The 57,671-nt window shown below is 66.1% G+C and carries 37 protein-coding genes and 3 rRNA genes (1 of these 40 running past the window's edge); 18 read left to right on the top strand and 22 right to left on the bottom strand.

The window, feature by feature from the left end; all coding sequences use genetic code 11:
* The 3 genes in view from OG203_RS00200 to OG203_RS00190 are tightly spaced (at most 27 nt apart) and all read left to right on the top strand, a layout consistent with a single transcriptional unit that may run on beyond the window.
* Positions 1-568 carry the 3' end of a GNAT family N-acetyltransferase gene (locus tag OG203_RS00200; protein WP_405163583.1) on the top strand. 803 nt of this gene lie to the left of the window's left edge, so 568 of the gene's 1,371 nt are visible here — the last part of the coding sequence; the start codon falls outside the window, past its left edge; the stop codon is at positions 566-568.
* Between the two features lie 27 nt (positions 569-595).
* Complete coding sequence (locus tag OG203_RS00195; RefSeq protein WP_405163582.1) at positions 596-1,960, top strand: glutamate-1-semialdehyde 2,1-aminomutase; 1,365 nt, start codon at positions 596-598, stop codon at positions 1,958-1,960.
* Entirely contained in the window at positions 1,957-3,063 is a 1,107-nt protein-coding gene (locus tag OG203_RS00190; RefSeq protein ID WP_405163581.1) for a glycosyltransferase, read from the top strand. Before OG203_RS00195 ends, OG203_RS00190 begins: the two co-directional genes overlap by 4 nt.
* Positions 3,064-3,076: 13 nt before the next feature.
* Here OG203_RS00190 and OG203_RS00185 read toward each other — a convergent pair whose 3' ends face one another.
* The gene (locus OG203_RS00185) at positions 3,077-3,523 is read right to left on the bottom strand and encodes a hypothetical protein (protein WP_405163580.1); all 447 of its coding nucleotides are present in this window, start codon (positions 3,521-3,523) and stop codon (positions 3,077-3,079) included.
* A gap of 276 nt (positions 3,524-3,799) precedes the next feature.
* On the opposite strand from OG203_RS00185, the gene OG203_RS00180 reads away from it, so the two are divergent.
* Together OG203_RS00180 and OG203_RS00175 are read left to right on the top strand one after the other, a co-directional pair.
* Positions 3,800-5,503, top strand: a complete 1,704-nt coding sequence (locus OG203_RS00180; RefSeq protein WP_405163579.1) for a bifunctional metallophosphatase/5'-nucleotidase — start codon at positions 3,800-3,802, stop codon at positions 5,501-5,503.
* Positions 5,504-5,807: 304 nt separating this feature from the next.
* Positions 5,808-7,820, top strand: a complete 2,013-nt coding sequence (locus OG203_RS00175; RefSeq protein ID WP_405163578.1) for an SDR family oxidoreductase — start codon at positions 5,808-5,810, stop codon at positions 7,818-7,820.
* A gap of 163 nt (positions 7,821-7,983) precedes the next feature.
* Here the strand turns inward: OG203_RS00175 and OG203_RS00170 are convergent, their stop codons facing one another.
* From OG203_RS00170 to OG203_RS00160, 3 genes are all read right to left on the bottom strand, one after another.
* Positions 7,984-8,202: a hypothetical protein gene (locus OG203_RS00170; protein ID WP_405163577.1), complete on the bottom strand. Its 219-nt coding sequence runs from the start codon at positions 8,200-8,202 to the stop codon at positions 7,984-7,986.
* A 204-nt stretch (positions 8,203-8,406) separates the two neighbouring features.
* Positions 8,407-9,024: a cutinase family protein gene (locus OG203_RS00165; RefSeq protein ID WP_405163576.1), complete on the bottom strand. Its 618-nt coding sequence runs from the start codon at positions 9,022-9,024 to the stop codon at positions 8,407-8,409.
* 202 nt (positions 9,025-9,226) lie between these two features.
* The gene (locus OG203_RS00160) at positions 9,227-10,282 is read right to left on the bottom strand and encodes a zinc-binding alcohol dehydrogenase family protein (protein WP_405163575.1); all 1,056 of its coding nucleotides are present in this window, start codon (positions 10,280-10,282) and stop codon (positions 9,227-9,229) included.
* A gap of 166 nt (positions 10,283-10,448) precedes the next feature.
* Between OG203_RS00160 and OG203_RS00155 the strand changes: the two genes are divergently transcribed.
* Both OG203_RS00155 and OG203_RS00150 read left to right on the top strand, forming a co-directional pair.
* The gene (locus OG203_RS00155; RefSeq protein ID WP_405163574.1) at positions 10,449-11,090 is read left to right on the top strand and encodes a TetR/AcrR family transcriptional regulator; all 642 of its coding nucleotides are present in this window, start codon (positions 10,449-10,451) and stop codon (positions 11,088-11,090) included.
* 2 nt (positions 11,091-11,092) lie between these two features.
* Positions 11,093-12,772: an FAD-binding dehydrogenase gene (locus OG203_RS00150; protein WP_405163573.1), complete on the top strand. Its 1,680-nt coding sequence runs from the start codon at positions 11,093-11,095 to the stop codon at positions 12,770-12,772.
* Here the strand turns inward: OG203_RS00150 and OG203_RS00145 are convergent.
* The 3 genes from OG203_RS00145 to OG203_RS00135 all read right to left on the bottom strand — a co-directional run bounded on the left by OG203_RS00145 (position 12,769) and on the right by OG203_RS00135 (position 16,984).
* A complete protein-coding gene (locus tag OG203_RS00145; RefSeq protein WP_405163572.1) occupies positions 12,769-13,716 on the bottom strand; it encodes an expansin EXLX1 family cellulose-binding protein in 948 nt (315 codons plus the stop codon). The genes OG203_RS00150 and OG203_RS00145 overlap by 4 nt on opposite strands.
* 241 nt (positions 13,717-13,957) lie before the next feature.
* Entirely contained in the window at positions 13,958-15,100 is a 1,143-nt protein-coding gene (locus OG203_RS00140; RefSeq protein ID WP_405163571.1) for an acyl-CoA dehydrogenase family protein, read from the bottom strand.
* A gap of 171 nt (positions 15,101-15,271) precedes the next feature.
* A complete protein-coding gene (locus tag OG203_RS00135) occupies positions 15,272-16,984 on the bottom strand; it encodes a transposase (RefSeq protein ID WP_405163570.1) in 1,713 nt (570 codons plus the stop codon).
* A 32-nt stretch (positions 16,985-17,016) separates the two neighbouring features.
* On the opposite strand from OG203_RS00135, the gene hemC reads away from it, so the two are divergent.
* On the top strand, positions 17,017-18,084 hold the full coding sequence (gene hemC / locus OG203_RS00130; RefSeq protein ID WP_405163569.1) for a hydroxymethylbilane synthase: 1,068 nt from the start codon (positions 17,017-17,019) through the stop codon (positions 18,082-18,084).
* Positions 18,085-18,089: 5 nt separating this feature from the next.
* On the opposite strand, the gene OG203_RS00125 is transcribed toward hemC, so the two are convergent.
* Both OG203_RS00125 and OG203_RS00120 read right to left on the bottom strand, forming a co-directional pair.
* Positions 18,090-18,932: an IclR family transcriptional regulator gene (locus OG203_RS00125; RefSeq protein WP_405163568.1), complete on the bottom strand. Its 843-nt coding sequence runs from the start codon at positions 18,930-18,932 to the stop codon at positions 18,090-18,092.
* A gap of 144 nt (positions 18,933-19,076) precedes the next feature.
* Entirely contained in the window at positions 19,077-19,337 is a 261-nt protein-coding gene (locus OG203_RS00120; RefSeq protein ID WP_405163567.1) for a three-helix bundle dimerization domain-containing protein, read from the bottom strand.
* Between the two features lie 175 nt (positions 19,338-19,512).
* Here OG203_RS00120 and OG203_RS00115 point away from each other — a divergent pair, with 175 nt between their 5' ends.
* A complete protein-coding gene (locus OG203_RS00115) occupies positions 19,513-19,995 on the top strand; it encodes a nuclear transport factor 2 family protein (protein WP_405163566.1) in 483 nt (160 codons plus the stop codon).
* A gap of 65 nt (positions 19,996-20,060) precedes the next feature.
* Positions 20,061-21,110 (top strand): aminotransferase class V-fold PLP-dependent enzyme, encoded by a 1,050-nt coding sequence (locus tag OG203_RS00110; RefSeq protein WP_405163565.1) that lies wholly within the window; start codon positions 20,061-20,063, stop codon positions 21,108-21,110.
* 10 nt (positions 21,111-21,120) lie between these two features.
* Here OG203_RS00110 and OG203_RS00105 read toward each other — a convergent pair whose 3' ends face one another.
* Positions 21,121-21,999 carry a fumarylacetoacetate hydrolase family protein gene (locus OG203_RS00105; protein WP_405163564.1) on the bottom strand — a complete coding sequence of 293 codons (879 nt, stop codon included), beginning with the start codon at positions 21,997-21,999 and terminating at the stop codon, positions 21,121-21,123.
* Positions 21,996-22,877 carry an amidohydrolase family protein gene (locus tag OG203_RS00100; protein ID WP_405163563.1) on the bottom strand — a complete coding sequence of 294 codons (882 nt, stop codon included), beginning with the start codon at positions 22,875-22,877 and terminating at the stop codon, positions 21,996-21,998. Before OG203_RS00100 ends, OG203_RS00105 begins: the two co-directional genes overlap by 4 nt.
* A 40-nt stretch (positions 22,878-22,917) precedes the next feature.
* Between OG203_RS00100 and OG203_RS00095 the strand changes: the two genes are divergently transcribed.
* Positions 22,918-23,586, top strand: a complete 669-nt coding sequence (locus OG203_RS00095) for a FadR/GntR family transcriptional regulator (protein ID WP_405163562.1) — start codon at positions 22,918-22,920, stop codon at positions 23,584-23,586.
* Positions 23,587-23,603: 17 nt separating this feature from the next.
* Here OG203_RS00095 and OG203_RS00090 read toward each other — a convergent pair whose 3' ends face one another.
* Genes OG203_RS00090 through OG203_RS00065 form a run of 6 tightly spaced genes read right to left on the bottom strand, consistent with a single transcriptional unit; the run spans position 23,604 to position 29,786 of the window.
* The gene (locus OG203_RS00090; RefSeq protein ID WP_405163561.1) at positions 23,604-24,524 is read right to left on the bottom strand and encodes an aldo/keto reductase; all 921 of its coding nucleotides are present in this window, start codon (positions 24,522-24,524) and stop codon (positions 23,604-23,606) included.
* On the bottom strand, positions 24,517-24,852 hold the full coding sequence (locus tag OG203_RS00085) for an L-rhamnose mutarotase (protein WP_405163560.1): 336 nt from the start codon (positions 24,850-24,852) through the stop codon (positions 24,517-24,519). Before OG203_RS00085 ends, OG203_RS00090 begins: the two co-directional genes overlap by 8 nt.
* Before the next feature lie 2 nt (positions 24,853-24,854).
* Entirely contained in the window at positions 24,855-25,865 is a 1,011-nt protein-coding gene (locus OG203_RS00080; protein WP_405163559.1) for an ABC transporter permease, read from the bottom strand.
* On the bottom strand, positions 25,862-27,358 hold the full coding sequence (locus OG203_RS00075) for a sugar ABC transporter ATP-binding protein (RefSeq protein WP_405163558.1): 1,497 nt from the start codon (positions 27,356-27,358) through the stop codon (positions 25,862-25,864). Before OG203_RS00075 ends, OG203_RS00080 begins: the two co-directional genes overlap by 4 nt.
* Positions 27,355-28,452 carry a sugar ABC transporter substrate-binding protein gene (locus tag OG203_RS00070; protein ID WP_405163557.1) on the bottom strand — a complete coding sequence of 366 codons (1,098 nt, stop codon included), beginning with the start codon at positions 28,450-28,452 and terminating at the stop codon, positions 27,355-27,357. The genes OG203_RS00075 and OG203_RS00070 overlap by 4 nt, the downstream gene beginning before the upstream one ends.
* On the bottom strand, positions 28,449-29,786 hold the full coding sequence (locus OG203_RS00065; protein WP_405163556.1) for an enolase C-terminal domain-like protein: 1,338 nt from the start codon (positions 29,784-29,786) through the stop codon (positions 28,449-28,451). Before OG203_RS00065 ends, OG203_RS00070 begins: the two co-directional genes overlap by 4 nt.
* 212 nt (positions 29,787-29,998) lie before the next feature.
* Between OG203_RS00065 and OG203_RS00060 the strand changes: the two genes are divergently transcribed.
* Positions 29,999-30,769 carry an SDR family NAD(P)-dependent oxidoreductase gene (locus OG203_RS00060; RefSeq protein ID WP_405163555.1) on the top strand — a complete coding sequence of 257 codons (771 nt, stop codon included), beginning with the start codon at positions 29,999-30,001 and terminating at the stop codon, positions 30,767-30,769.
* Positions 30,766-31,998, top strand: a complete 1,233-nt coding sequence (locus tag OG203_RS00055) for an alpha-hydroxy acid oxidase (protein ID WP_405163554.1) — start codon at positions 30,766-30,768, stop codon at positions 31,996-31,998. The genes OG203_RS00060 and OG203_RS00055 overlap by 4 nt, the downstream gene beginning before the upstream one ends.
* Positions 31,999-32,000: 2 nt before the next feature.
* Here OG203_RS00055 and OG203_RS00050 read toward each other — a convergent pair whose 3' ends face one another.
* Together OG203_RS00050 and OG203_RS00045 are read right to left on the bottom strand one after the other, a co-directional pair.
* Positions 32,001-33,068 (bottom strand): diacylglycerol kinase, encoded by a 1,068-nt coding sequence (locus tag OG203_RS00050; protein ID WP_405163553.1) that lies wholly within the window; start codon positions 33,066-33,068, stop codon positions 32,001-32,003.
* A gap of 1 nt (position 33,069) precedes the next feature.
* Positions 33,070-33,861 (bottom strand): SDR family oxidoreductase, encoded by a 792-nt coding sequence (locus OG203_RS00045; RefSeq protein WP_405163552.1) that lies wholly within the window; start codon positions 33,859-33,861, stop codon positions 33,070-33,072.
* A 124-nt stretch (positions 33,862-33,985) separates the two neighbouring features.
* Between OG203_RS00045 and OG203_RS00040 the strand changes: the two genes are divergently transcribed.
* The 5 genes from OG203_RS00040 to OG203_RS00020 all read left to right on the top strand — a co-directional run bounded on the left by OG203_RS00040 (position 33,986) and on the right by OG203_RS00020 (position 51,897).
* Entirely contained in the window at positions 33,986-34,864 is an 879-nt protein-coding gene (locus OG203_RS00040) for a helix-turn-helix domain-containing protein (RefSeq protein WP_405163551.1), read from the top strand.
* Between the two features lie 436 nt (positions 34,865-35,300).
* Entirely contained in the window at positions 35,301-37,337 is a 2,037-nt protein-coding gene (locus OG203_RS00035) for an AMP-binding protein (protein WP_405163550.1), read from the top strand.
* Positions 37,334-42,823, top strand: coding sequence for a type I polyketide synthase (locus OG203_RS00030; protein WP_405163549.1), 5,490 nt, complete (start codon positions 37,334-37,336; stop codon positions 42,821-42,823). The genes OG203_RS00035 and OG203_RS00030 overlap by 4 nt, the downstream gene beginning before the upstream one ends.
* Positions 42,820-50,496 (top strand): amino acid adenylation domain-containing protein, encoded by a 7,677-nt coding sequence (locus OG203_RS00025; protein ID WP_405163548.1) that lies wholly within the window; start codon positions 42,820-42,822, stop codon positions 50,494-50,496. The genes OG203_RS00030 and OG203_RS00025 overlap by 4 nt, the downstream gene beginning before the upstream one ends.
* 102 nt (positions 50,497-50,598) lie before the next feature.
* Positions 50,599-51,897 (top strand): DUF2786 domain-containing protein, encoded by a 1,299-nt coding sequence (locus tag OG203_RS00020; RefSeq protein WP_405163547.1) that lies wholly within the window; start codon positions 50,599-50,601, stop codon positions 51,895-51,897.
* A gap of 58 nt (positions 51,898-51,955) precedes the next feature.
* Here OG203_RS00020 and rrf read toward each other — a convergent pair.
* The 3 genes from rrf to OG203_RS00005 form a co-directional block, all read right to left on the bottom strand.
* A 5S ribosomal RNA gene (gene rrf / locus OG203_RS00015) occupies positions 51,956-52,072 on the bottom strand.
* A 187-nt stretch (positions 52,073-52,259) separates the two neighbouring features.
* Positions 52,260-55,399 (bottom strand): 23S ribosomal RNA (locus OG203_RS00010).
* 340 nt (positions 55,400-55,739) lie between these two features.
* Positions 55,740-57,256 (bottom strand): 16S ribosomal RNA (locus OG203_RS00005).
* Together the 16S, 23S and 5S rRNA genes form the textbook arrangement of a ribosomal RNA operon.
* Positions 57,257-57,671: the final 415 nt, after the last annotated feature.

The following is a 57,671-nucleotide window of genomic DNA, read 5'->3' as shown; positions in this document are numbered from 1 at the left end:
CATCCGAAGCCGCAAACTCACCGACTGGGGACGGTGGCGCGCGACCCGATTGCGCAGTCGTGCCGCACTCGATTCGGATGCGGCCGACACCGACGGAGCTTGGGTGCGGCAACATTCCCGTTTCCGGTGGCTGCGCGAATTCTTTTGGGCCCGACCAGGTTTGCCTTCGGCGAGCGGGCTGGTGCTGGCGATCGAGGTGGACGGGGCGTATGCCGGGGAAGCCCGGCTGTTCGACCTCGACATGTTCGACCGCAATGCCCGCATGTTCGTCTGGACCGATCCCGGCCACGGCGACGACGTCCGGACCGCGGCCACCCGGCTCCTGCTCGCGCACGCCTTCGGCGCACTCGGCCTGTGCCGGGTCTCGACGGCGGTCGACCCGGCGGACGGCCATGCCGCCGCCATCGCCAGTCGCGTCGGCATGACCATGGAGGGGCGCATGCGCTGCTATGTCGGCCCCACCGGTCGCCGCGGTGACCACGACCTATGGGCCGTCACCACCTGTCCGGTGGTCCCAACGGACGCGGAGTCCGCCCGACAGATCCTCGGCCCCACCGATAGCCAGTGACCTGACCCGACTCTCCAGGAGCCCACCATGGAGCCTACTTCCGATGATCCGGCGACACCGCGCCGCTTCACCCGCAGCAACGAGCTGCAGGCCCGGCTGCACGAGCTGGTTCCCGGCGGCGCGCACACCTACGCCAGGGGCGCGGACCAGTATCCCGAGTTCATGGCGCCGATCCTGGTGCGCGGCAGCGGCTGCCGGGTCTGGGATGTCGACGGCAACGGCTATATCGAATACGGCATGGGCCTGCGTTCGGTCACCCTCGGCCACGGCTACCAGCCGGTCCTGGACGCCGTGCACCGCGCCATCGCCGACGGCGTCAGCTTCAGCCGCCCCACCGAGCTGGAACTGCTTGCCGCGCAAGACTTCCTGACGCTGGTGCCCGGCGCCGATATGGTGAAGTTCGCCAAGAACGGCTCCGACGCCACCACCGCGGCGGTCCGGCTGGCCAGGGCCGCCACCGGCCGCACCACCATCGCCGTCTGCGATCAACCGTTCTTCTCGGTGGACGACTGGTTCATCGGCACCACCGCGATGGACAGCGGCATCCCCACCGAAACCGCCGCGGGCACCGTGCGATTCCGCTACAACGATCTCCCCTCGCTGGCGGCCGTGCTGGATTCGGACGCGGTGGCCGCGGTCGTCATGGAGCCCGCCACCGCACTGGCCGAACCGGAGCCCGGATTCCTCGCGGGTGTTCGCGAGCTGTGCGACCGCCACGGCACGCTGCTCATCTTCGACGAGATGATCACCGGTTTCCGCTGGTCCGCCGGCGGCGGGCAGGCGGTGTACGGCGTGCGGCCCGACCTGTCCTGCTGGGGTAAGGCCATGGGCAACGGTTTTCCGCTCTCCGCGCTCGCAGGCAAACGCGAGTTCATGGAACTTGGCGGGCTGCGCACCGACCACGACCGGGTCTTCCTGCTGTCCACCACGCACGGCCCGGAATCGGGTTCGCTGGCCGCGTTCCGCGCCGTCGTACACGAATATCGAACGGGCGACCCGATCGCCAAGATGGAGCATGCGGGCCGCCGCCTCGCCGACGGGGTCAATGCCGTCGCCGCCGACCTCGGCATCGCCGAGCACCTACAGGTCCGCGGGCGTCCGTCCTGCCTCATCTTCCTCACCCGCGACCTCGACGGTCAGCCCTCGCAAGCGTTCCGCACCCTGTTCCTGCAGGAGCTGCTGCACCGCGGCGTGCTCGGCCAATCCTTCGTCACCTCGGCCGCGCACACCGACGCCGATATCGATGAGACGATCGCGGCCTGCCGTGAGGCGGGCGTCGTCTACCGCAAGGCGATCGAGCAGGGCAGCGTCGACGGCCTGCTCGAGGGCCGCCCCGTCGCCCCCGCCATCCGCCGTCGCGCGGCGCCGCGCCGAATCGCGGAGCACGAATGAGCAGGCCCCGCATCGCCATCGTGCACGAGCGGTTCACCGAGTTCGGCGGCTCCGAGGCGGTGGTCGGCGAACTGGCCGAAACCTGGCCGGGGACCCAGGTTTTCGCGCCTATCGTCGATCCGGCGGGCATTCGGCCGCCGCTCACGACGGTCAACGACACCTGGCTGAGCCGCGCCTACGCCGCCTCCGGTCGCCGCTCGCACGCCCCGCTGCTGCCGTTCGTCCCGCGCGCGCTGCGCCGCCTCCCCCTGGCGGACCGCTTCGACGCCGTCGTCGTCAGTCATCACGCTTTCGCCACCCAGGCGGCCTTCGCCACCGACGCCCCGGTGATCGCGTACGTGCACAGCCCGGCCCGGTGGGCCTGGGACAAGGACTTCCGCGCGCAGGAGGCAGGTGGTCGCGCGGGTCAACTCGCCCTCACCGCACTGGGACGACTGGCCATGCACGGCGAATTACGCGCCGCCCCAAGGCTTTCCCACATCATCGCCAATTCACGCGCCGTCGCCGCCCGCGTCAACGACTGGTGGGGATTGCCAGCGACGGTCACCTATCCCCCGGTGCGGATCGATCGATTCACCCCCGAACCGACGATCCCGCGCGACGACTTCTTCCTCTTCGCAGGCAGACTCGTCCCCTACAAGCGCCCGGACCTTGCCATCCTCGCTGCCCAACGAGCGGGCTGCCGGCTGGTCATCCTCGGCGACGGCCGTTTCCGCGCCCATCTCGAAACGCTGGCGGGCCCGGAAACCACCTTCCTCGGCGCGACTCCCCATGACGTCCTGCTCGACACCTACCGGCGCTGCCGGGCTCTGCTCATGCCCGGCGTCGAGGATTTCGGCATCGTGCCGGTCGAGGCAATGGCTTGCGGCACACCGATTCTCGCGGTCGGTCAAGGTGGGGCGCTTGACACCGTCGAGCCCGGCGTCACCGGCGAGCACATCCCGCACGGCCCCGACAACGCTGTCATCGACCATCTCGCCAAGGCGATGCGCGACTTCGACCCCGCCGGCTACCGCGCCACCACCATCCGTGCCCACGCCGAGACGTTCTCGCCGACCGCCTTCCGCTCGCAGATGGCCGCCACCGTCGCTCGGTTTCTCTGACCGCCGCCGCGGCTCAGGCCGAGCAGGTTGGCGCGGGCGGCTTCGGCGCGTTCCAGTCGCTGGCGGCGATCCAGTGGAAAACAGCGAGCCTTCGGTCGATAAAGCGTTGCAGGCCTTCGGTGGTGCCGCAGTCCTTGTTCAGGTTTCCTTGCTTGTAGTACTTCGTGATCAACTCCTTCAGTTTCTCGTTATAGGCGTCCTCCTTTTCACATGTCGCCTTCCGTGTGTCTTGGACGAACGCCGGATTCTGAAAGAGTTCGCCGCGGGTTTCGGTGTGCACCGGTTTGTCGAAGATGGCCGGTGACAGCTCCAGCCATTCGCCGACCTCTTGATACCAGCGGTCGTCGTGGTCTTTGCCGTCGCAAATCTGCTTCTCGACCTCCGGCGCGACCCCGAAGAGCGAACCATCGGCGTGAGCTGGCGATCCTGGCAGCGCCAACGCGGTGGCGAGCGCACACATCACCACCCAGGTTTTGTTTGAGAATGTCAAAGACCGAGCCCTCCATGTGGTTGTGAACTTCACATGCCTGTCCCTTTGACTAGGCAGTATGTCACTCACCGTCGCCCGAATCGGGGCACCCCAGCGCCACTCGGTGTGCCGCATTCCGCTGTGCGGTCGAGTGAATCATTTCGGCGACAGACGAGAAAAGTGAACTGAACACGATCGGCGCACGAACACCGGCGGGGCTGGGCGTGTGCGGTGGCCGCGGCGGGCCGCGCGTGGGACAGTCTGAGCATGAACGCGCGCCGTCGCATTGCCGCTGTTGTTGCCGGGGTCATGAGCATCGCACTGGTCGCGGGCTGCGGCACCGCGAGCGAAAAGAGCAGTGGGCCGACGACGTCGACCGCAGCGGGAGCCATCCCGCTGATCTCGACGAACGATCTGCCGCAAGCCAAGCCCGACGAGGTGCACCTGTTCGGGATCAACGACCTGCACGGCAATTTGGAGCCGCCGGCCGGTTCGACCGGGCAGATCTCCGGCTACGACGCGGGCGGCGCCGCCTACCTGGCGACGCACCTGGCCCGGTTGAAGGCGGCCTACCCGGCCAGCGCGGTGGTCGCGGCGGGCGACGATATCGGGGCAAGCCCGCTGGTGTCCGGTCTCTTCCACGACGAGCCGACCATCTCGTTCCTGAACGGCGTCGGGCTGGCCACCTCGTCGGTCGGTAATCACGAATTCGACCACGGCGTAGTGGAATTGGCGCGCCTGCAGCAGGGCGGCTGCGCGCAGGACGGGTGTTCGCCGGGAGAACCGTTCACCGGGGCCAAGTTTCCGTATCTGGCCGCGAACGTCACCGACGCCGCGGGCAAGCTGCCGCCCGCGCTGAAGCCGTGGACCATGCTCGAGGTCGGCGGCCACAAGATCGGCCTCGTCGGCACGGTCACCCCCGATACCGTGAATCTTGTTTTCCCCGAGGGCATTCGGGGATACTCGTTCGGCGACGAGGCGGCGGCGATCAATCGGTACGTGCCGGAGATGAAGGCGGCGGGCGCCGAGACGGTGGTGGCGCTGATGCACGACGGCGGCAGCCAGCGCACCGATCAGGGCGCCCAGGTCGACTACAACGGCTGCGCGAACATCACGTCGAATGTCACCGACCTCGCCAAGGCGATCGACCCCGCGGTGACGGCGCTGTTCACCGCGCACACCCACCAGGCCTACGTGTGCACGATCAACGGCAAGTCGGTCACCCAGGCGTCCTCCTACGGCAGGCTCATCACCGACCTCACGCTGCGCTTCGCCCCCGACGGGGTACACGCGTCGGCGATCAACCGGGTGGTCACCCGCGACGTGACCCCCGACCCGGCCGCCGCCGCCCTGGTGAACTTCTATACCGAGCAGGCCCGCCCGCGCACGGCCAGGGTGGTCGGCACGGCCGCCGCCGCGCTGCCGCACGATCCGGACGCCACCGGCACCTCGCCGCTCGGCAATGTCATCGCGGACTCGATGCTCTCGGCCACCGCCGGACCCGAGGGCGCGGTGGCGGCGTTCATGAACCCGGGCGGCGTCCGCGCCGACATCAAGGCCGGACCGGTCACCTACGGCGATATCTATACCGTCCAGCCCTTCGGCAACCAGGTCGTCACCCTCACCCTCACCGGCCAGCAAGTCCTGCGCCTGCTCGAACAGCAGTGGACCAATGCCAGCAAGCCCGCGATGCTCTCCCTCGCCGGGATCACCTACGCCTACGCCGACGCAGCCCCCAAGGGCGCCAAGGTGATCGGTGACAGCGTCCGCATCGCGGGGCAGCCGCTCAACCCGGTCGCCACCTACCGCATCACCACCAACAGCTTCCTCGCCGCCGGCGGCGATGGCTTCGCCGTGTTCACCGAGGGCACCCAGAACGTCCCTGGCCCCACCGATCTGGACGCCTTCGAAGCGCTCTTCCGCGACAAGTCTCCCGTCCAGCTACCGGCCGCCCGCGTCGAGAAACGATAGCTGCTCGATAGCCCTGAGCAACTGGACGATTGACCAGTGAAGGTATACCTGGAAATCGTTGTAACACTTACCCTTTGACCTGCACCGATGGGTGACCAGTCCCACAGCCTGATACCGTAAGGAACGCTTGCCGGGGCCGATCGGGATCATTACTGTTTCGTATAAGTCAGGACGAAGGGGTTCCTACTTTCGGCCCGATCGCCTCTACCGCGCCTCGCGGCCGAACCAAAATCTCCGCATTCACCGCTGCATGCCGGATGACTTGTGCGACAACACGGTTCGAACGAAACAGCAGGAGAGGGCGATGGCTACCTACATCGTGACGGGCGGTACCGGATTCTTGGGACGGCGGGTCGTTCAGGAACTCCTTGACCATGAGCCCGACGCCGTTATCCACGTGCTGGTGCGCGAGGAGTCGCTACAGAAGTTCGCCGACCTCGCCACCGGATGGTGCGGCGGCGAGCGGGTGTTCTCGCTGGTCGGCGATCTCACCGCGGCCGGGCTCGGCCTGACCCGCGAGGCACCGGCGGCCGACCACGTGATCCACCTCGGCGCGGTCTACGACATGACCGCCGACGAGGACACCGCGCACGCGGCCAATGTCGCGGGCACCCGGTCGGTGCTCGCCCTGGCCCGCTCGATCGGCGCTGTGCTGCACCATGTTTCGTCGGTCGCGGTGGCGGGCGACCACAAGGGCAAGTTCTTCGAGGAAGACTTCGACCTCGGCCAGCGGCTCACCTCGCCGTACCACCGGACCAAGTTCGCGGCGGAAAAGCTCGTTCGCGAATCACGCGGGGTGCGCTGGCGGGTATACCGGCCAGCGATCGTGGTCGGCGACTCGCGCACCGGCGAGATGGACAAGATCGACGGCCCGTACTACTTCTTCTCGGCCATCGCCAAGCTCGCCGCGCTGCCCGCAGAACTGCCGATGCCGCTGCCCGATCTCGGCGCGACCAATATCGTGCCGGTCGACTATGTGGCCGCCGCGATGGCCGCCCTTGTCCGCAGGCCCGGCTTGGACGGACGCACCTTCCACCTGGTCAACCCCGAGCCGCAGCCGTTCAGCGACGTTTATGGCGCGCTCGCCACGGCCGCGGGCGCACCGGCCGGGATCGGCGTCGTTCCGCTCAGCGCCCGTGCGCTCAGCGGGCTGTCGCACCTGCCCGGCGTCCCCGCGGTGCGCGATTTCCTGTTGGAGCAGTTGGGGATTCCCGCCGCCGTCGCGCCGCACACCTCGTTCTCGGCGGAGTTCATCGCCGACTCGACGCGGGCGCAGCTGCGCGGCACCGGACTTACCGTGCCGTCCTTCGACAGCTACGCCGGACAGCTCTGGCAGTACTGGCGGGATAATCTCGATGCCCATCGCGGCCAGCCCGCGGTGTCCAAGGAGCCGCTCAACGGCCGGATCGTGCTCATCACCGGTGCGTCGTCTGGCATCGGCCTCGCCACCGCGCACGCGGTCGCCCGGCGCGGCGCCACCGTGCTGATGGTGGCCCGAGGCAAGGACGATCTGGCCGATGCCGCCGATTCGGTGCGCGCGGAAGGTGGTGTGGCCCATGACTATCCGTGCGACATCACCGACGCCGACGGGGTCGAGACCTTGGTGCAGACCATCCTCACCGAGCACGGCCACGTCGACTACCTGGTGAACAACGCGGGCCGCTCGATTCGCCGGTCGGTGCTCAACTCCACCGACCGCATGCACGATTTCGAGCGGACGATGGCGGTCAACTACTTCGGCGCGGTCCGGCTGATCCTGGCGCTGCTGCCCTCGATGCGGGCCAGGCGCTTCGGCCATGTCGTCAACATCTCCTCGATCGCCGTGCAGACCAAGGTGCCCCGGTTCGCCGCGTATGTGGCGAGCAAGTCAGCGCTCGACAACTTCAGCGAGATCGCGGCGGTCGAAAACCGGGACGCGGGAATCACGTTCACCTCGGTGCGGATGCCGCTGGTGCGCACCCCGATGATCGCGCCGACCGATCTCTACAAGTCGCTGCCCGTCCCGGACCCGGATCAGGCCGCCACCATCGTGGTGCGCGCGCTCGAGGATCGCCCGCACCGCATCGACACCCCGGTCGGCACCTTCGCCCAGGCCGTCGATCTGCTGATGCCATCGGTGAAGCGGACCATCCTGCATCAGGGCTTCCGCCTCTTCGGGGAATCCACTGCGGCACAGGGCAATAAGGCGCCGAAGAAGCCGAGCGGCGAGCCGGGTCGCAGCCCGTTGACGGTCCTCGCCCCGGTCCTCATGCCGCTCATGGCACTGCCCGGCCCGGCCGCGCGCGTGGCCAGGGTGGTGCCAGGCCTCCAGTGGTAACCACCCCCTGACCACCGGCGCGCGGGGTTGCCACTCCACCCCGCGCGCCGTTCGGTTTCCCGCGCATGAATCAGTCAGCGATTTCGTGCGCGGCGCAGCGAATCCCGCGCGGCTACCGGACGATCCGGTTTCGTGAATTGTGCGCGAGCGAGGGCTCGATCGGTCAGATTCGAGCGCGGTTGGTCGGCAGGATATTGGGATACCGGTAGTGGATTCGCGCGATGCAGTGGCGCACCGTGTGCAGCTCGGCATGTAGTTCGCGGAGCCGCTGCGTTTGGAAAGTCCTTTCGGCGGTATTGATGGCACGCGCGAGAGTGCGTGCGTGTGCGGCGAGCAAGTCCAGAAAGACCCGGGCTTGTGCGATGTCGGGATCATCGGACATTTGCTGTTCCTATCACGCATGCGCGGGCCGCACCACTCGAACTCTGCGCGTTCCACGGGATTTCGCCGCAGCGTATCCGAATCGAAAAGGACGACGGACGTTTCAGAGAATTTGCTGTGCACGACGACAATTCGGTTCGGCACCGGCGCGCCGACAACGGGACCGACAGCACGTCGGCCCCGTCGCGGATTCCCCCGGGGAGACTTACACTCGGCTCGCGACCAGCTGCGCGGCGGGCCACATGGCCCAGGCGTAGTTGGAGTGCTGGGTCGGATCGCCGCCGCCGGTACAGACCGGATCACCGGCCGCGCAGTAATTCCCGGTGCGCCCCGCGTACAGATCAGGCACGTTCGAGCCGGTCAGCCGCAGCGGATCACCGAAGAGCAGCACCGCGGCGACCCGCGATTCGAGGTCGACGGGCAGCGAGCTGATGCCACCGAGCGCCGTCACGATGCCGGTGCCGAGCACGCCGTGCGTGACAACCGCACCTTGCGAGTAGCCGACCAGGACGAACCGCTCGTCCGGGCAGACCGAGGCCTGCCACATCACGTGGGCGGTCATGTCCTGGGTGCCGCGGCTGATCGACGCCGGATCGAGCAGGTCCGCAGGGTAATTGACGCGGTAGGCGACCGAACTCACCGGAAGCCGTTGCAGCAAGGCCCCGTAGAGCGGGTCACCGGCCACCGCACCGAGGTACCCGGGTTCCTGGGTACCCCTGGCGACGACGACGTCGACGGCCGCGCAGGACGAGGCCAGCGCGGGCAATCCCGTCGTCGCTCCGAATCCCGCGGCGAGTAGTAGCACAACGAATACTTGCGCCACCCGCCACTTCTCGAAATGAATTACCTTCCGGTTTGCCATCGTGATCACCCACTCACGCCGTTGTGAGAAGCCGAGTGACACTTGTCAGAGACAAGTGCCACTCGGCTATATCTGCGAAGGTAAGAACGGCGAAGCGAGCCGTCAAGCGAAACGACCCGAACGATGCGTACTCAGCGCCGAATCGTGTCCTGGCGTATCTTTTCTATGGCACGAGAACCGCTGCGCCCGTGAAACGTCCGTGCGCGAGGTCGGCAAGGGCCTGATTTGCCATCCCCAAGGAGTACCCACGGGTGGTCACTTCTATGCGATGTTCGCCTGCGAGGGTGAGAAATTCGCGGGCATCGGCGCGGGTGTTCGCGGTAACCGAGCGAATTTCGCGTTCCTCGAACAGATGTCGCTGGTAATTCAGGGCCGGGATGTCGCTGAGGTGAATACCCGCGATAGCCAGGATGCCACCGCGATCAAGGGCCTCTAGCGCGGGCGGCACCAGGGTGCCGACGGGTGCGAACAAGATCGCCGAATCCAGTTGTACCGGAGGCGGATCCGCCGCGCCCTGCACGGAGGCGGCGCCGAGTTCCCTGGCCAGCTCCTGCGCGGCCGGATCGCGGGTCATCACATGCAGCTCCGCGCCCCTGGCCAGGGCGACCTGCGCGGCGATGTGTGCACTGCCGCCGAAACCGTAGAGGCCGAGGCGTCCGCCGGGCGGCAGGGCTGCCCGCTGCAACGCCCGGTAGCCGATGATGCCGGCGCACAGCAGCGGTGCCAGCTCGGCATCGCTGTAGCCATCCGGTAGCCGCAGCGCGTAAGCGGCTGGCACCGTGGCGAATTCGGCGTATCCACCGTCGGCGTCCCAGCCTGTGTATGCCGAACGGGGGCACAGGTTTTCGGCGCCGCGCAGGCAGTACTTGCAGGCGCCACAGGTATGGCGCAGCCACGCGATGCCGACCCGGTCGCCGACCGCGAAGGTCTCGGTGAACCGCGACCCTTCCGCCCCAGCCCCGACGGCCGAGCCGACTTCCACGACCTCACCGACCACCTCGTGGCCCGGCACGACCCCCACCCGATGCACCGACAGGTCGCCCTCCGCCACGTGCAGATCCGTTCGGCAGACACCGCATGCAAGCACACGCACGAGCAATTCGTCGGCGGCGGGCTCGGGCACCGGCTCGCGCACTTGATCGAGCGGCCCGTCATCGATCGGACCCGGGCGACGCACCCGCCAACCGGTCATCGATGTGGACCGGGCAACCTCGTTCATACCGATCTCCCCTCGTCGTAAGGATGCACGGCCGTTTCGAGCTGCGCCAACCATACTCGTCCGATTTCGCCACGTCACAGCTCCGCTTCTGATACATTTATGTATTGAATACATTTCTGTATCCGTTTGACCGGCGCTCGCCGGTCTCACCCGAGGAGGTGCGGCGTTGGCGTCGTCCACCGAAGCGAAAACCTCCGCGACCAGGGTCACCCGCCGCCGTGCCGAGACCAGGGATCGATTGCTCACCGCCGCGTACGAGGCGTTCTCCGAAGAGGGCTTCGGCAAGGCCACCGTGGAACGGGTCTGCGAGCGGGCCGGATTCACCCGCGGCGCCTTCTACTCCAATTTCGGCTCGCTCGACGAACTGTTCCTCGCCATGTGGGAGCAGCGGTCGGCCGCCATGCTCGCCGAGGTCACCCGCCTACTCGACGACATCCCGGTCGGCAGCACCGACGACGTGCGCACCTCGATCGAACGCCTGGAGCGCGCGGTTCCGGTCGACGAGGGCTGGTATCGGATCACCGCGGAGTTCACCACCCACGCGTTGCGCAATCCCGAACTGCGCAGGGTGATGGCCGCGCGCGAAGAGGCGATCGTGAACGCGCTGATGCCGACCATCGTCGCCGGGCTTGCCAAGATCGGCCGCACCGTGCCCGACCCGGAGGCACTCGGCCAGGCGCTCGTCGCGGTGCACGACGGCACCAGTGTGCAGGTGCTGATGGAACCGCGCAGCCGCGTCGTGCGGCGCCGACGCACCGACCTCATCTATCACGTCGTGCTGGCCTACAGCACCGAACCCGAAGGATGAACATGTCCGATCCCGCATTCGCCACCGAGGCAGATGTCATCGTCGTCGGCGCCGGGCTTGCCGGTCTTGTCGCGACCCACGAGCTGGTCAAGGCCGGCCGCAAGGTGCACGTACTCGATCAGGAGAACCGCAACAACCTTGGCGGACAGGCCTTTTGGTCGCTCGGCGGATTGTTCATGGTGGACACACCGGAGCAGCGCCGCCTCGGCATCAAGGACTCTTATGACCTGGCGCTGCAGGATTGGCTCGGCTCGGCCGGTTTCGACCGCGACGACGAGGATCGGTGGGGCAGGCAGTGGGCGCAGGCCTACGTCCGGTTCGCGACCACCGAGAAGCGTGACTATCTGCACGAACTCGGGCTCAAGGTGACCCCGCTGGTCAGCTGGGCCGAGCGCGGTGGGGGTTTCGCTGACGGACACGGCAATTCGGTGCCGCGCTTCCATCTCACCTGGGGCACCGGGCCCGAGGTGGTGCGGGTGTTCGCTGAGCCGGTGCTGGCGGGTGAGCGAAAAGGGCTGGTCGGCTTCAGCTTCCGGCATCGCGTCGACGAGTTGATCGTCGAAGACGGTGCCGTGGTCGGCGTGCGCGGCAGCGTCCTGGCGGAGACCGACCTCGAGCGCGGCAAGGCGTCGTCGCGAAACATCGTCGGCGAGTTCGAGTTCCGGGCGAAGGCGGTGATCGTCACCTCCGGCGGCATCGGGCACAACCATGAGCTGATCCGGCGCAACTGGCCGACCGAGCGGCTCGGCAAGTGCCCGGAGACTATGATTTCCGGTGTGCCCGCGCATGTGGACGGGCGGATGCTCGGCATCACCGAGTCCGCGGGCGGCGCCATCGTCAACCGGGACCGCATGTGGCACTACACCGAGGGCATCAACAACTGGAATTCGATCTGGCCCGACCACGGTATCCGGATCATCCCGGGGCCGTCCTCGCTGTGGTTCGACGCGAACGGAAAGCGTTTGCCCGCACCGTGTTTCCCCGGCTTCGACACCATGTCCACGATGAAGGAGATCCTGGCCACCGGCTACGACTACTCCTGGTTCGTGCTCACCCAGTCGATCATCAAGAAGGAGTTCGCGCTGTCGGGTTCGGAGCAGAACCCCGACATCACCGGCAAGGACCTCAAACTCACGCTGGAGAGCCGGTTCGCCAAGGGCGCGCCGGGTCCGGTGGAGGCGTTCAAGAAGCACGGCGCCGATTTCGTGGTCGCGGACAACCTGCGCGACCTGGTAGCCGGGATGAACAAGATCGCGCGCGGCCCGCAGCTCGACTACGACGCCCTGGAACGCCAGATCGTCGCCAGGGACCGGGATGTGGCGAACAAGTACTCCAAGGACAGTCAGCTGATGGCGATCACCAACACGCGCCAGTTCCTCGGCGACAAGTTCAGCCGGGTCGCCAAGCCGCACCGCATTCTCGACCCGGCGGCGGGACCGCTCATCGCGGTCCGGCTGAACATCCTCACCCGAAAGACGTTGGGCGGCTTGCAGACCAATCTCGACTCGCAGGTGATGCGCCAGGACGGCACCGCATTCCCCGGCCTCTACGCGGCGGGCGAGGTGGCCGGGTTCGGTGGTGGCGGCGTGCACGGATACAACGCGCTGGAGGGCACCTTCCTCGGCGGGTGCATCTTCTCCGGGCGCGCCGCGGGCAAGGCCCTTGCCGCGAAACTCCGCTAGCGCCTACAGCTCGCCGACGACAGATTCGATGACGAGGACGGCGCGGCGGCCAGGGTGGTCGGCACGGTCACCGGCGGCTGCGTGGTCGCCGGCGTGGCGAAGGGCGGTGTCGCACTGTAGAGCCGGGCTCCGGTGGGGCGCAGCCCCGGTGCCATGGTGATGCCGTTGACCTCCGCCTGGTTGCCATGCACGTCGGTGACCCGTGCGTCGAACGGTCCGGATCCGGCGCCGGAGACGGACCAGTAGTTGTCGATGCCGCGCGTGAGGTTCTGCCAGGCGCCGCCGCCGGATGGCCGAATGGCGACCTCCCGCAACGGGTTTCCGGCACCGCTGAACAGGATCGCGAACCAGGAGCGGGTGGAATCCGGCTTCACCTGATAGGACAGTTCGGGCGGCGGCTCCGGATCGCGCACGACGCTGTAGCGGACCTTGGCCACCCCGTCGGACAGATCGGCGAGCTGGGTGAAGGCGGCGACGCTCAAATCCAGTTGTCCCGGAGCACATGCCGGGCAACGGTCGACGATGAGCGCGCGCACGTCGCCGCGCGGCCCCTGGATGTCGAGGTAGGCGCCGCATGGGTCGGCCTTGCCGAACTCCGGCGTCGACATCCCCACATAGAAACCGTCCATCGGCAGTCCGGGGAACGAGCACGAGACCCCCTGGCTGAACGAATAGAAGCGAGCCTCCCCCGAGACGACGGGTTGCGGTGCCGGCGCGGCGGTCGTGGTCGGCCCAATACTGGTGGCGGCCACCGGCGTTCGCGAGGTCGCCGACTGTACCAGCACATTCGAGGTCGCCGAGGTGGCAAGCGCGTTCGGCGTATCGCAGTGCAGCGGCTCCGGGCGGGTCAGCCACACCGCGACACCCGCGATCGCGACCAAGCCGATCGCGGACCACAGCCACCCCGAACGGAAGTGTCGTTGGTTGATCGGTATCCGGTGCATCGCTCCCCGACTACGACTCACTCCTCACGGACTGTCGATCCTGACGTCCATAGGAAAGCAGTCGAACGGCAGGCGCACGTCGGGAACGTAAATTCTCCGCAGTGAAAGACTCACGCTTCAGCAAGCATGAGGCAAATGCCCAGCATCCTGCTGGACACCTCGGCAGCCCACCGGAAATTCACCGGCCGACATGCGCGGTGCGGATTTCGCGCTGCCACACGGCTACTCGCGGTAATGCGGGCTATGCGAAGCCGTCCATCAGCGAAAGCACGCGCAGCATCACCTCGTCCGCACCGCCGCCGATGCTCAGCAGGCGACTGTCCCGGTAGGCGCGGGAAGTCCAGGTCTCCTCCATATAACCCATGCCGCCGTGCACCTGCAGACACCAGTCCGCCACCTGCCGGGTGAGCCTGCCCGCCTCGAGCTTGGCGATGGTGGCCATCCGGGTGACGTCACCGCCGCCGGTATAGGACTGGGCGATGGCCTCGGTGTAGACGCGCAGCATGTCCACCTTGGCGGCGAGCTCGGCGTAGGTGTATTGGAGGTATTGGTTCGCCGACAGCGGCTGGCCGAACACCTTTCGCTGCTTGGCGTAGTCGCGGGTCAGCTCGAGTTCCATGGCGCAGCTGATCGGCGCGCTGTACGCGGCGAACATGCGCTCCATCACGAACTGCGACATCTGCTGCTGGAAGCCGCGGCCGATCTCGCCGATGGTGTTGCGCACCGGAACTCGCACGTCCTCGAAGGTCAGCAGGCCGGTGTCGGAGGCGCGCATGCCGAGCTTGTCCAGCTTGCGGTCCACCCGGAAGCCGGGGGTGTCGGTGGGCACGATGATCTGGCTGATCCCCCGATACCCGCCCTCCGGCGAGGTGCGCACCAGGGTGCACAGCCAGTCCGCCTGAACGGCATTGGTGATGAAGATCTTCGAGCCGTTGATCACCCAGTCCTCGCCGTCGCGGCGCGCGCTGGTCCGGATTCCGGCCACGTCCGAACCGGCCTCCGGCTCGGTAACCGCTACGCCGCAGACGGTTTCACCGCGCATGGCGGGCGCCAGGTACTCCTGCTTGAGTTCCTCGCTGCCGTGCGCGTGCAGCGACGGCGTCGCCATCGCGACGTGCACGCCGAGCGCCATCGGAAACGACCCGTGCGCGACACGACCCAGCTCCTGGCACAGCACCACCGTGAACAGGTGATCGGCGCCCTGCCCCGAGTAGGCCGGGTCGTATTCGAGCCCGAGGATGCCGAGCTTGGCCATATCGGCGAAAACCTCGTGCAGCGGCATCATTTCGGCCCGCTCCCACTCGTCGACATGCGGGTTGATCTTCTGCTCGACGTAGCGCCGGACCATCGCCCGGAATTCCTGATGTTCGTCGCTGTACATCACACACGCTCCTACTCCGAGCCCCCTCGACCCCCTTATTGTCACCACGCCAGTACCACCCGCCGCACCATTTCTGATTTCCCGCACCGGAAAACGCAGGCGGGCTGTTGCGGAATGAGAAATGGGCTTCGGTGGTGGCCGGCCGCTTCGCGGCCGGCCACCACCGGGTGCTTGTCAGCAGGGAGTGGGGGTGAGATGCCCGGTGCTGATGGCTTTGAACAGGTTGTGGACCAGGGCGTGGAAGCTGAATTCGGTGGTGGCGCGGTAGTGGCCGCGGCTGGTGAAGCGGCGGAACCCGAGGTTGTGTTTGGCGTGAGCGAAGGGGGTTTCGGCGATGTGGCCGCGGTGGCGGTAGAGAGCCGCGCCTTGGGAGGTGGCCAGCAGGTGAGTCATCTTCTGGATCGCGGTGGCATCGGCGGGCGGGGGCCCGGTGGTGGCTGCGATGGTGGCCAGGTCACGGCGTTTACCGACGGCGATGAGCCGCTCGGGTCCGGCGGTGGTGAGGTTGTCGGTGGACAGGTAGCCGGTATCGGCGAGCAGTATCCCGATTCCGGTCGCCGACGGTTCGCCCAGCGATGCCGCGGTAGCTTCGGTCTGGGTTGTTGCGGTGAGGTATTCATCGAGAAGCATTGCCATGGAAGGATTTTCGACGGTTCCTGCGGGTTGATGGCTAGTAATGAGGTCGGCGGCGGTGTGGGTTTTGGCCATGATGTCGGTGAAACCGGCGGTGTCGCTGGGGTTGCTGGTGAGGTGGGTGGTGATGATCAGTCCGTCGCTGCTGGTGACGGTGTGACAGTTGAACCCTTGCAACCAGCCCCCACCCCGCAGCGGCATCGGCCGGGATTCGGGATCGGTGATGTTGCGCTGAGTCTTTCGCTCGGGCCGGGCCTGCTCGCGGGTGGCGGCGGCGATGGCCCGGTCCAGGGCCTTGCGGACCCGTCGCACCGCGAACGCTTCGTCCACCGGTACGGGCCGGCGACCACGCCGGGACCCACCGGCGTGGTAGTCCTGGACTTTCTGCTGCTGTGCGGCGCGGGCTTGTTCCCAGTTCCGGGTCAATATCTGCACCCGGATCTCGGCTGGCGGGGTCCCGACCCGCTGACCTTGCTCGTCACGACGACGCTGATAGTCGCTGATCCGCGCCGCACGACCCGCGGCCCGCTCGGTGGTCTCGGCCTCGAGCTCGGCCAACGCCCGAGCGATCCGCGCCGCCCGCGCCGAGGGCTCGACCAATTCCGCGGGCATCCCGCCACCGCGTTCACCGGGCCCGAACTGTTCATCCTCGGCGGCGTCTGTCGCGGCGTGTTCAGCGGCCGCGGCCCGCGCCGCGGCCCGCGCGGCGGCCCGCGCGGCATCAGTGCCGGCCTGCTCAGCGGCCGCGGCCCGCAATCCCTTCCCGGTGCGGTTCGCGCTCAACGACGCGTTCGAGGCGATCTTCACCGAATCGATCGCCACCACCCCCAACCGGCCCAAACCCAGCCGTGCGCACAACACCAGCACCTGGGAGAACAACTCCTCCACCACATCAGCCAACTCGGCACGGAACCGGGCGATCGTCACATGATCAGGCACATCCCCGGCACAGATCACCCGAAACGCCACATCACGCGAGCACAACCACTCGATCTTGCGCGAGGACCGCTGCCCCTGAGCCCACGCCCAGATCAACAGTGTCAGCAACATCTCCGGGTCATACCCGGCACGACCCACACCACCAGTGCGGCGTTTGGCATGCAACCGGGAAGTATCCAACCCCGCCACCGCCTCGATCACCAGCCACACCGGATCCGAATCAGCCAACCACTCCCGCATATCCGGCGGCATCAAAAACTGTTGATCACGTTCCACCGGTCGATAACCCTTGGCCACCAACACATCATCGATCACCAACCCCCGACACACCCACCAACCCACCAAACATGTTGTCCGGCCACTACGCGGCCAGACAACACCCACCCCTCATTTCGCAACAGCCCGCAGGCGATTCTCGGTGCGGGAAATCACTGGGCGGGCAGCTCGGCGCGGCGTGCGGCCGGGGCAGGAGTAAGGTGCCGGGCATGTCGCGTGCGCGCATTATTCGGATCGCTACTCGGTCCAGTCCCATGGCGGTGGCTCAGGCGGAGCAGGTCGCCGGGTTGCTTGGTGGGCTCGGGGTGGGCAGCGAGTTGGTCAAGGTCACCACCGCGGGGGATCGCTGGATGGGTGATCTGGCCAAGCTCGGCGGCAAGGGCGCCTTTGTCAAGGAGATCGACCACGCGCTGCTGGTGGACGAGGCCGACCTGGCGGTGCACTGCCTCAAGGACATTCCCGGCGATATCCCGGTGCCCGAGGGCCTCGCGTTCGCCGGATATCTCTCGCGCGATGACGTGCACGACGCGGTGATCACCGGTAACGGCGCCCCGCTTGCCGAACAGCCCGAGGGGACCGTGGTCGGCACCAGCTCGGTGCGCCGGGCCGCACAGTTGCGCCTGCACTACCCGCACCTGACGGTGAAACCGTTGCGCGGCAACGTCAATACCCGGCTTGCTCGCCTCGAAGAGGGTCATATCGATGTGCTGATCGCGGCCGTCTCCGGCCTGCATCGCGTCGACCAGGCCCATCGGATCACCGAAACCCTCGACCTCGACACCATGTGCCCGCCCATCGGCGCCGGCATCATCACGCTGGAGTGCCGCGCCACCGACGCCGAAGTGCTCGACCTCGGCGCCCGCCTCGATCACCCGGACACGCACCGTCAGGCCGATGCCGAGCGCGCCATGCTGCATGCCCTGCAGGGACACTGCAACTCCCCCATCGCGGGTTACGCGAGCACCGACCGCACCGGCCGACTCACCTTGCACGGCAAGGTATTCAGCCAGGACGGCACCCAGTGGCTCGACTCGCACCACTGGGGCGTGCCGGAAGATCCGCAGGCACTTGGCTTCTTCGTCGGCGCGGACCTGCTCCGCCAGGGCGCGCGCGCCATCATCGACGCGATCCCGCACTGAGGGCTTCAGCGCCAGCGGGCGTGCCGAGGGAACAGCGAACGACCTGCCTCGTGCGCGACCTCGACCAGCACGCGGGCCAGCCGCGCGGTGTCCAAAGTTGTTCGCTCGCCGCCGATTTGACCGGATAGCGACAGCGCGGCCACCGCGGCACCACGACCGCGGAGGGGAACGGCGACGCAGGCGATGCCCGCGACCGATTCCTCGTTGTCCACCGCGACGCCCTGCCGCTGTCGGATGCGCGCGAGTTCGCGATGCAATTCGGCTCTGTCGCAAATGGTTCGGGCCGTCAGCTGCGGCAGGTGATCGCGGAACGAGGTTTCGACGATGCTCGGTTCCAAGGAGGCAAGCAGCGCCTTGCCGAGAGCCGTACTGTGCGCGGGCATTCGGCCGCCGAGCCGGGTCGGGACGGTGGCGGCGAACCGGCCGCCCGCCTTGTCGAGGTAGAGCACCTCGCGGCCGTCGAGTACGCCGAGGTGTCCGACCATGCCGGTGCGTTGACAGAGATCGTGCAGCAGCGGGCTCACCACATCGCGAATCTCGTTGTGGTCGGCGGCAAGTCCGCCCAGCTCCAGCGTGCGCATGCCTAGTCGATAGCCGCCGGGGGCATGCGCGAGCCACCGTAATCGGATCATCTGGTCGAGAATGCGATGCACCGTCGAGCGCGGCAGGCCGGTGCGTTCGGAAAGGCCGAGCAGGGTGAGCGTCGGTGTCGCACTGTCGAATGCGTCCAGTATCAACGTCATTCGCTCGATCATGGACACCGGCGGCTGTGGCGGCCGAGCCGATACCTGTCCCGTTCCCGTCCATAACTCGCCGGACTCGGGAGGTGTCACCGCCTCGACCGTCATAGCTCACCTCCACTGTGTGCTCGCCTAGAGCTTAGATCACGTTTGTGTCACCCATCACAGTGCCTCGGCGAGCGTGCCGTGGAATCCCGGAAACTACGGAGAGCACTACGGATCTTCTCGGTAGCCGGGAACGAATCTTGACAGCTATACCGAACTGCTCTGCTGACCGACCAAGGCGTACAACCACTCTCGCGTATAGCGCTCGGCGAGTAGCGGGAGGAAGTTGTCGATGGTCGCGTGATCGGCGACGTGGTCGTAGGCCGAGCGGAGGAACTGTTCGATGGCGTCGTCGGTGATCAGGCCTTCGAACTCTTCCTCGAGGCGAATCGCGGCCGCGTGCAAGGCAACCGCTTGGTCGAGGGACGGATCGTGGGGGTTGGGCGAGGTAACAGGGCTGTCGTTCACAGCAGACTCCCGATCGTGACGAGACATTCGGTGCGGTGAGCGCATGCGCTGGTTTCGGCATGCCTCGCTCTGTCGAATACCCATCGGGCGGCGCGGGACACGTTCGATTGTCCGCAGCGCAGACAAATTAGAACAGGTTATTGTCTGCCGCCCGGTCGCGTGCCACGCTGATGAGATGGATCTCGCCGCCATCGAAGCCGTTCGCCAGCTCAAGTACCGATACTTTCGGACGCTCGACCTCAAACGGTGGGACGAGTTCGGCGACACCCTCGCCGTCGACGCCGTCGGACGCTACGGTACCCACGCGCTCGGCGAACCGCTGAACCTGGACGGTCGCGACGCCATCACCGCGTTCATGCGCGAGAACCTCGGTCCATCGGTGGTCTCGGTGCATATCGCGAACCATCCCGAGATCGTTGTCGACGGCGAGACCGCCACTGGCTCATGGGCTTTCGAGGACACGGTCATTGCCACCGAATACGGTGTGCTGATCCGAGGCGCCGGTTACTATTCCGACACCTATCGGCTCGACGCCGACGGCAGCTGGCGCATCGCGTCGACCAGTTACCAGCGGATCTACGAATCGATGCAGTCGCTGGCCGACACACCGAGCCACCAACTACTGACGAACATGTGGGCGACACCGACGCCGAAGTAGGTTTCGGTCCACTTTCGGCATGCTGGCGCTGGACGGGTACGCGACGGCGGCGGATGCTCCTAACTATGTCCTCCCTCGCGCCCGCTGAGTTCTCGTCCGAAGTCACCTACCTCAACACCGCCTCGTACGCGCTGCCGCCCGCGCGTTCGCTGGCCGCCGTCCGCGAGACGACCGCGCGGTGGGCACTGGGCCGAGGCGGCCCGATGACGAACGATTACCTGGTGCCGCAGCTGCGCGAGTCGTTCGCCGGGCTGCTGGCTGGTGCCACCGCGGATGACATCGCGCTCGGCAATGGCGCCGCCCCCTTGATCGGTCCGATCGCCGTCGCGCTGCCGCCCGGCGCCGAGGTGCTGGTGGCCGAGGGCGAATTCGCCTCTGTCACCATGCCTTTCCTGCACCGCGGTGACCTCACCGTGCGTTTCGTGCCGCTGGAGCGCCTCGCCGATGAGGTGCGGCCGGAGACCGCGCTGGTCGCGGTGAGCGTGGTACAGTCCGCGGACGGGCGGATCACCGATCTGCCGACGCTGCGGGCGGCAACGCGGGCGCACGGCGCACGGCTGCTGATCGACGCCACACAGGCGGCGAGCTGGCTGCCGCTGAGCTTCGCCGACGCCGACTACTGGGTGTGTTCGACCTTCAAGTGGCTGATGGGCGCACGCAGCGTCTCGTTCTTCGCCGCCGGACCGGAGGCGACCGAGACGGTGCGCCCGCTCGCACCAAGTTGGTACGCGGCCGCTGACCCGTGGGCCGAGCTGTACAACCCGGCCAAGCTGCCGTCCACCACCCGTCGATTCGATTCCACCCCCGACTGGCTCGGCGTGACCGCCGCGAGCGCGGGGCTCTCGCTGATCGAGGAGTTGACGGTCGAGAAGATCAACGCGCACAACCTCGGACTGGCCGACCGCTTCCGGGCCGGACTCACCGAACTCGGTCTAGAGGCGGTGCCGACCCGTTCGCCGATCGTCTCCGTCCTCGGCGCGGGTGACGCGGCGCCGCGCCTGGAGCAGGCCGATGTCATCACCTCGGCGCGTAACGGCGGGCTGCGCTTCTCCTTCCACCTGTACAACGCCGTCGAGGACGTGGATCGGGCACTGGAGGTTCTCGCCGCGGAATAACCGACCGGGCTTACGCCTGGACCGGTGCTTGCGCTGATTCGATCACGGCATCGCGGCATCGTTGTCTGGCCCGGCCGATCCCCTCGATCTCGACCTCGACTACATCGCCGTCGCGCAGGTACGGAAAACGACCCGAAAGTGCCACCCCCGCCGGGGTTCCGGTGTTGATGATGTCGCCGGGCTCGAGGACCGCGTACTGGGACAGATGCCAGACGAGGTAGCCGACGTCGAAGATGAGGTCGGCGGTGCTGGATTCTTGGCGCGCTTCGCCGTTCACGAACGAGCGCAGCCGCAGGTTGCCTGGGTCGAGCCGGGCGCGCGGCACGAGCGCGGGGCCGAGTGGGTTGAAGGTCTCGCAGCACTTGCCTTTCGACCACTGGCCGCCCGATTGTTCGAGCTGGAAGGCGCGTTCGGAGACGTCGTTCGAGATGGTATATCCCGCAATGTGATTCAGCGCCTCGTCGACGGAGTCGAGGTAGCGTGCGCGGCGGCCGATGACCACCGCGAGTTCCACCTCCCAGTCGGTCTTCTTGGCGCCGCGCGGGATCAGCACGTCGTCGTAGGGGCCGATCACGGTGTTCGGGGTCTTGAAGAAGACGACGGGGGTCTGCGGCGGTGCCGAACCCGATTCCGCCGCGTGCGCGGCGTAATTCATGCCGATGCACCACACCGCCTGCGGGCGCGCGACCGGGGCACCGATGCGCTCGCCGGTGATGTCGACGCGCGGCAGGCTGCCCGCCGCGAGCGCCGCGGCGACGGCCGCGATACCGTCGGCGGCGAGGAAGTCGCCGTCGATGTCTCGGGTGAGCGAGCGCAGATCGTAGGCGTAGCCGCCGTCGATCACGACCGGTCGCTCCGCGCCCACTTCGCCGATGCGCTGCAACTTCATTCGGGTTCCCCTTCGGTGTGCCAGGTCGGTGCGAGCGGTAGTTGGTAAGTGCGCCAGGCGACTTCGGTCAGTACCTGGATGCGGTCGGCCGGGGTCAGGTTGGCCAGCGTGTCGAGGGTGGTCTGCCAGACGGTCCGATATGAGGCGGCGGTGAGCGTGAAAGGCCAGTCGCCGCCGACCATCAGCCGCGCTGGGCCGAAGCACGCCACTGCGTGGTCGACGTAGGGCTGCCAGCGGCTGGCGTTGATCTCGGTGCCGGATACCGTGGCCAGGCCGGAGATCTTGGCGACCACGTTGGGCTCGGCGGCCGCCTCGGCGAGTAGATCGGCCCATGGTTGCCAGCCGCCGGTCGCGATGGGTGGCTTGCCCAGGTGGTCGAGGACGATGGTCAGGTCGGGGTGTTCGCGCGCGATCTGTGGCACCTGCGCGAGCAGATCCGGGCGTTCGGCCACCGCGTCGAAGACGAGTCCCGCGTCGGCGATCAGTGCCAGGCCGTCCGAAACCTCGGGTCGCAGTAGCCATTTCGGGTCGGGGTCGCGGTGGATCATGTGCCTTACCCCGACGAATTCGGGATGCGCGTGCAGTCGGGGCAGCTCGGCGGCGACGATATCGGGCCGATGCAGTGGCAGCCAGCCGACCACGGCGGCCGGGTGCGGCCATGCCGTCGCGGCAGCAAGCAGGGCGCGATTCTCGGCGAGTGAATCGGCGGCCTGCACCAGCACGACCGCGCCGATACCGTGCTCGAGTAGGTCCGGCCGCACATCCGCCAGGGTGTAATTCCGGTACAAAACATCCGATGTCTCGGTCAGCCAGTCGTACTCGACGTCGAACATTCCGCCGTCTATCCGCCAGATATGGACGTGGGAGTCTACAGTCATCGGAGGCATACGTTCACATCCTCGAAGGCGAAGGAATCAGGTGTCGGTCACCGACGACGCGATAGCGAAGATCAAGGCGATGATCATCTCGGGCGATCTCGAGCCGGGCGCGCGGCTGCCCCGCGAGGCGGACCTGGCCGCCCAGCTCGGCGTCTCGCGCAACTCGCTGCGCGAAGCGGTGCGCGCGCTGTCGCTGGTCCGAATCCTGGACGTGCGGCAGGGTGACGGCACCTATGTGGCGAGCCTCGAACCGAAGTCGCTGCTCGACGCGATGAGCTTCCTGCTCGAATTCCATCAGGACAACTCGGTGCTGGACATTCTCGGTATCCGGCGCATCCTCGAACCCGCCGCCACCGCCCTCGCCGCGCAATCGATGCCGGCGGACCGGATCGCGCGCCTGCGCACCCTCGTCGAACCGGAGCACAACTCGGTGACCGAGCTCGTCGCGCTCGATCTCGAGTTCCACGGCGCCATCGCCGCCGCCTCGGGCAACAAAGTGCTTGCCTCCCTGCTGGATTCGCTGTCGCTGCCGACCATGCGGGCCCGGATCTGGCGCGGCATCACCGAGGAGCGGGCGTTCGAGCGCACCGTCGCCGAGCACCGCGGCATCTGCGATGCGATCGCCGCCCGCGATCCGGAACTCGCGCACGCCCGGGCCCTCGCCCACGTGGCAGGCGTCATGGAGTGGCTGCACCGCGCCGCAGGCTGACCACCCCGCCTTGCGGGTCATGTGCACCGGTCCAGTTCGTGCCAAAGGTCTTCCGGGACAGCGGTGTTCAGCATCGCGATGGTGTCCTCGATTTCCGTCTTTATGCCCGCGCCGATGACGGTGGCGCCGACCGCCGGGTTCCGGCGCGGGAACTGTAGCGCGGCCGCGCGCAGGGGGACATCGTATTTCGCGCAGATGCGCTCCATCGCCTGCGCGCGTTCGATGATGTCGCGTTGTGCGGGCCGGTAGTCGAAAGTGGCCCTGCGGGTGGGATCGGCCAGGATTCCGCTGTTCAAGACACCGGCGACGAGTACTCGAATGCCTCGGCGCGCGCATTCGGGGAGTAGCTCGGTGTCCGCGCGACGGTCGAGCAGCGTGTAGCGACCAGCGATCATGACGTGATCGATGGTGGTCTCGCGCACGAAGCGCAGCGCTACGTCCACGTCGTTAACACCGACGCCGATGCCCGCGACGATGCCCGCCGCGCGCATTCGCTCCAGTTCGGGCATCGCCGCGGCGAGAGTTTGGTCTTGATGGTCGTCCGGATCGTGGATCAGCAGCAGGTCGACCCGGTCCATGCCGAGTCGTTGCAGTGAGTCCTCCAGCGAACGCCGCACGCCGTCCGCCGAATAGTCGCGTCGCCGTGAGCGTTTCGGCGCGCCGTAGAAGTCATCGATACCGTCGGACGCGAGCGGATCGTCATAGAGCAGCCGTCCTACCTTCGTCGACACCGAGTACGACGATCGCGGCTGCGACCGCAGGAATCGACCGAGCCGTTCCTCGCTGCTGCCCGCGCCGTAGTGCGGGGCGGTGTCGAAGGCGCGAATCCCCGCGTCCCAGGCCGCCGCGATGCCCGCTTGCGCGTCCGCCTCGTCGACCGCACGGAACAGCCCCGCGTACCCCGCGCCGCCGAGGACGATGTCGGCTACGTCATTCACCGGCTTCTCCGGCGGGATTCAGCTCCCACACCACCGGCAGTGCCGCGTCGGTCCCCACCGCCGAATAGTCGTGCGCCGCTTCGAGATACTCGTTGATCCGCAGCTGCCACGCGACGTTGACGGGCAGTTCCGCCAACCGGCTCAGCAGCAGATCGTAAGCGGCACAGTCGATCACGTGGAACAGGTCGGTGCCGCTGCGCCAAATGGTCCAGGACGTGGCACCGGCGTCCCTGATGGCGGCGGCTAGTTCGGCGGGCACCGCACGGTGTGCCGCCTCGTACTCGGCCTCGGCGCCGGGTTTCAGCTTGGTGTGCAACGCGATTCGCACGCTCACTCCTGCCGTCGTCCGCTGGCGACGCGGGTGATCACCAGGGCGACCAGGATCAGCGCACCGTTGATGAACTTCAGCGAATCCGCGCTGACCCCGCCGTAGGACAGCAGCTTCTGGATCAGCGTGAGGATCAGGACACCGAAGAACGCGCCGAGCACCGACCCGCGCCCGCCATTGAGCGCGACACCGCCGATGACGCAGGCGGCGAACACCTGGAAGATCATCCCGTCACCCTGGCTGACCTGCACGCTGGCGAACTGTCCCGAGTAGATGAGCCCGCCGATCGCGGCGAGCCCGCCCGCGATGATCAGCACGGCGATGACAACGTTATCGGTACGGATGCCCGCGGCCCGCGCGGCGGCCTCGTTGCCGCCGACGGCGTACAGGGCGCGCCCGGCCGTCGTATAGGTGAGCACGAGATAGCCGATGAGGAACAGCGCCAGGCAGAGCGCCACATCGACCGGAACACCCAATATCCGTGTGTTCCCGAGCCATTCGACCGACGGCGGAATCTTGGTGAGCGTGAAACCCTCGGTGAGGAAGGTGAGCAGCCCGCGCAGGGCGATCAGCATCGCCAGGGTCACGATGAAACCGTTCAACCCGAACCGGACGATCAGCACCCCGTTGAGCGCGCCGACGGCGAGGCCGACGAGCAGCGCGATCGGAATGGCCATCCACGGCGAGGTCCAGGTGTAGGCGCCGACCTTCGCGGTGCCCATGGTCGCCCAGATGGCGACACCGGGGGCGAGCCCGAAGGTCGACTCCAGCGACAGGTCCATCCGGCCGACCACCAGCACAAGCACCTCGGCCAGCACGATGAGCGCGATACCGCTCATCGAGGTCAGCACGTTGGTCAGGTTGGTCGAGGAGACGAAGTTGGTGTTGATGAAGTAGCCGACCACCAGCACCAGCACAATCGGTGGCACAAGCAGGAAGTCGCGCAGCGCACCCCAGCGCACCGTTGCCAGCGACCGCCGCGCGGTTGGCTCGTTGGTGGCGATCGAGGTCATGACAGTCCTTCCATGGCGGCGACGAGTTCCTTGTCGCCCCAACCCTTCTCGAATTCTTCAGCGATCCGGCCCTGCACCATCACCAGGACCCGATCGCAGTCGCGCAGATCGTCGAGCTCGTCCGACACCACCAGGACGGCGGTGCCGCGGTCGGCGGCGTCGCGCACGACACCGCGCAGGGTTTCCTTCGACCGGACATCGACGCCCGCCGTCGGCGTGATCAACACCAGCACCGCGGGATCGGTGGCCAGCGCACGCGCGAACACCACCTTCTGCTGATTACCGCCCGACAGTTCGGCGACGCTCTGGTCGGGGCCCTCGGTTTTGATGCCGAGCTCATCGATGGCCTTGCCCGCCACCGTGTTCCGGGTGCGACGCGACAGCAGCCCGAGGCGTCCAAGCCGGTGCGGCACGGTCAGGGTGGCGTTGTCGGCGACGCTCATCTCCGGAATCAGGCCCTCCTCGTGCCGATCGCGGGGCACGAAGCCGATGCCAGCGTCGAGTGCGGCGCGAACTCCACCGCGGCGCAGCCGATTGCCGGACACGATGATGGAACCCGCTGCCGCCTTGCGCAATCCGACGATGGTCTCGGCGACCTCGATCCGGCCGCTACTGCCACCGCCCGCGAGTCCGACGATCTCGCCCGGTTTGACCTCGAACACCACCTCGTCGAATTCGCCTGCCCGCGAGAGACCTTCGACCCGCAGCGTCGGCGCCGCCGTGCCATCGGGGTCGCGCCGCGCGACCGGCGTTTCGAGTTCGACCGAATCGCCGGTCATCGCGGCGATGAGCGCCGCCTTGCCGAGCTCGGCGACCGGCGCGGTCAGCACGTGCCTGGCATCGCGGAAAACGGTGATATCACGGCAGATTTCGTAGGTCTCGTCCAGGTGATGGGAGATGAACAAGAAGGTGACGCCCTGCGCCTGCAGATCCCCGATCCTGTTGAACAGCCGTTTGATCGCGGGTCCGTCGAGCTGCGCGGTCGGCTCGTCCAGGATGATGAACCGCGCGCCGTGCGAGAGCGAGCGCGCGATCTCGACCAGCTGACGATGCTCCACGGATAGATCGCGGGCGACGGTATCGACATCGACCGGCACCGACCACGTGTCGAGGAGTGCACGCGCTCGACCACGTACCTTGCGCCAGTTGATGATTCGGCCGCCGAAGCCTTGGCTGTTGATGAACAGGTTCTCCGCCACCGACAGATCGGGAATGATCGTCGACTTCTGATACACACACGCCACCCTGGACCGCCAGGCGTCCCGGTCGGCGGGCGACGGCGCCGGAAGACCGTTGAACCGCACCTCCCCCTCATCGGGAGTCGCGAGCCCGGTCAGTATCGACACGAGCGTCGATTTCCCCGCACCGTTACGGCCGACCAACGCGTGCGTCCGCCCGGCTTCCACCCGCAGGCCGACCCGGTCGAGCGCGATCACGTTGCGGCCGAACCGTTTCGACACATCGATCGCTTCGGCAATGGGTTCGCCGGTCATCCGCCGTGACCCCACAGGCCGGGCGCGGTGGTGGTCAGGGTGTCGAGTTCGCCGACCTTGCCGCCTGTTCGGGTGACGACCGGGGCGGGCAGCTGGTCTTCGAGGGTGCCGCCGACGCCGGTGTCGATGATCGTCGACCCGTGATCGGTTGGCCCCGGCGTGAACTTGCGGCCGTCGACGGCGGCCTTGGCGTAGAACGCCGCGTACTGCGCGTACAGATCGGCGGGCTGGGAGATGGTCGCGTCGATATCGCCCGCTTCGATGGCGTCGAGCTCGGCCTTGATGCCGTCGTTCGACACGATCGTGATGTGGCCTGGCGCACCGGCTTTCACCAGTTTGTTGCTGCGCCGCAGCAAGGCCATCGTCGACTGCAGGAACACGCCACCGGCCTGCATGTAGATGCCGTTGATATCGGGATCGGTCAGCAGTTTGTCCTGCAGGCCGGAGACGGCACGATCGCCTTTCCAGTCGGTCGGGATCTCGATCACCTTGATGCCGGGGTAGCGCGTCTTCATGCAGTCCGCGAACGCCTCCGACCGATCGCGCCCGTTGATCGAACTCAGGTCGCCCTGAAACTCGACGACTTTGCCTGCGCCCTTGAGTGTTTCACCGAGATAGATACACGACTTGGTGCCATAGGCGCGATTGTCGGCTCGCACGACCATGTACACCCCGCCGCTGTCCGGGCGGGTGTCGACGCTGACCACCGGCACATTCTTCGCCGCCGCCGCAGTGAGCGCGGGCTTCACCGCGGCGGTGTCCTGCGGCGCCATGATGATCGCTTTGACGTTCTTCGACAGCAGGGTGTCGACGTTCGACTTGAGCCGGTTGGCGTCGTTGTCGGAGGAGGTGTTCTCCAGCTTCACGCCGACCGCGGCGGCCTTCGGCCCTAGATAGCCCGCGTAGGCGCTCCAGAAGTCGGAATCCGAACGCGGCTGATCCGCGCCGACGAGGACGCCGTTGTCCGCGCCGACCCCCACCGTGACGGCTGGCGCCGTGTTCCCGGTGTCGGTGGGTTCTCGGGAGCAGGCGGCACCCGAGGCGATGACCAGTGTGGCGCCGAGGGCTACGCCGATGATGCTGGCGGTTTTCATGCGATCTCCTGCTGTTGGGTCGAGCGGGCCTGTGGATCCGCGCGCCACGCGGCTCCGGTCGGATAGGCGTAGTCGCGCAGCGATTCGGGCAGCATTTCGGCGCTGAACCCTGGCTCGCGTGGCACGAGATAGTGTCCGCCGACCACACGCACCGGATGGCGGAAATGCTCGTGCAGATGGTCGACGAATTCGATCGCGCGGTCCCGCATGGTTCCGGTGATCGCGAGGTAGTCGATCATCGCCAGATGCTGGACCAGCTCGCACAGCCCGACACCACCCGCGTGCGGCACCACCGGAACACCGAACTTGGCCGCCAGCAACAGAATTGCCAGATTCTCGTTCACCCCGGCGACCCTGGCCGCATCGATCTGCAAGATGTCGACGGAACCGGCCTGCAGCAGCTGTTTGAACAGGATCCGGTTCTGGCCGTGTTCGCCGGTCGAGATGCGCACCGGCGCGACACGGCGGCGGATCTCGGCGTGGCCGAGGATGTCGTCCGGGCTGGTCGGCTCCTCCACCCAGGCCGGATTCGCCGGTGCAAGACGGGAAATCCAGTCCACGGCCGCGTCGACATCCCACCGCTGGTTCGCGTCGACGGCCAGTCCGATATCGGGCCCGATCGCCGCCCTGGCGACCTCGACCCGGCGCACGTCCTCGTCCACATCGCGGCCCACCTTGATCTTGATGGTGCCGAATCCGTCGGCCACCGCCTGGCGCGCCAGCCGGGCCAGCTTGTCGTCGGAGTAGCCGAGCCAGCCCGGCGAGGTCGTGTATGCCGGATATCCGGTCTCGAGCAAGCGGGCGGTGCGCTCGTGCCTACCTGGTTCGGCGCGGCGGAGAATCTCGAGTGCCTCGTCGGGGGTGATGGCATCGGTGAGGTAGCGGAAGTCGACCAGGTCGACGATCTGCTCCGGCGACATCTCGGCGACCAACTGCCACACCGGTTTTCCGGCGAGTTTCGCGGCGAGATCCCACGCGGCGTTGATCACCGCGCCCACCGCCATGTGCATGACGCCCTTCTCCGGTCCGAGCCAACGCAATTGGGAATCGGCGGCGAGGGCGCGGGCGAATCCTCCGAGGTTCCCGGCGATCTCGGCCACGTCCCGGCCGACCACCAAGTGCTCGAGCGATCGGATCGCGACGCACTGGACGTCGTTTCCCCGGCCGATGGTGAACGCGAAGCCATGACCCTGCGGCCCGGCCGGGTCATCGGTCCGAAGGATCACGTAGGCCGCCGAATAGTCGGGGTCGGGGTTCATCGCGTCCGAGCCGTCCAGCTCGCGCGAGGTCGGGAACCGGACGTCTAGCGTGTCCAGCGCCGTGAGGTGCGCCATGGGGTGATCCTCGTTCCAGATAGTGATCTGGATCACGACTATACATCGGATGTCTGCTCGCGCAATGGATGTTCGAGAATTCGTCAATCCTGGTTGCGCAGTGGCAATCTGGCGCGAACGCTGGCGATCGGTGTTATCTTCGCCAGTGTTAAACATCGGACCTGTCCGGCGGCGAAGTCACGCACCGGAACCGAGGGGAGAAGGTGGTCGGTATGTCGTCGCAGGACACGTTCGATGGGCTGGTGGCGGTGGTTACCGGTGGTGCGTCCGGCATCGGGAAGGCGGTCACCGAGACCTTGGCGGCGGCGGGCGCGCGGGTGGCGGTGCTCGATCTCGACCCGCGCGACACCTCGGCCGTGCGCTGCGACGTTGCCGACGACGAGTCGGTGCGCGGCGCGATCGCGGGAGTCGTCGATACCTTCGGGCGGATCGATATTCTCGTCAACAATGCTGGCATCGGCGCGCAGGGGACCATCGCGGACCACACCGACGACGAATGGCGGCGCGTGTTCGAGGTCAATGTCTTCGGCACGGTGCGCGTTTCCCGCGCCGCACTCCCCCACCTGCGGCGCTCACCGGCCGCCGCGATCGTCAACATCTGCTCGATCGCGGCCACCACCGGGCTGCCCGACCGCGCCGTGTACAGCGCGAGCAAGGGCGCGATACTCTCGCTCACCCGAGCTATGGCCGCAGATCATCTCCGGGAGGGTATTCGGGTGAACTGCGTCAATCCCGGCACCGTCGACACACCCTGGGTGCAGCGGCTACTGGCCGCCAGTGCCGATCCGGCCGCCGAGCTGGCCGCGCTACAGGCACGTCAGCCGCACGGGCGCCTGGTCTCGGCCGATGAAGTCGCCAGCGCTGTCGCCTATCTGGCCGGTCCGGCCGCGGCGTCCGTCACCGCGACGATGCTGGAGGTCGACGGCGGCATGCATTCGCTGCGGTTGCGCACCGCGGCACAGGTCGCCGGGGCGGCCCGGTGACCGCGCGCAGGTTACCGCGTCCCCGCGAGCTCGCGCCGCTGGTCAAGTTCGAGCGTCCGTTCGGCGGTCGGGAGCGCAAACTCGCTCGCGCCCAGACGATCTGGGAGCTGCGCGAGTTGGCTCGCAAGCGCACCCCCAAGGTCGCGTTCGACTACACCGACGGCGCCGCCGATGCCGAGATCAGCCTGCGCCGAGCCCGGGAGGCGTTCTCCGACATCGAGTTCCGTCCCGCGATCCTGCGTGACGTCGCCGTCACCGACACCGCGGTGGAGGTGCTCGGCAGGACGGCCGCGCTGCCGTTCGGTATCGCGCCCACCGGGTTCACCAGGATGATGCACACGGCGGGCGAGCTGGCGGGGGCGCGTGCGGCCGAACGCGCGGGCATTCCGTTCACGTTGTCCACGATGGGCACCACGGCGATCGAGGACCTCGCGGCGGGGACAGGACCCAACGGCCGCAACTGGTTTCAGCTCTACATGTGGACCGACCGTGATCGATCCATGGGGCTCATCGAGCGAGCGGCGCGGGCGGGCTTCGACACCCTCGTCGTCACGGTCGACGTGCCGGTGGCGGGTGCCCGGCTGCGTGACGTGCGCAACGGCATGACGGTGCCGCCGTCGATCACGCTGACCGGTGCGCTCGACGCGCTGCGCAGGCCATGGTGGTGGTGGGACTTTCTGACCACCGAGCCGCTGGCGTTCGCCTCGCTCGACCGTTGGTCGGGGACGGTGGCCGAACTCCTGGACGCCATGTTCGACCCGACCGTCGGGTTCGATGATCTGGCCTGGATCCGGGAGAACTGGCCGGGCAAGATCTTGGTGAAGGGCGTGCAGACCGTCGACGACGCGAAGCGGCTGGCCGGGCTCGGCGTCGACGGCATCGTGCTGTCGAATCATGGTGGGCGGCAATTGGATCGCGCGCCCGTACCGCTGCACCTGCTGCCGTCGGTGGTGCGGGAAGTGGGCGACGACATGGAGATCCACCTCGACACCGGCATCATGCACGGCGCCGATATCGTCGCCGCCCTCGCCCTCGGCGCACGGTTCACCCTCGTCGGGCGCGCCTATCTGTACGGGTTGATGGCCGGGGGTGAGGCAGGTGTCGACCGCACGATCGACATCCTGCGCACCCAGATAGTCAGAACCATGCGGCTGCTCGGCGTCGGCTCGATCGAGGAACTCGAACCGGGGCACGTTCGGTTGCTCGAGCGGTATCGAGCGCGCGAATAAGGTTAGTGCTGTACGGGATTGGTGATCAGCGGTAGATCCAAGGCTGTCAAGATGCCCGGTGGCGCTTGGACCACGGCAGGGACCGCGTTCACGATCCGCATGGCGGTGGCGAGCAGGGTCGCGTGGTTGTGGTCGCCGTTGCGGCTCGACGTCACCAAATCCATGGCGTAGCTGGGTTCGCCGGTGATTTCGACGCGGTAGGAGCCTTCGTGGTGAGCGGGCTGCGGCCAGTCCGGACAGAGGTCGGGGTGCAGGCGGGTGACATGCTCCAGCACCGTGACGGGAGTGTCGCCGACCATGCCACGCACCTCGAAACGCAGTGCGGCAGCGGTGCCTTCGGCGATGTGGCCGGTGGCGATGTCGAAGGAGTGGGTGGCCGGGATCCGCTGGTAGGTTTCGGTGACCGCGTCGAGGGTGACGCCGATGCCCGCGGCGAGCTGGCGGACGGTGCCGCCCCAGGCCAGTGACAGCACGCCCGGCTGGAGCAGCATCGGGATGTCGCCGAGAGGTTTGCCGAATCCCATGATGTCGAACATGACTTCGCGATTGTCGTAGCTGGCATAGTCGACGATCTCGACGCAGCGGAGCTGGTCGATGCGCAGACAGGTGCCCGCGAGCGCGAGCGGCAGTAGATCGTTGGCGAAACCTGGGTCGATGCCATTGACCCACAGCGACGAATTGCCCTGCGCCGCAGCCTCTTGCACCGGCTTCAGCAGCTCGTCGGGCAGGACGCCATACGGGTATTGGAAGAAGACCGGGGCACAGGCGACGACATTGATTCCGGCGCCGAGGATCCGTTGCAGGTCGCCGATGGCTTCCATCAAGCGGTTGTCGGTCATCGAACAGTAGACGACACAATCGGGCTTCGTGGCGAGGATGGCGTCGGTATCCGTCGTCGCGGCCACGCCGACCGAATGATCCAGCCCGGCAAGGGTTCCCGCGTCCACCCCCGACTTCGACGGGCCCGACACCCATACCCCTGACAGCTCCAGGTCGGGGTTGGCGATGATGCCAGCGAGGGCGTGCCGCCCGACATTGCCTGTGCCCCACTGCACTACGCGATAGGCCATGTCACAGGTCCGCAATCGGGAGGTCGAGGTTCGGGGTGATCAAGCCGCCGTCGGGTTCGAGCACCTTGCCGGTGAGGTATTTGCCCGCCGGGGAAACCAGGTAGAGGGCGGCCGCGGCGATGTCCTCAGCGTCACCGATGCGCTGCAACGGCGTCTTGGTTTCCAGTTGGGTACGCATCGCGTCATTGTTCGCGACGATCTCCAACGCGGAGGTCAGAATCGAGCCGGGGGCGATCGCGTTCACGCGGATGCGCGGATTCAGGTCAAGCGCGGCCAGTTTCGTGTAGTGCGCCAGTGCCGCCTTGGCGGTGCCGTATGCCGCGAACGCGCGGCCCGGCAGTCGGCCCATGGTCGAGGTGATGTTGAGAATGGAACCGCCACCGGCGGTTTCGAGAATACGGGGCACCGCGGCACGGACGAGTGCGTGCGCGTTGGTGACGTTGAAGTTGAACGCGTCGACGAGCGCCTGCGGTGTGGTGTCGAGCAGGGTGCACGGCATGGCGCCGCCGACGTTGTTGACCACGATGTCCAGTCGGCCGAAGCGCTCCACCGCGGTCGCGGCGAGTGCCGCGGTGGCATCGATATCGCTCAGATCCGCGGGCACCACGTGGGCCTGGCGTCCCACCGCGGCTACCCGCTCGGCCACCTCGTCCAGCTGGCTCTTGGTGCGGGCCGCGATGACGACGTCCGCGCCCGCCTCCGCGAAGGCCACCGCGATCGCGGCGCCAAGGCCGCGGCCCGCGCCCGTCACGATGGCGACCTGTCCGTCTATGCGGAACCGATCCAGAATCATTCGCACTCCTCCGCGACCCCCGCCAGCCGTCCCGGACCTACGAGTGTCGAATATTCGACATATAGTGCACTAATATTCGACACATAGTAGGTCGACCGCCCGAGCAGAGACAAGGGGTTCCGCCATGCCGGACCGAGCAGCGTCCCCGCCGACTCGTCGGGTGATCGACATCGTTTCGCTGCTCGCGACGTCGACGGAACCGATCAGCGTCGCGGGGGTCGCCGAGCGCCTCGATATCGCCCGCGCCACCGCGAGCGCGATCCTCGCGGAACTCGCCGCGGCGGGCTGGGTCGGCCGGGACGCGCACCGCGGTTACGCGATCGGCCCCGCCTTGGCCGGGCTGCACGGCGCCGCACTCCCCAGCGGTGTCGGCGCGATCCTCGCGACCCTCGCCGCCAGGACGGGATCCGGCGCGACGTTCAGTCGTATCGAACCCGACCGGCTCACCGTCCTCGACGTCCGGCACGGCACCGATCGCGTCGTGCCGGGAATCCCTGTCGGACATCGTATTCCGCTGCAATTCCCGGCTGGTGCGAGCGTGATGCCGTGGCGTTCGGCGAGTGAGCAGAACGCTTGGACGGCGACCGCCGCCGGTGCGGACCGGCGCACGGCGGGCACGCTGCTCGCCCTGGTTCGCGAGCGCGGGGTCGCAGTTTTCCGGCCGCTGGCCGATGACGCGGGCATGGTCGATTTGCTGGCCGATCTACTCGGCGCCGTGGGATCCGAACTGCTGCAGCCACATCTGCGCACCCGCGCCCTGCGCCAGCTCGCGGCGCTCACGTCGCGGCCGTTCAGCAGAAGCGAATTGGACTCCGACGACGCGCTTCCGTTGAGTTACCTCGCGGCCCCGGTTTTCGACGCGACCGGTACCGCCGCCTTCGAGGTCCAGCTCGGTCCGCTGCGCGCCGAGGCGTCCAAACCTGTACGCGAGGAATTCATTTCGGCGACGCTGGACGCTGCCCGTCAGCTGACGGCGGCACTTTCTGGTGCGCAACACCGCTGATCGGACGGACACGCGGCAGCGCTATTGGATAGTGCTGTCGATCGGTAGTTTCGTCGAATTCGACGGCGACCTGGCATTCGACTGCCCCCGACGGAGTTGTCCGGTCGGCAGTGGGTCCATTCAACGGACCCGCGATTGCCGGATCTCGGTTCCTGGAACGAGCATTGAGTAGCGCCGACCTCCGCCTTGCGGCGAGGAGGGAGCACTACCGGTTCGGAAGGAGCGATCATGGATTCGGACAGCCGGCCCAAGAACAACCTGACCGAAATACCGACCGTACGCCATTTCTGGAAATCGAGTATTCGACTACTCAGGCGCTGGTTTCATCGCGATTCTATTCTTCGATCTCGAACCGCTGTCGGAACGGACGGTAGGTCGGCACAGTTCGCGACGTCGTGTTCGACCCGCGCTGCTCTGCACACAAAGGGGGATTACCTTGAGCCTGTCTATTACGGATAAGACGTCATTTGTCGACGTGATCCGCAACCATGCCGAGAACACCCCGGAGCAAAGGTCATTGACTTTCGTTACCGGAGCTTCGGAATTCGACGTGCACTGGACATACGGTGACCTGGATCGCCGAGCGCGGGCGATCGCCTCGGCACTGCAAGATCAGTGCCTGCCGGGTGATCGAGTGTTGCTGTTGTATCCCCCGGTCCTGGAGTACGTCGCGGCATTTCTCGGCTGCCAGTACGCGGGCGTCACCGCGGTGCCCGCATATCCGCCGGAGGTGGGCCGATCGCGTCGGTCGCTGGCACGCCTGCTCGGGATCGTCGAAGATGCGCGGGTATCGATGGTGCTCACCACCAGCGAGGTGCGTGCCGTCGGAGACACCGTGCTGCCTCAGGGCGATTCGACGCGGCTACGTTGGTGCGCGACCGATATCGTGCCCGACAGCGCGGCCGAGGACTGGCGCCCGCTCACCTCGACGCCGGATGACCTTGCCTTCCTGCAGTACACCTCGGGCAGCACCCGCGCCCCGCGCGGTGTCCGCGTGACCCAGCGCAATCTGGTAGCCAACAGCGAACTCATTCGGCACGCCATGCGGCACGACCGAGACTGCCACGTGGTGAGCTGGTTACCGCCCTATCACGACATGGGGTTGATCGGCGGCATCCTGCAACCCCTCTATGTCGGCATGACCTGCGAGCTGATGTCGCCGCTGACCTTCCTGCACGCTCCGTCGACCTGGCTCGAACGAATTTCCGGCAAGGCGCGCGTCAGCGCGGGCGGCCCGAACTTCGCCTACGACCTCTGTGTCCGCAAGATCGAGCCACCCGATCGGGAGCGGCTCGATCTGACCGGCTGGGACGTCGCCTTCTGCGGTGCCGAACCGGTGCGCGCACAGACTCTGCACAGCTTCGCCTCGGCGTTCGCGGTAGCGGGATTCCGTGGTCGGAGCCTGTTTCCGTGTTACGGCATGGCCGAGTGCACACTGATGGTGTCCGGCGGACAGCGTCCGGACGGTCCGCGCGAAATACGTGTCGACGCCGACGTTCTGGAGCAGGGTCGGATCGGTGTGCGCGCGGGTGCGGGCACCCACGTGCTGGTCGGCAACGGGCCGGTGGTGCCCGATCATGACGTGCAAGTGGTTGACCCCCAGACGCGGCAACCGTGTCGATCCGATGAGATCGGTGAGATCTGGGTCAGCGGGCCGTCGGTCGCCGACGGATACTGGTCCGAACCAGACCACGGCGTGCAGACCTTCGACGCCACCCTGCCGCACCGGCCGGGGATGCGTTTCCTCCGGACCGGCGACCTGGGATTCCTGCGCGACGGCGAGCTGTTCGTCACCGGTCGACGCACAGAGTTGATCATCATCGACGGCCGCAACTTCTATCCCCACGATATCGAGCACACTGTCGCGGCCTGCCATCCCGCCCTGCGGCCCGGCGGCACCGTGGCATGCACGGTCGATCCGGACGGTCGGCCGGAACTCGTTGTCCTGCAAGAGCTGCGGCGCGCGCACGACGTCGTCGACCTGGCTGGTCTGCTCACCACGATCCGGTCCGCGATCGGCGCCGAGCACGGCGTCATGCCCGCCGTCGTCGCTCTCGTCGAACCGGGGACCGTGCCCAAGACATCGAGCGGCAAGGTGCAACGCATGCAGTGCCGAGCGGATTTCGAGCACGGCCGTCTCGCGGTCGTCGCGCAGTGGCGGCTGGCCGACCAGCCGACGACACCGCGTGCGGCACCGGGTCCCGCCTGGCAGCGACACGACGAGCTGGTGCGCTACCTGACCGACCGGATCAACACCGTACTGCGGCTCGACAACGGATCGGTGCTCGGAGCCAAGACCGGGTTCCTCGAGCTCGGCATCGATTCGGTGGCGGCGGTGGAGATCCGCAACCGAGTACAGGCCGAGCTGGGTGTTTCACTGCCGATCGGTCTGCTGTTCGACCACCCGACGATCGATGCACTCGCCAGCCATTTGTCTGGCGTACTCGCAATTTCGGAAAGGACGCCGCGATGACCGACAGTCGCGAGGAGAAGATCGCCATCATCGGGGTTGGGTGCCGTTTTCCCGGTGCGGGCCGTGGGCCGACCGGATTCTGGTCGCTGCTTTCCGAGGGACGGGATGCGGTGCGGCCATTTCCACCGGATCGGCTCGGGCAGTTCTACCATCCCGATCCGGCACGGCCGGGCCGAACCCACGCGAGCGCCGGGTCATTTCTCGACAGTGTCGAGGATTTCGACGCCGATTTCTTCGGCATCGCACCCAGGGAAGCTCGGTGTATCGACCCGATGTTCCGGATACTGCTGGAAACCACCTGGGAGGCGCTGGAGGATGCCGGTCAGCCCGCTGACCAATTGGCAGGCAGCAAAACCGGTGTGTTCGTTGGTGTTTCGAGCACCGACTTTCTCAATCTGCAGATCTGGGCCGGCGCACCGGAAATGATCGAAGCCTATACCGGCCCTGGAACGTTGCACGGCATGGCATCCGGTCGACTTGCGCACGCGCTGGATCTGCAGGGACCGGCGCTCAGTCTGGATACCGCGTGTTCCTCGTCCCTGGTCGCGTTGCATCTCGCCGCGGCGAGTCTGCGCCGTGGGGAATGCGATATGGCCCTGGTCGGCGGGGTGAGTCTGCTGCTGTCGCCCGATATCTGGATCAACCTCTCGCTGGCCAGAATGATCGCGGCGGACGGGCGGTGTAAGACCTTCGATGCCGGCGCCGACGGATACGGCCGCGGCGAAGGCTGCGGGGTGCTGGTGGCGAAGCGGCTGAGTGAGGTGTCCGACGGTGATCGAGTGCTTGCCGTCCTTCGCGGATCGGCGGTCAAACACGACGGTCGCAGCGCCTCCATCATCGCACCCAACGGGGTGGCGCAGCGGGCGGTGCTGCGCGAGGCACTGACCGATGCCGACGTGACACCGGACGAGGTCGGCTATATCGAAGCGCACGGCACCGGAACACCACTCGGCGACGCTATCGAATTGGACGCGCTCGGCGATGTCTTCGGACCGATGGCGGGCAGCGGCCGTGAGCTGTTGGTCGGGTCGGTGAAGACCAATATCGGGCACCTGGAAGCCGCGGCGGGGATGGCGGGTCTGATCAAGACGATCCTCTGCTTCGAGAACGGGATCGTCGCACCGCACCTGAATCTGAAGGAACTCAATCCGCGGATTCGGTTGGACGGCACGCGGATTCGCATACCGACGGCGCCGGAATCCTGGCCGTCCGGTGGTCCGCGGATCGCCGGGGTGAGCTCGTTCGGCTTGTCCGGCACCAATGCCCATGTGGTGCTCGAAGCGCCCGCACTCGGCGAACACGTGGCGTCGGCACCGGACCGGCCCGTAGTGCTCACCGTATCGGCCCGCACCGACACCGGCCTGCGGACACTGGCCGACGGCTACCGCCGGACACTGGATGTCGATCGAATCGCGTTGCCCGACATGGCCGCAACCGTCAACGCCGGCCGCACCCATCTCACGCACCGTGGTGCCGTGGTCGCTGCGGACCCGCTGGATGCCGCTCGACAGCTCGCCGAGTTGACCGGGACGACTATCGACGATGCCCGTCCCGCCCGGATCGCGGTGCTGTATTCCGGGCAAGGGTCGCACCGCGCCGGGATGGGTCGGGAGCTGTACCGCGCCGAGCCTGCCTTCCGTGCGGCCTTGGACCGCTGTGCCGAGGCCATGTCACCGCATCTCGACGTTCCGTTGCTCGATGTGCTGTTCGGGTCCGGCGATCTGCTCGACCGCACCGACTACGCCCAACCGGCGCTGTTCGCCTTCGAATACGCGAGCACCGCACTGTGGGAGTCGATGGGTGTGCGACCGGATGCCGTGCTCGGACACAGTGTCGGTGCCTACGCGGCGGCGTGCGCGGCCGGGGTGTTCGATCTGGACACCACCGCCGGTTTGGTGGCTACCCGTGGCCGGCTCATGCAGCACACCCAACCGGGTGTCATGTACGCGGTGCTCGCCGGGCTGGACGAGGTACGAGACGCCATCGGTGAGCACGCGGATCGGGTCGCGGTGGCAGCGGTCAACGGTCCGGCCGCGGTCACCATATCCGGTGCGGAATCGGCTGTCGCTGAGGTGATTTCGCAGTTGGCGGCCGCCGGGGTGTCGGCCCGCAGACTCCCGGTCACCCGGGCATTCCACTCCACGCTGATGGAGCCGATGCTCGCGGAGTTCGAACAGCGGGTCGCGCGGGCCGTGACCCATGCGCCGCACACGGCGTTCGTCTCGGATCTGACCGGCGAGTTCGCCGACCTCACCGAGTTGAGCGAACCGTCGTACTGGCGTCGGCATGTCCGCGAACCGGTGCGGTTTGCGGACGGTGTGCGGACGCTGGTCGACGCGGGTTGCACGCTCATGCTGGAGATCGGACCGGCCGGCGTCTTGGCCGGATTCGTGCGCGGCGGTGTCGAGCGCGCGGATGTGCACGCACTGGCCGCGATGACCGGCGCCGAGCCGGAACCGGAACGGGTGCAACAGACATTGGCCGCGCTCTACACCCGGGGAGCGCGGATCGATTGGCCGCGTTACCACCGCGACCGGCCCGGCCGCGTCCATCGCGTACCGACCTATCCCTTCGAGAGCATCACCCATCCCAACAAGTTCGTCGAACGCGGTCGCCGAACCTTGGCGCGGCTGGCTCAGCGCGAGACGCCGGATTTCTCCGCCGAACCCACGGTTCGCTACGCCGGCACACCCGTGTGGTTGCCTTCCGGCGCAGCGGTTTTCGAACAGGTCCTCGGCGAGAACCAGCCATCGGATCTCGGTGATCATCGGCTGTTCGGTCGCGTCGTCGTGCCCGGCGCGTACTGGTTGACCGCCGCGGCAGGCTCGATCTGGCAGACGGCGAACAGCACCGCCGATCTGGAGTTCTCCGACGTCGTGTTCACTCGACCGCTCGTCCTCGCCGACGACGAGCAGTACCGGGCGCAATGCCACCTGACACCGGCCGAGCCGGGCGCATGGGAGGTCGAGGCGCACAGCGCGCCGGCCGTGGACGGACAGCCACCGCACTGGAGCGTCCACGCCAGGTCGAAAGCCGCGCTGTGCTCGTCGATTACCGGCGAGCCGGTCGAGTCGGGTCGCGCCGACGACGCGATGGACGGGGTGGAGTTCTATGCCGAAGCCGCCCGGCGGGGTCTGCAACTAGGCCCTGTTTTCCGGTGGATCCGGTGGGTTCGGCGGAGTTCGGGGTCGACCCGGTTCATGCTGAGCAGGCCCGACGGCGTGGCTGACGACGTGGTCACGGCACCCGGTTTGCTGGACGCGTGCTTCCAAGCGATCGCAGGGGCCCTGCCCGACACCGTGATCCAAGAGCTGACCGACCAGGGCAACCTCCTGGTCCCCCTGGCCGTCCGGCGGGTAGTGCTCGCCCGCCGACCGGTGGCGGCGGCATGGGGCGACATCGAGCTCCTGGAGGTCTCCCACCGGGGCAGTCGCCAGGTGCTGGCCGATATCCGGGTCCACGACGAGGACGGTCGCCTGGTGCTGCTGTTCGAGGGCGTGCGGCTGACTACGATGACGCCCGAGCAGGTGGGACTCACCAGAGAACATGCGGTGCGCCGCTACGACATTCAGTGGCGGCCCGCGTCGCCCGGACAGCCTGATCCCCGCGCGGACCGAACCGGTCCGTGGTTGGTGTGGTCGACCCGCGGCCCCCTCAGTGATCGAATCCTCGCGCTGCTCGCCGAACGCGGCGAGCCCTGCGCGGTCGTGTCCGCCGTCGACGCGGGCTGGGAACTGTGTCACCCGGACGGTCGGCGGCAGCGGCTCGATATCGACGATGCCGAGCAGTGGCGCCGTCTCGCCGCAGCGCCGTGGCGCGGGGTGTTGTATCTCTCGGCGCTGGATCTTGTTTCGTTCGAGCCCGCCGACACGGAACCGTCCGAGACCGCGAATTCGCTTGTCCGCGAACTCATTCCCCTGCTCAGCGGCTGGACGATCGCGGCAGGCGCGCCGGTGTGGCTGATCACCAGGGGCGCGCAGCAAGTAGCGCGGGAACCGATCGATCCCCGCCAGACCACGGTGTGGGGGTTGGGCCGGACACTGGCCGCGGAAAGTCCGATGACCTTCGGCGGCCTGGTCGACCTCGATCCCGACGGCTCCGTAACCGGCGAAGCCGACGCCATGGTCGAGATGTTGACTAGCTCGGAAACTGTTGTGCAACAAGCACATCGGGCACAGTCTTGGCTGACGCCGCGGCTGGTCGAGCTGGATCGGACGCACCAGGAAGAATCGGTGCCGATCCAGCCCGACGCCAGTTATCTGATCACCGGGGGCCTCGGCGGTGTCGGCCTCGCCATCGCGCGGTGGTTGATCGAACACGGCGCGGCAACGATCGTGCTCAACGGCCGCTCCGAACTCACCGACGAAGGACGCGCGGCGCTCGCGACATTGGGCGCCGAGGTGCACTACGTGCGCGGCGATGTCGCCGATCCACGCCAGGCCGTCGAGGTTGTCGAGCGGATCCGGCGGGATTTCCCGCCGCTGCGTGGCGTGGTGCACGCGGCCGGTGTGCTGGATGACGCTCTGCTGCACCAGCAGACCTGGCCTCGGGCGGCCGCGGTGCTGGCCCCCAAGGTCGACGGTGGCTGGCAGCTGCACCGCGCGACCGCCGCATCGGACCTGGACTTCTTCCTCCTGTGCTCCTCGATCGCCGGTGCCATCGGCTCCCCAGGCCAGTCCAGTTATGCCGCGGCCAACACCTTTCTCGACGGTCTCGCCCAGTACCGTCGAGCCAACGGGCTGCCCGCGGTGAGCATCGCCTGGGGACCATGGGCCGGTGCCGGCATGGTCGCCGACTCGGCCACGGCAGATCGGCTCAGTGCCGTCGGCCTGCGGCCGATGCCACCGCAGGCGGCCGTCGCGGAACTGAACCGTGCCCTCGATGACGACCGGGCGATGGTCGCCGTCCTCGACGCGGATTGGCAACGCTGGCAACGCACCGCGGGTGGTCGGATCGGGGCCGGATTGCTCGGCGAACTGCTCGGCTCCGCCGCCGCGGCCGGTCCGGCGGACTCGAGCCGGAACGGGACGGGTCATGACACCGCCGCTCTGGACCTCGCCGAACTACTCGACGCGGATCCCGCGCAACGGATCGAGCGAATCAGCACCGAACTTCGGGCCCGGTTGGCCACGACCCTTGACACCGCACCGGAGCGGATCTCGCTGGACACACCGCTCACCGCAATGGGTTTGGACTCGTTGATGGGTCTCGAGTTGAAAAACCGCATCGAATCCGCGTTTTCGATCCCCGTCCCGACCGCGCTCATTCTTCGGGGACCGACCCTGCGCGAGTTGGCCGAGCATGTCACCGACCAGTTGCGAAACCCGACGGAGGTATCGCGGGACCACCTCGACCCCGAGGCCTTGCTCGACCGGCTCGACGAGCTGTCGGACACCGAACTGGACGCACTCCTGGCCGAATACGCCGACGATGTCGATGGGTCAGGGCATATCAGCGGGCCGCAACAGAAAGGCCAAGGTGCATGACGAATTCCTTTGTCGCCGAAACCGATCCGCTCCGGGACCTCACCTCCACCGAGAAGCGCAGGATGCTTGCCACCCTCCTGCGTGACCGTGCGCAGCGGCCCCCGTCCCGATGGCCGCTGTCCTACGGGCAACGCGCCCTGTGGTTCCTGCACCAGCTCGCGCCCGACGCGACCGCCTACAACCTCGGTGAGGCATTGGTGTTGCGCGGGCCGCTGGATCCGGCCGCATTGCACCGCGCGGTGGCCAGGCTCGCACAGCGCCATCGCGTGCTCTGCTCACGCATCGTCACCGACGACAACGGCGAACCGCACCAGGAGCAGATTCCGACCGACACGCTACGGATGTCGGAGACCGATGCCATCGGATGGGAAAAACGGGAGCTGACAGCACATCTCGCCAGAGAGGTCGATCGCCCCTTCGACCTGGCCGCCGGTCCGCTCATTCGGCTCGGCGTCTACCGCACCGCCCAGGATGAACACGTCGCCCTGCTGGTGGTGCATCACATCGTCGGCGAGTTCTGGACGCTGGTGCTACTGGTGAACGATCTCGCCGCCCTCTACCAGGCCGAAATCGCCGGAACCGCACCGATGCTGCCACCGGTCACCCGGCACTACGCCGAGTTCACCAGATGGCAGACCCGAATGCTGGCAGGCCAGGAAGGTGAACGCCTGTGGGAGTACTGGCGCGACAACCTCGCCGGTCCGCTTCCCGTGCTCCAGCTGCCGACCGATCGACCGCGGCCGCAGAGCAAGTCGTTCCGCGGGGCGATGCACGGATTCCGGATCGAGGCGCGGACCGCGGACCGCGTGCGCGAGTTCGCTCGTGCCGCCGGCGCCACCACCTATCAGACGCTGCTCACCGTGTTCGCGGTCTTCCTGCACCGGCACAGCAATCAGCACGATCTGCTGATCGGCACCCCGATGACCGGTCGGACGGAAGCGGAATGGGCCCCGGTGGCAGGCTATTTCGACAACGCGCTACCGCTGCGGGTGCTGGTTGATCCGGCAACGACCTTCGGTGATCTCGTGCGGCAGGTGCGTTCAACCTCCGTGGACGCCCTGATAAACCAGGCACTGCCGTTCCCGATGTTGGTGGAGCGGCTGCGGATGCCACGGGATCTGAGCCGCTCGCCACTGTTCGATGTGATGTTCGTGCTTCGCCAGTCGCGCTCACCCGAGATGAGCAGTCTGGCGCTGATGGGGATGGGTGGCGCGGGCGGTGACATCGCACTGACCCCCGAATTGACCGCCACCTCACTGGAATTGCCGCGCACCGCTGCTCAGTTCGATCTCACCCTGTCCCTGGCCGAGTCCCCCGACGGCCTGCACGGAAGCTGGGAGTACAGCACCGATCTGTTCGATCCGTCCACGATGGAGCGCTTCACCGATCGTTTCACGCTCCTGCTCGACGAATTGCTGGCCGCTCCCGAACTCCCGATCGGCTCGGCGCCGATACTGCCTACGGACGAGTATCGGCGTGTCGTCGAGGACTGGAACGACACCGCGGGACCGCTGCCCACCGATGTCGCGTTGCACGACGGGTTCCGGGCCATGGCGGCGGCCCGGCCGCACGCCGAGGCGATCATCGATGACCGGGTCCGGCTCAGCTACCAGGAGTTGGACGAGTTCTCCGATACCGTCGCCGCCTGGCTGCAGCGCGCGCAGGCACGTCCCGGCCAGCTGGTGGCGATCTGCATGCGTAAAGGCTGGGAGCAGATCGCCGCGGCAGTGGGTGTCTGTAAATCCGGTGCGGCCTACCTGCCGGTGGACGCCGAACTGCCTGCCCGGCGGATCGCGGAACTGCTCCGGTTGGGTGAGGTCGACCATGTGCTTGTGCAGCCCGAGACACGGGCCGCGGTACCGGCGGAATTCGCCGGACACGTCTTCGAGGTCGACCTCCCGACCCTGCGTGCGACTGCGGCGACACCCCTGACGTTGCGCGCCGACCCGCACCGACTCGCCTACGTGATCTTCACCTCCGGCTCGACCGGCACCCCGAAGGGGGTGATCATCGATCACCTCGGCGCGACCAACACCATTCGAGACATCAACTCGCGCTTCGCAATCGACGAGAACGACCGGGTACTCGCGCTGTCCTCGCTCAGCTTCGACCTGTCCGTCTACGACATCTTCGGCGTGCTCGCCGCCGGCGGCGCCATCGTGCTACCTCGGGCAACGGGGCTCAAAGATCCCGCGCACTGGCTGGAATTGGTTCGGCGGGAACGGGTGTCGATATGGAACTCGGTCCCCGCACTCGCCGGGCTGGCCGCCGAAGAGGCCGAACACAGCGCCCGCGACGGCCTGGGTTCGGTGCGTATCTGCATGATGAGTGGTGACTGGATCCCGCCGAACCTGCCCGACCGACTCCGTGCACTGCATGGATCCATGCGGGTGATCAGCCTCGGCGGCGCGACCGAGGCGTCGATCTGGTCGATCTGGTACCCCGTAGCGGAGGTCGATCCGCAGTGGACCTCCATCCCGTACGGGCGCCCGATGACCAACCAGCGGTTCCACGTCCTGAACGAGGCCGGCCACCCCTGTCCGCCGGGTGTCGCCGGTGAACTCCACATCGGCGGTATCGGTGTGGCGCAAGGCTATTGGCGCGACCAGCAACGCACCGACGAGCGGTTCGTCACCCATGCCGAGTTCGGCCGCCTCTACCGCACCGGAGACCTCGGGCGGTATCGCCACGACGGGCTCATCGAATTCCTCGGCCGATCCGACCAGCAGGTCAAGATCGGCGGATACCGGATCGAACTCGGCGAGATCGAAGCCGTGCTGCGCGAGTACAGCGCCGTCCGCGACGCCGTGGTGCTCGCCACCGGCGGTTCCCTGGTCGGCTATGTGCTCGTCGATACCGATGCCGACACCGGCGGCGATGTGGCCGCGCGCGCGGCCGCGCATTGCCGGGCCGTGCTCCCCGGATACATGGTGCCCCCGGTCATCGTCGCGGTGGACAGGTTCCCGCTCAGCGGCAACGGAAAAGTCGATCGCAACGCACTCGCCGCGCTGGTCGGCAACGACAGCGCAGCTGACCCGGCGTACCCCGCCGACGAGCGGCAGGCGGTGCTGTGCCGTCTGCTCGCGGAACTGCTCGACCGACCGTATATCGGTGTCGGAGAAGACTTCTTCGCACTCGGCGGTGACTCGGTGCTTGCCATCAGACTCAGTGCGGCGGCACGCCGGGCCGGTCTGCTGCTCACACCGGATCAGATCTTCACGCACCGCACGGTCATCGAGATGGCCGCGGCGAGCACGACGGCCGAACCCGATCCCGGTGCACAGCCGGACGCCGAAACAACACGGTCCCAACGACTCTCACCCATGCAGCAAACCATGCTGTTGCACTGCGCCACCCAGGAGTCACCGCAGCTGTACTGCGAACAGGTTCGCCTGCGGCTGAGCGGGCCGGTGCGGGTGGCGGCCCTGCGCACCGCCTGGCAATACGTGCTCGACCGGCACGAGACGCTGCGGGCGCGCTTCGGCTTCGATTCGGCCGGCCGGCCCGTCCAGCATGTCGGCACGGATGACGAGGTGACGATCGCCGTCGTCGATCTGCGTGGCCTCGACCCTGACGACGGCGACCGGCGGTTGGCGCAGCTGCTCGAGACCGACCGGGAGCACGGTTTCGCCGATCTCGCCGGTCCCCTGCTGATGCGCTGGACTCTCGTACAGCGATCCGCTGAGCACTTCGAGCTGATCTGGACCCACCACCACCTCCTGCTCGATGGCTGGAGCCTCGGGACGGTACTGAACGAGGTTATGTCGTGCTACCGCAAGGTATTTCACGGCCACCCGCCCATCCTCATTGAGCCACCGCGGTATTCGGCGCTGTTGGCCCGACGCGAGGCGATGCACGCGGAAGCGGCCGCCGCCAACGAACTGTTCTGGCGCACGGAATTGGCCGGTCTCACGGCACCAACCAGGGCACTGGAACCTGGTAATAGATTGCCGGACAGCACATTTAGACACGGCGCTCAGGAATTGCGATTCACCGAGGACGAGACGGCCTCGGTGCGACGAGCGGCGATCGCGCTCGGTGTCACGGTCAACACCGTCTTCCAGGCCGCCTGGGCCTTGCTGCTGGCGCGGTGGACTGGTGAATCCGATGTCGTGTTCGGTGTGACGGTGGCCGGACGGTCCGCGGAGCTCGACGGTATGGAATCCGCGGTCGGGTTGTTCATCAATACCCTGCCGCTGCGGGTTCCGGTCGATCCCGCCGAGCCCGTTGCGGCCTGGCTGCGAAACATCCAGGAGCGTCAGCTTCGGATCAGCGCCAACGACGCCCTCACCCTCGCCCAGGTGGAGCGGTGCAGCGGGTTGGCCAGATCGGCAGGCGAGATGACCTTGTTCGACACCATCCTGGTCTTCGAGAACTACCCGGCCGCAGACGAACTGGACGGCGCGGGGACGGGTCTGTCCATCACCGACGTCCAGTTCGACGAGGTGACCGCGACTCCACTGATGCTGTACGTGCTTCCAGAGACCGAGCTGGTGCTGCGTGCCACCTTCGACGCCGCTACCCTCGACGCGCGGCATGCGCACGACATACTCACCCAGGTACAGACCGCTGTGCTGGATCTGCTCGACAGCACCGACCGTCCGATCGCGCGGATACGCTCGCTCCCCGCGGCCGACCGCGACCGGGCCGTACTGAACGGCGGCTCGTTGTCCGCACCCGCGCGACCCGTCGTCGATCTGATCCTCGAACGCGCCCGGCGCCGGCCCACCGCCATCGCTGTCGAACACGGAACGCGACGGCTGACGTACCAGCAGCTCGAGCTGGCCGCACAACAGTTGGCCGACACCATGATCCGACGTGGCGTGCGATCCGGCCAGCTCGTCGCGGTGCTGTTGCCCAACGGTATCGACGCCGTGGTGGCGATCGTCGGCGTACTGCTGGCGGGTGCGGCGTATCTACCGATGGATCCCGAGGGTCCGCGGTCCCGGATGGCGGCCATCCTCTCCGACGCCGAGCCCAGCATGATCGTCACCTCGTCGCAGTACGCCAACCTGGTCGAAAACCACGGCGCGGACGTGCTTTTCACCGATCACCCGATGTCGGCCGGGCACGCGACGCCGGTCGACTCGGACATCGGGAGCACCGACGATGCGGCGTACGTCATCTACACCTCCGGTTCCACCGGTCGCCCCAATGGCGTGCTGATCACCCGAGGCGCGCTGGCGAACTTCGTGGCAGGAGCCGGCGACCGCTACCGGTTGACGCCCGACGACCGGGTATTGCAGTTCGCCCCACTGCATTTCGACGCCAGCGTCGAGGAGATCTTCCTGACCCTGACGACCGGCGCCACCCTCGTCGTACGCACCGCGCAGATGCCGCAATCCATGCCGCACTTCATCGAAACCTGTGCGCGGCAGCGCATCAGCGTGCTCGACCTGCCGACGGCGTTCTGGCACGAACTCACGCACGCACTGGCGACGGGTCTTACCACCTTGCCGGACAGTGTGCGCATGGTGATCATCGGCGGCGAGGCGGCGCTGCCCGAGCGAATCATCCAGTGGAACAACGTGACCGGCGGTTCGGTGCGACTGCTCAACACCTACGGGCCGACCGAGGCCACCGTGGTGGCCACCACGGCAGAGCTGAACGGCACCGGGATCAGCGATACCGTGCCGATCGGTGTGCCCCTCCCCGGGGTACGCGCGGCGGTGCTCGATCAGCACGGACAGCCGGCCGCCCCGAACACGGTCGGTGAGCTGTATCTGATCGGCGACGGACTGGCCAGGGAATACCTCGGACAGCCCGAGCTGACCTGCGAACGGTTCGCTCCGCTATCGCAACTGGCGGGACAGCCGCGCGCATACCGCACCGGTGATCTGGTCCGTCGCGGTGCGGACGGGCAGCTCGTCTTCGTCGGCCGGATCGACGAACAGTTCAAAATCAGTGGCCACCGGGTGGATCCAGCCGAGATCGAGACATTGCTGCTCGGCCATCCCGGCGTGGCCGAGGCCGCGGTGGTCGGACGTGTCCTGGCCGACGGCGCGAAACACCTGTCCGCGCACATCGTGCCCGCGGCCTCGGCGGTCGGTGTGTCCCCGGCACAACTTCGAACCTATCTGCACTCGGTCTTGCCCGCTGCCTCCATTCCGGGCTCGGTGGTCATGCTCGAGCGGCTGCCGAGGACTCCCTCTGGGAAGGTAGACCGGCGTGCCCTGCGGAATTCCCCGGTGGTCACCGAAGCTACGGAACCGACCGGTGCCACACCGGCAACGGAATTGGAACGCACTGTGTTGACCGTGTGGGAACAGGTACTCGGTGTGCGTATCCCGGCTACGACGGACGATTTCTTCCAGCTCGGCGGCCAATCGTTGCAGACCATTCAGGCCGTGAACCGTATCGGTGCGGCGCTTGGCCGCGACGTTCCGGTCGCACTGCTGTTCCGCCACCCCACGGTGGCCGGGCTTGCCGCGGCACTCGACCGCGAGCCGGAGGCAACGCCGCAGCGCGGCACCGGCCTACCCCCCGCGGCGTTGGCCGATGCGATCCTGACCGACGATGTGGTGTCGTCAGGACTGACCCCAGCCCTCCCCTCTCCGCTGCGGCGCGTACTACTCACCGGCGCAACAGGTTTCGTCGGCGCACACCTGCTCACCGCACTGCTGACACAGACCGATGCACAGGTGGTCTGTTTGGTCAGGGCCGACGACGCGACACAGGGCCTGGAGAGGATCCAGCGGACAGTCGCCGGGCAACGACTGTCCGATGATGCGCTGAGCGACCGCGTGGTCGTGCTACCCGCCGACCTCACCATGCCGTGTCTGGGATTGGACGAGCAGCAGTTCACCGAGCTGTCCCTGAGCTGCGACGCGATTTACCACAACGCCGCGCTGATCGACATCAGCCGCACGTACTCGAGTTTGCGGGCGGCGAATGTGGTTGCGACACGCGAGATCCTGCGCATGGCCGCCGCCAACCGGTCGATCCCGGTGCATTACGTCTCGACGCTGTCCGTCGCGGCTCCGGCCCGGATCCACCCCGACGTGGCCGAGGAATTCCTCCCCGCCCATGAAGAGCTGTGGGATGGCTATCCGCAAACCAAATGGGTATCCGAGCGGCTGCTCCAGCAGGCCACCGAACGCGGGCTGCCGGTGTCCGTCTACCGGCTCGGGCGGGTGACCGGCGCGGCAGGCACCGGCATCGTCAACACCAAGGATCTACTGTGGCGAATGCTGCTGGCGAGCATCCGAACCGGGACAGCTCCCGATCTCGACGCCTCCGAGGTCTGGACACCGGTCGACTTCGTCGGTCCGGCGATCGTACGGCTCTCACTCGCCGAACAGCCGGACGGTCGAGTATTCAACCTTGCCCCCGTGCCCGCGGTGCACCTGGCCGACATCTTCTCCTGGGTCCGCGACTACGGCTTCCCGCTCACCACGCGGCCGATCGCGCAATGGCGTGACGCACTGTCCGCCAACCCCACGGTCGATCCCACCGTGCTTGCCTTCCTCGACCTTCGATCCGACGACGCCGACCGATCACTGTCCTTCGACAGCCTCGGTACGGTGCACAATGCCAATGCCGTCCAGGGTCTGGCCACCAGCACGCTGCGCTGTCCCCCGATCGATCGCGAATTGCTGCACCGATACCTGGATCACTGCATCGATACCGGCCTCCTACCGCTGCCGAAGGTCAACGCTACTGAGCGGCGGTAACCGGCTTGGTCTCGGGAGTCCGAGTTCGTACCCGCGCGACATCATCGGTCCGTGGCTGCCCTATCGTTGCGAGACATCGGAACGCGAACGGGGGTGGCGAATATGGGCAAGCAGAATCGTCGGAAGCGTTCGGGCCGCCGTCCGGAAGGCGGTCCGTCCAGCAGCTCGGAGTTCTGGTCGGGCCAACAGCGGCCCGCGGACGCGGAGCAGATCGCCAACACGTTGATGGCTGCCGCGATGGAGTCCGCGCAGGGCGCTTCGGCGGCCGCGGAACGTTGCGCGACGGCCCTTGCCGGTCGCGATCCGCTGACGCCGCAGCTGGCACACGGCGCGCACCTCGCGGGTCAGCACATCATCTCCCGGATCTTTCAGAACGGCTGGCTGCCCGAGGACGTGCACCAGGCCGCGCGGCGGCATCTCGACGAGTACGCGATCGCGTTGCTGACCGATGTAATCGCCACGTACGTACAGCCTTTCGCCGCCGCCTCGGTGGACGAGACCTGGCGCGCGCAGCTCAACGAGCTCGATGCCGTTGTCTGGTGGTCACCGTCGGCACCGCATCTCGGTCAATGGGCGGCGAAGCAGCTGCTGACGCCGGTCGAGGCGCTCACCACCGTGGTTCAGGCATTGGCGCTGCTGATTCGGCTACCGCGACTGGAACTCATCCGCCCGCTGCCCGGCACCGCGCAACCGACTCCCTCAGCGCACCATCATGTCGATGAGAAGATTCTGAGTCGGGTCAGGGGGCTGCTGGCGAAGGCCGAGTCGACCTCGTTTCCGGAGGAGGCCGAGACGCTTTCGGCGAAGGCACAGGAGTTGATGACCAAATACGCCGTCGATCGGGTGCTGGTCGACGCGGATACTTCGGTCCCTGATCTGCCTGGGGCCTGCCGGATCTGGCTGGACACACCGTATGTCGATGCCAAAGCATTGCTGGTCGATGTGGTCACCAAAGCGAACCGGTGCCGCGCGATCTTCGCTTCGGCGTGGGGGTTCATGACCATTGTCGGTGATGAGGGCGATCTGGAGGTGGTCGAGTTGTTGACGACCTCGTTGCTCGTGCAGGCCACCAGGGCGATGATCGCGAGCGGTAATCAGGCGCAGCGCAGTGCGGATTCTCGGAGTCGTTCCTATCGCAAGTCGTTCCTCGTCGCCTATGCCACCCGGATCGGCGAGCGGTTGGCCGCGGCGAATGAGAGCACTATCGCGAAATCGATCGACTCGGCGCGTCTGCTGCCGGTGCTTGCCTCGCATCAGGTGAAAGTGGATGAGGCGTTCGACTCGCTCTTTCCGGAAGTGCGGAATCGCGGCGTCTCCATCCCCAACGCCAATGGTTGGGACGACGGCCGCGCCGCCGCCGACAACGCCGAACTCGGTGCGCGGCGTCCGCTTCGGAAGTGAGGTCCAGCCGTAAACGCAAGAAGACCCCCAACAATGTTGGGGGTCTTCTGCAATGATGTTCCGGCGGTGTCCTACTCTCCCACACCCTGTCGAGTGCAGTACCATCGGCGCTGGCAGGCTTAGCTTCCGGGTTCGGAATGGGACCGGGCGTTTCCCTGCCGCTATGGCCGCCGTAACTCTATGAAACTGTCACACTCCGTGTCCCAGGTTCACCAGAGAGATTAATCCTCAGGGGGCTCCGCCCCCTGAAACCCCCCAAAAGGGGTAAAGGAGGCGTGAGCCTCTGAGAACACTCACTCCGAACCCGTGAACACGGATCGTGTGTTGTTTCAGATACTGCACAGTGGACGCGTAGCTTCTTTGTTGGTAAGTCCTCGGCCGATTAGTACCAGTCACCTACACCCGTTACCGGGCTTCCAGTTCTGGCCTATCAACCCCATGGTCTGTGGGGGGCCTTAACCACTCGAAGGTGGTGAGAAACCTCATCTTGGAACAGGCTTCCCGCTTAGATGCTTTCAGCGGTTATCCCTTCCGAACGTAGCTAACCAGCAGTGCTCCTGGCGGAACAACTGGCACACCAGAGGTTCGTCCGTCCCGGTCCTCTCGTACTAGGGACAGCCTTCCTCAAGTTTCTGACGCGCGCGGCGGATAGAGACCGAACTGTCTCACGACGTTCTAAACCCAGCTCGCGTGCCGCTTTAATGGGCGAACAGCCCAACCCTTGGGACCTACTCCAGCCCCAGGATGCGACGAGCCGACATCGAGGTGCCAAACCATCCCGTCGATATGGACTCTTGGGGAAGATCAGCCTGTTATCCCCGGGGTACCTTTTATCCGTTGAGCGACACCGCTTCCACTTGCCGGTGCCGGATCACTAGTCCCGACTTTCGTCCCTGCTCGAGCTGTCGCTCTCACAGTCAAGCTCCCTTGTGCACTTGCACTCGACACCTGATTGCCAACCAGGCTGAGGGAACCTTTGGGCGCCTCCGTTACATTTTAGGAGGCAACCGCCCCAGTTAAACTACCCACCAGGCACTGTCCCTGAACCAGATCATGGTCCGAGGTTAGAAGTCCAATACGATCAGAGTGGTATTTCAACGATGACTCCACAAACACTAGCGTGCCCGCTTCACAGTCTCCCACCTATCCTACACAAACCGTACCGAACACCAATACCAAGCTATAGTGAAGGTCCCGGGGTCTTTTCGTCCTGCCGCGCGTAACGAGCATCTTTACTCGTAATGCAATTTCGCCGAGTCTGTGGTTGAGACAGCTGAGAAGTCGTTACGCCATTCGTGCAGGTCGGAACTTACCCGACAAGGAATTTCGCTACCTTAGGATGGTTATAGTTACCACCGCCGTTTACCGGGGCTTAAATTCTCAGCTTCGCACCCAAAAGTGCTAACCGGTCCTCTTAACCTTCCGGCACCGGGCAGGCGTCAGTCCGTATACATCGTCTTACGACTTCGCACGGACCTGTGTTTTTAGTAAACAGTCGCTTCTCACTGGTCTCTGCGACCACCCCCAGCTCAGGAAGCAAGTTCCGTCACCGGTTGTGGTCCCCCTTCTCCCGAAGTTACGGGGGCATTTTGCCGAGTTCCTTAACCACAGTTCTCTCGATCGCCTTAGTATTCTCTACCTGACCACCTGTGTCGGTTTGGGGTACGGGCCGTGTACCAACTCACTAGAGGCTTTTCTCGGCAGCATAGGATCACTGAATTCGCCTCAATCGGCTACGCATCACCTCTCAGGCTTCATGCGGTGCGGATTTGCCTACACCACGCCCTACAGGCTTACACCAGTACAACCACTGACTGGCCCAGCTACCTTCCTGCGTCACCCCATCGCTTACCTACTACAACCCGGGTCCTGTGCAGCAATCCTCCCTCTCGCCCGAAGGCTTGATAAGAGAACATTTGGACAGTTAGCAAAGTTGATTCGATATTTGGCGCGGATACACGGGTACGGGAATATCAACCCGTTGTCCATCGACTACGCCTGTCGGCCTCGCCTTAGGTCCCGACTCACCCTGGGCGGATTAACCTGGCCCAGGAACCCTTGGTCATTCGGCGGACGAGTTTCTCACTCGTCTTTCGCTACTCATGCCTGCATTCTCACTCCCATAGCCTCCACAACTAGGTCACCCTGCTGCTTCCATGGCTATAGGACGCTCCCCTACCCATCCACACCGCTGCACGCCCTCCCGCAGGAGAACGCGGACGTATTGTGTGAATGCCGCGGCTTCGGCGGTGTACTTGAGCCCCGCTACATTGTCGGCGCAAAATCACTTGACCAGTGAGCTATTACGCACTCTTTCAAGGGTGGCTGCTTCTAAGCCAACCTCCTGGTTGTCTTCGCGACTTCACATCCTTTTCCACTTAGTACACGCTTAGGGGCCTTAGCCGGCGATCTGGGCTGTTTCCCTCTCGACTACGAAGCTTATCCCCCGCAGTCTCACTGCCACGCTCTCACACACCGGCATTCGGAGTTTGGCTGATTTCGGTAAGCTTGTAGGCCCCCTAGACCATCCAGTAGCTCTACCTCCGGCGTGAAACACGTGACGCTGCACCTAAATGCATTTCGGGGAGAACCAGCTATCACGGAGTTTGATTGGCCTTTCACCCCTACCCACAGCTCATCCCCTCAGTTTTCAACCTAAGTGGGTTCGGGCCTCCACGACGTCTTACCGTCGCTTCACCCTGGCCATGGGTAGATCACTCCGCTTCGGGTCTAGAACATGCGACTCTACCGCCCTATTCGGACTCGCTTTCGCTACGGCTACCCCACACGGGTTAACCTCGCCACATGCCACTAACTCGCAGGCTCATTCTTCAAAAGGCACGCCATCACCCACAGTCAACCAAATGACTCACAGGCTTTGACGGATTGTAAGCGCACGGTTTCAGGTACTATTTCACTCCCCTCCCGGGGTACTTTTCACCTTTCCCTCACGGTACTAGTCCGCTATCGGTCACCAGGGAGTATTCAGGCTTACCGGGTGGTCCCGGCAGATTCACAGCAGATTTCACGGGCCCGCTGCTACTCGGGTACTCACTACAAGAGCCGCTGAGTTTTCGTCTACGGGATTCTCACCCTCTACGACAGGCCGTTCCAGACCACTTCGACTAACACAACGGTTTCTGACTCTCGCCAGGCTCGGCAGAACCTGGAAAGTGAGCCCCACTACCCCGTCTAGACAACCCCTGCCGGGTATCACATCTAAACGGTTTAGCCTCTTCCGCTTTCGCTCGCCACTACTCACGGAATCACTATTGTTTTCTCTTCCTGTGGGTACTGAGATGTTTCACTTCCCCACGTTCCCTCCACACACCCTATATATTCAGATGCGGGTAACACGACATCACTCGTGCTGGGTTTCCCCATTCGGAAATCCTCGGATCTCAGCTCGGTTGACAGCTCCCCGAGGCTTATCGCAGCCTCCTACGTCCTTCATCGGCTCCTGGTGCCAAGGCATCCACCGTACGCTCTTAAACACTTACTAACAAAGATGCTCGCGTCCACTGTGCAGTTCTCAAACAACACACAAAACCGAGCTACCGCCACCACCATGCCCACCACCTCGTATCGAAGCGATGCGGTCTGCGTGACCACTCGGTCTTGTCGTTATCTTCGCCTAGAGAGTCACTTGCGTGTTCTCTCAGGACCCAACAGTGTGTCGATATATCCCCTCGCCAACCAGTCGTGATGACCGATTGATACGCGAGAAGAGGCAGTCAGTGTTCCACCCATGAGCGTCCGCCGGAAAACATATGTTTCCGAAACGGTCTCTGCCAGAACAACACTCCCACCTGTGTGGGCATGTCTGGAGATGTGCTCCTTAGAAAGGAGGTGATCCAGCCGCACCTTCCGGTACGGCTACCTTGTTACGACTTCGTCCCAATCGCCAATCCCACCTTCGACGGCTCCCTCCCACAAGGGGTTAGGCCACCGGCTTCGGGTGTTACCGACTTTCATGACGTGACGGGCGGTGTGTACAAGGCCCGGGAACGTATTCACCGCAGCGTTGCTGATCTGCGATTACTAGCGACTCCAACTTCACGGGGTCGAGTTGCAGACCCCGATCCGAACTGAGACCGGCTTTAAGGGATTCGCTCCACCTCGCGGTATCGCAGCCCTCTGTACCGGCCATTGTAGCATGTGTGAAGCCCTGGACATAAGGGGCATGATGACTTGACGTCGTCCCCACCTTCCTCCGAGTTGACCCCGGCAGTCTCTCACGAGTCCCCGCCATTACGCGCTGGCAACATAAGATAAGGGTTGCGCTCGTTGCGGGACTTAACCCAACATCTCACGACACGAGCTGACGACAGCCATGCACCACCTGTACACCGACCACAAGGGGGCCTACATCTCTGCAGGTTTCCGGTGTATGTCAAACCCAGGTAAGGTTCTTCGCGTTGCATCGAATTAATCCACATGCTCCGCCGCTTGTGCGGGCCCCCGTCAATTCCTTTGAGTTTTAGCCTTGCGGCCGTACTCCCCAGGCGGGGTACTTAATGCGTTAGCTACGGCACGGATCCCGTGGAAGGAAACCCACACCTAGTACCCACCGTTTACGGCGTGGACTACCAGGGTATCTAATCCTGTTCGCTACCCACGCTTTCGCTTCTCAGCGTCAGTTACTTCCCAGAGACCCGCCTTCGCCACCGGTGTTCCTCCTGATATCTGCGCATTTCACCGCTACACCAGGAATTCCAGTCTCCCCTGAAGTACTCTAGTCTGCCCGTATCGCCTGCAAGCTTAAGGTTGAGCCCCAAGTTTTCACAGAAGACGCGACAGACCGCCTACAAGCTCTTTACGCCCAGTAATTCCGGACAACGCTCGCACCCTACGTATTACCGCGGCTGCTGGCACGTAGTTGGCCGGTGCTTCTTCTACAGGTACCGTCACTTGCGCTTCGTCCCTGTCGAAAGAGGTTTACAACCCGAAGGCCGTCATCCCTCACGCGGCGTCGCTGCATCAGGCTTTCGCCCATTGTGCAATATTCCCCACTGCTGCCTCCCGTAGGAGTCTGGGCCGTGTCTCAGTCCCAGTGTGGCCGGTCACCCTCTCAGGTCGGCTACCCGTCGTCGCCTTGGTGGGCCGTTACCCCGCCAACAAGCTGATAGGCCGCGGGCCCATCTCGCACCGATAAATCTTTCCACCAACCAGCATGCACTGGAAGGTCATATCCGGTATTAGACCCAGTTTCCCAGGCTTATCCCGAAGTGCGAGGCAGATCACCCACGTGTTACTCACCCGTTCGCCGCTCGTGTACCCGAAGGCCTTACCGCTCGACTTGCATGTGTTAAGCACGCCGCCAGCGTTCGTCCTGAGCCAGGATCAAACTCTCCGTTGAAGACTCTTGACCTACCCCGAAGGGCTAATCAGAAGAATAACTAGAGTCCGAAAACCTAGCAAAACAAAACGCCAGCAAAAAGATTTGCTGACTAAATGTCCGACCTCAACAACCGGGGGGTATGCGAGGCCGGAACCAATAAAAATATTGGCACTGACATTCATCGACACACTATTGAGTTCTCAAAGAACACACGCACACACCACCTAGCGGGTCTGACCCGATCGGTCGGTGAGGCAACTTGTGAAGCTTAGCGCAACCATGAACCCGAGATGAAATCGGGGTACCGGTCGAGCCAGTGTGAGCGTCAGGCGCTCCTCGTCCTACCTCGTTTCCCGGTCCATCCGCTCAGCGTTTCCGCTGCGCTTCTCGGCTCCGGGTCGGTGTCCGTGTCGCTCTGACTCGAACTAAGTTA

This window comes from Nocardia sp. NBC_01499 (genome assembly GCF_045040275.1).
GTDB lineage: Bacteria > Actinomycetota > Actinomycetes > Mycobacteriales > Mycobacteriaceae > Nocardia.
Note: the sequence above shows the minus strand (reverse complement) of the source record. Positions and strands in the feature narration are given on the sequence as shown.

What these genes read in the sequence shown, in the direction of transcription:
- OG203_RS00195 (WP_405163582.1), top strand. Translation starts at nt 596, where the DNA reads ATGGAGCCTACTTCCGATGATCCGGCGACACCGCGCCGCTTCACCCGC.
- OG203_RS00190 (WP_405163581.1), top strand. Translation starts at nt 1,957, where the DNA reads ATGAGCAGGCCCCGCATCGCCATCGTGCACGAGCGGTTCACCGAGTTC.
- OG203_RS00185 (WP_405163580.1), bottom strand. Translation starts at nt 3,523, where the DNA reads ATGTGTGCGCTCGCCACCGCGTTGGCGCTGCCAGGATCGCCAGCTCAC.
- OG203_RS00180 (WP_405163579.1), top strand. Translation starts at nt 3,800, where the DNA reads ATGAACGCGCGCCGTCGCATTGCCGCTGTTGTTGCCGGGGTCATGAGC.
- OG203_RS00175 (WP_405163578.1), top strand. Translation starts at nt 5,808, where the DNA reads ATGGCTACCTACATCGTGACGGGCGGTACCGGATTCTTGGGACGGCGG.
- OG203_RS00170 (WP_405163577.1), bottom strand. Translation starts at nt 8,202, where the DNA reads ATGTCCGATGATCCCGACATCGCACAAGCCCGGGTCTTTCTGGACTTG.
- OG203_RS00160 (WP_405163575.1), bottom strand. Translation starts at nt 10,282, where the DNA reads ATGAACGAGGTTGCCCGGTCCACATCGATGACCGGTTGGCGGGTGCGT.
- OG203_RS00150 (WP_405163573.1), top strand. Translation starts at nt 11,093, where the DNA reads ATGTCCGATCCCGCATTCGCCACCGAGGCAGATGTCATCGTCGTCGGC.
- OG203_RS00145 (WP_405163572.1), bottom strand. Translation starts at nt 13,716, where the DNA reads ATGCACCGGATACCGATCAACCAACGACACTTCCGTTCGGGGTGGCTG.
- hemC (WP_405163569.1), top strand. Translation starts at nt 17,017, where the DNA reads ATGTTGTCCGGCCACTACGCGGCCAGACAACACCCACCCCTCATTTCG.
- OG203_RS00125 (WP_405163568.1), bottom strand. Translation starts at nt 18,932, where the DNA reads ATGACGGTCGAGGCGGTGACACCTCCCGAGTCCGGCGAGTTATGGACG.
- OG203_RS00115 (WP_405163566.1), top strand. Translation starts at nt 19,513, where the DNA reads ATGGATCTCGCCGCCATCGAAGCCGTTCGCCAGCTCAAGTACCGATAC.
- OG203_RS00110 (WP_405163565.1), top strand. Translation starts at nt 20,061, where the DNA reads ATGTCCTCCCTCGCGCCCGCTGAGTTCTCGTCCGAAGTCACCTACCTC.
- OG203_RS00105 (WP_405163564.1), bottom strand. Translation starts at nt 21,999, where the DNA reads ATGAAGTTGCAGCGCATCGGCGAAGTGGGCGCGGAGCGACCGGTCGTG.
- OG203_RS00100 (WP_405163563.1), bottom strand. Translation starts at nt 22,877, where the DNA reads ATGACTGTAGACTCCCACGTCCATATCTGGCGGATAGACGGCGGAATG.
- OG203_RS00080 (WP_405163559.1), bottom strand. Translation starts at nt 25,865, where the DNA reads ATGACCTCGATCGCCACCAACGAGCCAACCGCGCGGCGGTCGCTGGCA.
- OG203_RS00075 (WP_405163558.1), bottom strand. Translation starts at nt 27,358, where the DNA reads ATGACCGGCGAACCCATTGCCGAAGCGATCGATGTGTCGAAACGGTTC.
- OG203_RS00070 (WP_405163557.1), bottom strand. Translation starts at nt 28,452, where the DNA reads ATGAAAACCGCCAGCATCATCGGCGTAGCCCTCGGCGCCACACTGGTC.
- OG203_RS00065 (WP_405163556.1), bottom strand. Translation starts at nt 29,786, where the DNA reads ATGGCGCACCTCACGGCGCTGGACACGCTAGACGTCCGGTTCCCGACC.
- OG203_RS00060 (WP_405163555.1), top strand. Translation starts at nt 29,999, where the DNA reads ATGTCGTCGCAGGACACGTTCGATGGGCTGGTGGCGGTGGTTACCGGT.
- OG203_RS00050 (WP_405163553.1), bottom strand. Translation starts at nt 33,068, where the DNA reads ATGGCCTATCGCGTAGTGCAGTGGGGCACAGGCAATGTCGGGCGGCAC.
- OG203_RS00045 (WP_405163552.1), bottom strand. Translation starts at nt 33,861, where the DNA reads ATGATTCTGGATCGGTTCCGCATAGACGGACAGGTCGCCATCGTGACG.
- OG203_RS00040 (WP_405163551.1), top strand. Translation starts at nt 33,986, where the DNA reads ATGCCGGACCGAGCAGCGTCCCCGCCGACTCGTCGGGTGATCGACATC.
- OG203_RS00030 (WP_405163549.1), top strand. Translation starts at nt 37,334, where the DNA reads ATGACCGACAGTCGCGAGGAGAAGATCGCCATCATCGGGGTTGGGTGC.
- OG203_RS00025 (WP_405163548.1), top strand. Translation starts at nt 42,820, where the DNA reads ATGACGAATTCCTTTGTCGCCGAAACCGATCCGCTCCGGGACCTCACC.
- OG203_RS00020 (WP_405163547.1), top strand. Translation starts at nt 50,599, where the DNA reads ATGGGCAAGCAGAATCGTCGGAAGCGTTCGGGCCGCCGTCCGGAAGGC.